The organism is Novimethylophilus kurashikiensis, assembly GCF_003112435.1.
Lineage (GTDB): Bacteria > Pseudomonadota > Gammaproteobacteria > Burkholderiales > Methylophilaceae > Novimethylophilus > Novimethylophilus kurashikiensis.
Map to the genome: position 1 here is coordinate 1 of NZ_BDOQ01000019.1, position 57,671 is coordinate 57,671.

Here is a 57,671-nt window from a genome sequence, read left to right on the forward strand (position 1 = left end):
CGGCTTGCGCTTGAACCCGCCGATGACGCCGAGCTTTTTAGCGGTTTGGTGCGCCAGGCGCTGTGCGGCATAGCCGAACTTGATCATGCCGGCGCGAACCAGCTTGACTGTGGCCGGGTCCTTGGCGTTGAGGAAGAACATCGACGCCGAGGTACCCGGATTGAAGTTCTTCTTGCCTTGCTTGCGCAGGAAATTGCGCATGGCGATGGAAACGTCGCCGAAGTCGATGTCCACCGGGCAGGGGTTCACGCAGCGGTGGCAGACGGTGCAATGGTCCGCCACGTCGTTGAACTCGTCGAAGTGTTGCAACGAGACCCCGCGACGCGTCTGTTCCTCGTACAGGAAAGCCTCGATCAGCAGGCTGGTGGCCAAGATCTTGTTGCGCGGCGAGTAGAGCAAGTTGGCGCGCGGGACATGGGTGGTACACACCGGCTTGCACTTGCCGCAGCGCAGGCAGTCCTTGATGGAGTCGGCGATACCGCCGATTTCCGACTGCTCCATGATGATGGATTCTTGCTCGAGCAACCCGAAGCTTGGCGTGTAGGCATTGCGCAGGTCTGCGCCGTGCATCAGCTTGCCCTTGTTGAAATGGCCATTCGGGTCGACCTTCTGCTTGTACTCGGCAAAGGTGTTGATGGTCTTTTCGTCGAGGAATTCCAGCTTGGTGATGCCGATACCGTGCTCGCCCGAAATCACGCCGCCCAGGTCCGTTGCCAGCTGCATGATACGGGCCACGGCGTTGTTGGCCTCTTGCAGCATGCCGTAGTCATCGGAATTGACCGGGATGTTGGTGTGCACGTTGCCGTCGCCGGCGTGCATGTGCAATGCCACGAAGACGCGGCTTTTCAGCACGGTTTTATGGATTTCGTCGCAGCGCTCGAGAATCTTCCCGTAGGCGCGACCGGCGAAAATCTGATGCAGCACCTTGCGCACTTCTCGCTTCCAGGAGACGCGCAGGTGATGGTCCTGCACGGCGCGGAAGATATTGGCGATTGCTGGCAGGCCCGAACGCGCCAGGATTTCCTCGGCGGCCGCTTCCATGACGTGGAGCGGCGAGTCGAGATTTTGCAGAATCTTGTTCCAGCGGGTTCGCGTCTCGGCGATGAGCGCTCCGGCCTGCTCACGCTTGGCGGCGACCATTTCCGGCTCGGTTTGTGTGTCTTCGTCTTCCACCAGGGGCAGTTCGCCCTTGAGGAATTCTTCAAGCGCGTCCAGCAGCTTGAGCTTGTTCTTGATCGACAGCTCGATGTTGATGCGCTCGATACCGTCCGAGTAGTCGCCCAGGCGCTCCAGCGGAATCACCACGTCTTCGTTGATCTTGAAGGCGTTGGTGTGGGCGGCGATGGCGGCGGTGCGGGCGCGGTCCAGCCAGAATTTCTTGCGGGCTTCGGCCGAGACGGCGATGAAGCCTTCGCCGCCGCGGGCGTTGGCGAGGCGCACGATGTGCGATGCAGCTGCGCCCACGTCGTTTTCGTCGTCGCTGGCGATATCGGCGATCAGCACCATCTTGGGCCGTTCAGGACGGCTGGCCTTGGTGGCGTAGCCGACGGCCTTGAGGTAGCGCTCGTCCAGATGCTCCAAGCCGGCCAGCAACGCATTGGGATGCTGGTCGAGGTAATCCTTGATTTCCACGATGGCCGGCACGGCAAGGCCTACGCTGCCGAAGAACTCCAGGCAGATGGTGCGCACGTGCTTGGGCATCTTGTGCAGGATGAAGGTGGCCGAGGTGATGAGGCCGTCGCAGCCTTCCTTCTGAATGCCGGGCAGGCCGGCGAGGAACTTGTCGGTCACGTCCTTGCCCAGGCCGACCTTACGGAAGTGCGGGCCGGGGATGACCAGGATTTCCGGTTCGCCCAGCGGCGTCTTGCCGTCCTCGGCAAAACGCGAAATGCGGAACTTGGCAACCTCGGCGTCGTGAATTTTGCCCAGGTTGTGCTCCAGGCGTTCCACCGTCATCCAGGTGGCATCCGGCGTCACCATGCGCCATGAGGCGAGGTTATCCAGCGCCGTACCCCACAGCACGGCCTTCTTGCCGCCCGCGTTCATGGCGACGTTGCCGCCGATGCAGGAGGCGTCGGCTGAAGTCGGGTCCACGGCGAATTCGAAGCCGGCGTCGGTCGCGGCCTCCATGACACGGCGCGTCACAGCGCCTGCGCCGCAGCGGATGGTCGGCACTTGTTCGAACACGCCGGGTAGCGAAGTCATCTGCACGGGGCTCAAGGAGTCGAGCTTTTCCGTATTAATGACGGCTGAATAAGGCGTCAACGGTACGGCGCCACCGGTATAGCCGGTGCCGCCGCCGCGCGGAATCACGGTGAGGCCGAGTTCGATACAGGCGCGCACCAGGGCAGCGATTTCTTCCTCGGTGTCGGGGTTGATGACCACGAACGGGTATTCCACGCGCCAGTCGGTGGCGTCGGTCACGTGCGAGACGCGTGCCAGGCCGTCGAACTGAATGTTGTCCTTGCGGGTCAGACGGCTAAGGCGCGACAAGGCGCGACGACGCAGCGCGGCCATCTCGCGGAATTCTTCCTCGAAACGGGCCACGGCGTTACGGGCAGCTTCGATGAGCTTGACCACGCGTGGGTTGTCGTTGCCGCGTTCGTCGATGGCGCGAATACGGTGGTGCAGGGCCGAAATCAGCGCGTTGCGGCGCTTGGCATTGGAGAGGAGGTCATCCTGCAAGTAGGGGTTGCGCGTTACAACCCACAGGTCACCCAGCACTTCGAACAGCATGCGGGCAGAGCGGCCAGTTTTACGTTCGGTACGTAACTGGTTGAGAATGTCCCACGCTTCGCTCCCGAGAAAACGCATCACAATTTCCCGGTCGGAGAACGAGGTGTAGTTGTAAGGGATTTCGCGCAGGCGTGTGGCCATGGACATGACAGGTAGTTGACTCAATCTAGTAGTATAACACAGCAGCAAGTAGCGATTAACCCCTTGATTACGTTAGCTTAACCTTACGCCAATCAAGGAATCCGACAAGATCAGTCGGAAATGCAACAGACTGTTTTTAATATGAGATGTTCCCCATGCAGGCGTAAAAAATCGGGGATGACAAACCCTGAGAAAACCCACAGAATTCTTTTTTATTGCAATAGGTTAAAGACGTGGCCTTGAACTTGAAGAAAATTGTTTTCCCCTTGGTACTGGCGCTGCTCCTAGGCGGCTTGGCGTTTACGTTGTTGAGCAAGGACGAAGCGCCGCCTGTCGCTTTTACGACCATTACCGGGCAAAAGATCGAGTTGCAGCAGTTGCGCGGCAAGATGGTGCTGGTGAACTTCTGGGCGACGAGTTGTCCGGGTTGCGTTCAGGAAATGCCCAAGCTCTCCGATACCTATAAGGCCTATCACGACAAAGGCTTCGAAATCGTCGCCGTCGCCATGGATTACGATCCGCCCGATCACGTGCTGCACTTCGCCGACAAGAACAAGCTGCCGTTCGCGGTGGCGCTGGATGCGGACGGCTCGCTCGCCAAGGCTTTCGGCGACGTGCAGGTGACGCCGACCTCCTATATCATCGACCAACAAGGCCATATCGTGCAGCGGGTCATGGGCGAGGTGAATTTCGTTACGCTGAAGTCGCTGCTGGACCAAAAACTCAAGGGGAGCGCCTGATGGGATTCAAACAGCATTTCTTGTACCTCGCCGATTACCAGCACTGGGCCAACGATATGCTGTTCGACGCCCTCGACCATCTCGACGACGAGCGCCGCCAGGCGCCGCAGAAGCTCTACTACGGCAGCATTCACGGATCGCTCGATCACTTTTTGTTTTTCTGGCGTAAGTGGGTGGCCCGTATCCAGGGGGTCAATTTCAACGAGGGCTATGTGCCGGGCAACCGGTTGGAATGGCGCGACCTTAAGAACCAGTTGCGGCAGGAAGTACGCAATTTCCAGCGTTGGCTGGAACAACAACCGGAAAGCTTTTTCGACAGCAAGCTGATCTATCGCCGCGCAGTCAATCAGGAAGTCCGCGAAATCTGGGTCAGGGATGCCCTGACGCATCTTTATACCTACGCTTCGCTCGAACGCGGTCATGTTTCCGCTACGGCTAGCGCCTTGGGTGCACCTTTCCCGGATATGGCGTACCACCTGTATCGCCAGGAAATGGGCGAACACCTGGAGCACTTGCGCAAGGCCTGACTTACTTAATACGTGACGCTGTTTCGCTCGGCGCCTCGGTTTATATTTCCAGACCGTTTGTTTCAACCGATTCCCGGATAACTCCTCATGCTTTGGATCAAGGCCCTGCACATCATTTTCGTCACCAGCTGGTTCGCGGGACTGTTTTACCTGCCGCGCCTGTTCGTCAATCATGCCATGGTGGACGGTGGAAGCGAGGCGGCAGAGCGACTCGCGCTGATGGAACGCAAGCTGTATCGATTCATGACGCCATTGGCGGTGCTGGCGCTGGTGTTCGGGCTGTGGCTGTGGCTGGGCTACGGCATCGCGGGGGGCTGGCTGCATGCCAAGCTCACCCTGGTGTTCGCATTGATCGGGTACCACCTGTATTGCGGCAAGCTGATGCGCGATTTCGCCCAGGGGAACAACCGTCGCAGCCACGTGTGGTACCGGTTTTTCAACGAAGTCCCCGTGCTGATCCTGTTCGCGGTGGTGATTCTCGTCGTGGTGAAACCGTTCTGAGCGATAATAACGCTACATTCAACCGGCTTTCCTGCCGTTACTAACCAATAATATCGGGCTCTATTCATGCAAACCCTTATCTGCGGCTCGCTCGCTTACGACACCATCATGGTGTTCCAGGACCAGTTCAAGAATCACATCCTGCCGGACAAGATTCATATCCTTAACGTCGCATTCCTGGTGCCCGACATGCGCCGCGAGTTCGGCGGCACGGCGGGTAACATCGCCTACAACCTTCATCTGTTGGGCGGCAAGCCGCAGATTATGGCGACAGTGGGCGACGATTTTGGTGCCTATGCCAACTGGCTCAACCAGATCGGCATGGATATGAAGCATATTCGGGGGATCGCCGGCAGCTACACCGCGCAGGCGTTCATCACCACCGACAAGGACGACAACCAGATCACCGCCTTCCACCCGGGCGCGATGAATTTTTCGCATGAAAACCGCGTCACTGATACCCACGGCGTCAAGCTCGGCATCATTGCGCCGGACGGCCGCGAAGGGATGTTCCTGCATGCACGCGAGTTCCAGGAAGCCGGCATTCCTTTCATGTTCGACCCGGGCCAGGGCTTGCCGATGTTCACCGGCGAGGAACTGATGGAATTCACCGGCATGGCCGATTACCTCGCCCTCAACGACTACGAGGCGCAACTCATGCAGGAAAAAACCGGTCAAACGGTTGAGCAACTGGCTTCCAAGGTGAAGGCGCTGGTCGTCACCCTGGGTGCGAAGGGTTCGGTGATTTACGCGGATGGTCAACAGCATGCAATCCCGTGCGTTGAAGCAGATGCCGTGATCGATCCTACGGGATGCGGCGACGCTTATCGTGCGGGTTTGCTCTACGGTATTGCGCGCGATTGGAGCTGGCAACAGACGGGTAGATTGGCTGCCGTCATGGGCGCCATCAAGATCGCCAGCCGCGGGGGGCAGAACCACAAGCCGGGGCGTGAAGAGATCGCCCGGCGCTATCAACAGGCGTTCGGCGAGACGCTGACGCTGGATTAAGGAGAAACAGCATGAACATTCGTACGCTCGTCATTCCTCTCATGTTGGCCACCGCAGTGGCCGGCTGCGCCAGCAGCAATTCGGGCGACGTCTATAGCCGCGACGAAGCGCGCCGCGTACAGACGGTGAAAATGGGCGTGGTCGAAGGTGTCCGTCTGGTCAAGCTAGAAGGCACCAAAAGCCCTGTCGGCACAGGTGCCGGCGCTGTCGTAGGCGGCGTCGCCGGTAGCTCCATCGGCGAAGGCAAGGGCAGCATCATCGGCGCGGTGGTGGGTGCCGTTGCCGGCGGTCTGGCAGGTTCGGCGCTGGAAGAAGGCGTGACGCGCAAGGACGGCATCGAGATCACCGTCAAACTGGATAGTGGCACCATGATCGCTATCGTGCAGGAAGCCTCCGACGAGAAGTTCTCCCCCGGTGACCGCGTGCGCGTGTTGGAAGGCGGCGGCAATACCCGCGTTTCGCACTAAGCAACATTCGAATCGTTTTTCGGTTTGATCGTATTACGGAGGCTCTGGCGCGGCGGACTACTGATGGCGCATCTCTTTTTGGGGATGGCCATCGCCGCGACATTGCTTCCTCGTCTTTCCCCGGATCGGCGCCGGCGGCTCATTCGCTGGTGGTCTGGGCGGGTTCTCCGGATTCTCAACGTTCGATTGCAAATCAAGGGCGAGCGGCCGACTGAAAATCTCTCAGGCGTTCTCTTCGTCTCCAATCACATTTCCTGGCTGGATATCTGGCTGATCAATGCAGTGCAGCCGGTACGATTTATTTCAAAATCCGAAGTGCGAACCTGGCCCCTAGTCGGTTGGTTGGCGGAGAAAGTGGGCACGTTGTTCATCGAACGCGCCCGACGCCGCGACACCTCGCGAATTTCCAATGCCGGTACGAGCGCCTTGCAGCAAGGCGATTGCTTGTGCGTGTTTCCCGAGGGGACGACGACCGACGGTACGTGCATGCGGCCGTTTAAAAGCAGCCTGCTGCAATCGGCCGTCGATAGCGGCACAGCGGTGTGGCCCATGGTGGTCGCTTATCCCGGCAAAAATGGGTGCCCGGATACCGGTATCGCTTATGCCGATGATATTTCGATGACGCAATCCATGCGCGAGATTCTGGGAAGAAGGTCGATCGATGCGGTGCTGGAGTTCTTGCCGCCGCTGCCTTCGCAGGGGCTGAGCCGTCGGCAATTGTCGGCGCAGGCCGAGAAGGTTATTTCTTCGGCGGCTTGTCTTGGGGTGCGCGCGGCACCTGGAACAGCTTCCGGTCTTCCAGCCGCAGGGCGGTAAGCTTTTCGCCCCACAAGCAGCCGGTATCCAGGCCGATCAGGCGCTTGCGCAGCACCAGTCCCAAGGCCGACCAGTGGCCGAAAATCAGCGTGTCTTTCTTGCTCTTGCGGTCTTTGATGTCGAACCAGGGCAGGTAGCCCTCCGGGATATCTTTCGGCTCACCCTTGAAGCGGAATTCCATCTGCCCGTCGGGGGCGCACACCCTAAGTCGCGTCATGGCATTGGTGATGACGCGCAGGCGGTTCATGCCGGTCAATGATTCGTCCCAACGATCCGGCTGGTTGCCGTACATGTGGGCCAAAAACTCGCGATAATCCGGGCCGCGCAGGGCGGTTTCAACTTCCTGAGCCAGCGCGCGCGCCTGCTTGGCATCCCACTGCGGCAGCAAGCCGGCGTGGACAATCAGATATTCATCCTCGGCATAGGCCAGGCTTTGCAGGCGTATCCAGTCGAACAGCGCGTCGCGGTCTGGCGCGGCCAGCAGCTCGTCCAATGTGTCGCCTCGATGCACCTCGGCAAAGCCTTCATGTACGGCCAATGCGTGCAAGTCGTGGTTGCCCAGCACTGTCGTCACACAACTCGAATGCTCCTTGAGCCAACGCAATACCGCCGTCGAGTGCGGTCCGCGATTGATCAGGTCGCCTACCAGCCACAATCTGTCGCGCTTGGGGTTGAAGCCGCAAGCCTCGAGCAAGTTGATGAAAGAGTAGTAGCTGCCTTGAAGATCGCCGATGGCGTAAGTAGACATAAGGACTGGCGGGGAAAAGCGGCCGGAAGGGTCCGGCCGCGAGGGGAATTACTTCTTGGCAGGCTCGGCAGCGGCAGGGGCTGCTTCAGCCTTGGGGGCTTCCGGCGCCTTGAAATTGGCACCGGCCTTGTTGGCCATGTAAGCCACGGCACCCGCGACTTCGATGTCGCTCAGGTCAGGGTTGCCGCCGCGGGCGGGCATGGCGCGAATGCCGGCGAGGGCATGCTTGACCAGGGTGTCATAGCCTTGAGAAATACGGGGACCCCAAGCGCCGCTGTCGCCGAACTTGGGGGAGCCCAATGCGCCGGTGCCGTGGCAAGCGATACACACTTCGTTGAACACTTGTTCACCGCTCTTGGCAGCAGCCGGGCCGGCGCTCGCATCCTTCAGCGCCACTTCACCAACCGGCTTGATGCGTTCGACAACGGTTTTTTCTGCGGCAGCCGCATCTTGATCTTGCGGATGGCCATTCTGGATACCCATGACCATCTTGACGATCATGAAAATGACCAACCCCGGTGCAAACAAGCCGCCCAAGGTTGCAATAATGAATTGGCCGACGGTGGTCGGCGGCTTGCCGTGGTGATCGCTCATGATAATTTCCGTTGCAAAAAAGCTTGATTATACAATCACCCACAAGGTCAAACCAAGCCGTAAAAGGCATGCCGCACAAGGCCAATGACCCGATGCCCAACGCCTGCGACCGCTTCTACGGTATAATCACTGTCTTCCCACGCGCCCGTAGCTCAGCTGGATAGAGTACTGCCCTCCGAAGGCAGGGGTCGCACGTTCGAATCGTGTCGGGCGCGCCAAATCAAAAAAGGCCGATTCCATAAGGAATTCGGCTTTTTTCATTTCATATCGTCAATTGACATGTCAGAGCATTTCGTCCGGTGAAATTTGACGCGTCCCCCTTGAGGGGGCAGGCCAGAGAATTCCGCAAGATGTGGCATGAATATCAGGGCAAGACAACGCTTTGAATCACATCAGGACGCAGCCATAGGTTGACGCTTTTCTTCTGATGCGATCCACCAGATGAGCGAGGGACTACTAGACTGTTCGAGATTTTATTTCTTGCTCGAAGGAATCGTCGTCTTCCTCACTATCTGGCATGACTATCCGGATTGGGCGAGTCCCGATCCTGGCTCCCGTGACTTCATCTATGGCCACCGCCTTGATTTCCGTGCCTGTTTCAGCGTCTAGAAAGCGTACCAGCTTGCCTCCTCCCCGATGTTCACGCCCCCACTCACCAATCATAAAGAGCACAGGCAGAAAGTCTCGCCCGGCTGGGGTCAGCAAATACTCCTCACGTGGAGGGTGCTCTGAATAGCGACGCTTTTCAAGCAATCCCTCATCCGTCAGTGCAGCCAACCGCCGAGTCAATATCGCAGGGGCGATGCCCAGGCTTTTCCGAAACTGGTCAAAGCGCGTGAGGCCAGCATGTGCATCGCGAAGGATCAATATGCTCCATGTATCGCCAAACAAAGCCAAACTGCGTGCGACGGGGCAAGGGTCATTACAAATATTTTCAGTGTTCATACAATTTTAGTAGTGACTAACTCTCAAATTGGTAGTATTGTTACTTCCGAATTGATAGTAACACTTCGATCACGAGCAATCTACCATAAATGGGGAAGTTAATTATGAGTAAAAGAAATTTGGGCGTCGCATTGGTGACAGGCGCATCTTCAGGCATAGGTGAAGCCACAGCAGAGCGGCTTGCGAAAGTTGGGTACAAGGTCTACGGCACCAGCCGGCGCGGAGCCCAAGCGGGCCAGCGATCATACGAGATGTTGGCCCTTGACGTCACCAGCGATGAATCCGTAGAAGCCGCTGTTGCGGAGCTGATACGGCGGGAAGGCCGTATCGACCTGCTCGTGAACAATGCAGGCTTCAGCGTTGGTCCGGCCGGAGCGGAAGAGGTTTCGATCAAACAGGCTCAATTGATATTCGACACCAACTTCTATGGGATCGTACGGATGACGCGTGCCGTTGTGCCCCATATGCGACGTCGAGGAAGCGGCCGCATCATTAACATCGGGTCCGTGCTTGGTTTCCTTCCAGCACCGTATATGGCGCTCTACGCCGCAACCAAGCACGCGGTTGAAGGATATTCCGAATCGATTGACCATGAGTTGCGTACGCGTGGCATCCGGGTTTCAATCATTCAGCCCGCATATACCAGAACGGGGTTTGAATCGAACCTACTGGAACCTGACTTGATGCTTGATGAGTATCGCGATGTTCGTATGGCATTGGCTAAGAGGGTGGCAGAGGCGGTCGAAGCCGGAGACGATCCTAGCGTCGTGGCCAATACCGTGCTGAAAGCTGCTATGGCGACTCACCCAAAGATCAGATACACAGCCGGTAGTCTTGCCTCTCGCCTGCGATTCCTTCGTAGATTTGCACCCGCATTTCTGGTTGATGCTGGGGTTCGGAAAGATCTGGGGATCGATGCGTGATTATGAAACTCAACTTCAGAAATCTCGCGATACTGACATCGTTTATTTTTTTCGCTTTGGCGCTCATCTGGATGTTTGCACCCAATCTCTTGCTGTCAAATTGGGGCGTCGAACTTTCATCTTCTGTCGAACTGGTTGGCCGACGTGGGGCAGCACTGTATGCGGGAATCAGCGTTATGTTTTTCTCGGCAAGAAACGCTGAGGCATCGCCAGCTCGTTCAGCTTTGGTTGCTGGTTTTGTGGCGGCATGTTTGACGCTCGCAGCCCTTGGGTTTTTTGATCTGATGGCTGGTCATGCCAGCCATGGCATTCTGGCTGCCGTATTTATCGAAGTAACTCTTGCGCTGGCGTTTCTGTATGTAGGACGAGCACGCAGAAATGCGGTCACATTTAACAAGAAACCGGGGATTAAACGATGAAAGCACTTATCTTGAAACGTTATGGTCGCACTGACCAAATCGAATTCGCCGACATTCTACGGCCAACGATCAAGCCGGACGAAATTCTCGTCCAAGTCCACGCTGCCGGTTTAAACCCTATCGACTACATGATCCCGAAAGGCACATTCAAGCCCATCCTCCGATTTCAGCTACCTGCCACGATGGGTAGCGATCTGGCAGGTGTCGTGATGGAGGTGGGAAGTCGAGTGACGCGATTCAAGCCAGGTGATTCCGTTTTCGCCAGTATCTTCGATCTGGGTACGGGAGCGCTCGCTGAATTTGCTGCCGTGCCCGAGAGCGCTGCCGCGATCAAACCGGAAAACCTGGACTTCGAGCAAGCGGCCTCGATCCCGATGGTCGGGCTTACGTCGTGGCAAGCGCTCAAAGTGCGAGCAGGCATCAAACCCGGTCAAAAGGTATTCATCCCCGCAGGTTCTGGCGGCATTGGCACCTTCGCAATTCAGCTTGCAAAACACCTCGGAGCAAAGGTGGGGACGACCACCAGTACAGATAACGTGGCGCTGGTTCAACGCCTCGGAGCAGATGTGGTGATCGATTACAAGAAGCAGGAATTTGAGAATGTGCTACGGGACTACGATGTTGTACTGGGTACTGTCAGAGGCGATGCAATCGAGAAGTCCCTGCGGATTTTGAAGCCCAGGAGCAGAGTTGTCTCACTCATCGGACCACCGGACGCTGCGTTCGCTCGTGCCAGAGGCATGAACTTCTTCATGAAGTTTGTATTCGGTCTGATGAGTGGCAAGATCATACGCAAAGCCATGAAACGCGGTGTCGAATATTCATTCTTGTTTGTCCATCCAGACGGTCGTCAGTTAGCAGAAATAGGGGAGCTTCTTAGCACGGGACGCATCCTCCCTGTGATCGATAAGGTATTTCCGTTCGATGAATCAAAAGAAGCACTTGCGTATCTTGAAAAAGGCAGGGCCAAGGGGAAGGTCGTTGTGCAGATGGGAAATACGTGAAACGCCCAGGAATGGCCTAAGATTGGCGGCAGTTTTGGTGCTTGGCTGCTAGAAATCATCCTAGTGCAAAGCGGCAGCTGTGAATTAGATTTGGTACACAGATATTGTTCTTGCTACCGCCCCTGCACTAGCTAATTTGTCTATCCGCGAGCCTTACCCAAAGGCAGCCGTGATGCCAGCCTACTTGGAGTAAGCATTGGATTTAATGTATGTCCGCTTTTGGTAGCCGATAGCGGTCACCTCGATCTTGGTGGACCAGATAATCCCTATCTGTATGTAAATCCCTAGAGTTTTAAGGATATTTTCTGCGCCTACAGATTGGCTTATCCTGAGTACCTGCCATATTTCCAGCTAAAAGCAGCCGAAAGGGAAAATGCAATGACAACCGTTGCGCTGATGGTTTCTACGCGAAAGGGTGCGTGGATATTCCAAACCGATTCGAACCGGGCTGCTTGGAAGGTCAACGGCCCGCATTTTCTCGGGCATATCATCAATCATCTGGTGCTTGATCCCCGTGATCGCACGACGTTGCTGGCTGCCGCCAGTACAGGGCATCTGGGGCCGACCATTTTTCGTTCTACCAATTGGGGACAGACCTGGGAGGAGGCGGCGAAACCGCCCGCATTTGCCCAGGCACCCGAGGGGCAAAACGGCCGTTCGGTCAAGCACACGTTCTGGCTAACGCCAGCGCACGGTAATGAGCCGGATGTCTGGTACGCGGGCACCTCGCCGCAAGGGCTCTTTCGCTCAGCCGATGGCGGCAGGACGTGGGCTGCGTTTTCCAGCATCAACGACGATCTGAAATATCGCGAGTGGATGGGCAGCGAGAAAGACGGCACGCCGGACGGCCCCAAGCTGCATTCGATCATCGTCGATCCGCGGAACCCGAAGCATTTGTACTTCGGCATGTCGGGCGGCGGCGTGCACGAGTCGCTCGACGGCGGCGAGACGTGGCGCGTTCTGATTTCGGGCATGGACGTGGTCGAGGGCTTCGGTTTCGATGCCACCAACCCGATGTTTCACGATCCGCACTGCATTCGCCTGTGCCCCAGCAACCCTGATCGCCTCTACCAGCAAAATCACTGCGGCATCTATCGCCTCGACCGGCCGTCCGACACTTGGGTACGTATCGGTAAGAACATGCCCAGCGAAGTCGGCGATATCGGCTTTACGATGACGCTGCATCCCCGCGACGACAACACGGCCTGGGTGTTCCCGATGGATGGCACCCAGGTATGGCCGCGTACCAGTCCGGGGGGAAAGCCGGCGGTTTATGCGACGCACGACGGCGGCGCAACCTGGCAGCGTCGCGATGCAGGCATGCCGAAAGAGCAGGCATGGTGGACGGTAAAACGCCAAGCAATGTGCAGCGACAGCCACGACCCGGTGGGGCTTTATTTCGGCACGACCAGCGGCGAGCTCTGGATGAGCCGGGACGAAGGCCAATACTGGGAGTGCATTGCGCAGCATCTACCGGAAATCTACGCGGTGGAAGCAATAGTGCTCTAAGGATTCCGCGCGATGAAAGTGCTTATCCCCAGTGCTTTGCTGTCATATACCGGGGCAAGCCAGGTCGATGCTTCAGGGGCGACCCTGGGTGAGGTTCTGGACGAACTGGATCGGCAATATCCCGGTATTCGCTTTCGCATGATCGACGAGCAACAACAGGTGCGTCGTCACATCCGGGTCTTCGTCAATGGTGTATCGGCGGAAAACTTGTCGCTGCCGATACAGCCCGATGATCAAGTAGTGATTGTCCAGGCCTTGAGCGGCGGATAAAAGCCTGGGTCACCTGAATCAAGCTTTATTCTTAGTTACAGAATTCTTGGTTACAGATTCCCGCAACAGCAAGGCACGTTTGCGATCCACACCCCAGCGATAACCGGAAACGCTGCCATCGCTTCGCACCACGCGGTGGCATGGAATTGCCACGGCCAGAATATTGGCGGCACAGGCGCTCGCTACTGCACGAATCGCCTTCGGTACACCAATGCGATGCGCCAGTTCGGAATAGCTGAGCGTCGAACCTGCGGGTATTTCCTGCAAGGCTTGCCACACCCGTTGCTGGAAGGCGGTGCCGCGCACATCCAGGGGCAAATCCAGGCCGAGGCCAGGCGTTTCGACGAATCCGACGACTTGCGCGACGAGATGCTCAAATGACGGATCGTTGCCTACCAAATGCGCGTTGTGGAACCGGTCCTGCAATTCATGGACGAGCTTTTCCGGATCGTCCCCGAGTGCAATGGCGCAGATGCCGCGATCGCTGACAGCGACCAGAATTGCACCGAGAGAACACTCGCCTACTGCGAAACGAATGTCCGTATCGACACCTCCAGACCGGAATCGCGAGGGCGTCATGCCGAGCACGCGATTCGATTTTTCGTAGAACCTGCTTTGCGTGCTATAGCCCGCGTCATAGATGGCTGCCGTCACTGTCGGATGTTGCCGCAGTTCATTTCGTACGCGTTCGGCTTGCTGGGCGGCCACATAGCGCTTGGGTGTGAGGCCGGTCACCTGCTTGAATATGCGATGGAAATGGTAGGTGCTCATCTCCGCGATGCCAGCCAAGGTATCCAATGCTGGCGGTGTTTCAGCCGCGTTAACAAAACGACAGACCTTGGCGATCAAGGCTGCGTGTCGTTGCTTCAATGTCGGTTGGTCAGGTCGGCACCGTTTGCAGGGACGGAACCCCGCCTGCTCGGCTTCGGCCGATGTGAGGTGAAAGCGGACATGCTCAGGTTTAGGTAACCGTGCCCGGCACGAAGGCCGGCAATAAACGCCCGTGGTGGCGACAGAATAGTAAAAGGCGCCATCCGCAGACGGGTCGCGAAGGAGCACCTGAGCCCAACGCGGGTCATTGCTTGTGACTGCCGCCGCTTCTGCCGATTTGTTTGAAAGCTTCATTGCTGCACCATATCCCCAACGTCATGGGTAATCAATTTATGCCATGGGATCAAACCTGCCACCCCGACTCTTGCGATTGAATTTTCGTGTGTCCTAAGAAGCTGAGATCGCGCAGAAAGCAGCTGTAAAAATGCGCTAATATCCAGCGATATCGGCATTTTTAGAGGCGTTTTGCGATGCACGTAAACATTCAATCACCTGTCGTCGACTTGTTGCAGCGGCAAGGCATTCCGTTCGGCGTCATCGAGATCCCACTGACCGAAGATAAAAAGCCTATTCGCAATCTGGAAGAGTTGCTCTCGAATCAGGGGCTGGACCCCAAATCGGTGGTGCGTAGCGTGCTTTTCAAGACGGCTTCGGAGCGCTTCGTTTTATTGGCAGTTGCTGGGGGCGGCCGGGCAGATTGGGCGGTCTTGCGACAGCATTTGAACGAACGCAAATGCCGAATGGCGGAGTTCGATGAAGTGGCCGAGGCTACGGGCTATATCGTGGGCGCCGTTCCGCCGGTTGCGCTGCCGAGTGAGATCAAGGTTCTGGTTGACGACAGCGTGAAAAACTATGAGACGGTGGTGATCGGCAGCGGCGTGCTGGGGTTTGCCTTATCGCTGAAAGGCGCCGATTTGTTGCGGCTGCTGGCAGATGCCGATCAAGGAGCGTTTACCAGTCGAGAGTCATGAATGAGGCCTGTTGTAGAGGATCTGAAGTTTGCTATTAACCTCTCTCTACAAACCAAAAGGCCGCTTCCGATGGGAGCGGCCTTTTGATTTAACGAACTGCAATGACGCCGGGAATCAGCTGCGCAGGTAGGCATTGAAGAAGGCGAGGGTACGTTCCCACGCGGCTTTGGCGGCTTCGGCATCGTAGCGCGGCGTGGTGTCGTTGTTGAAGCCGTGCTGTACTCCGGGATAAATGTAGACCTCGTAATTCACCCCGGCCTGGTTCAAGGCCGCTTCGTAAGCTGGCCAGCCGGCGTTGATTCGCTCGTCTGCCCCGGCGTAATGAAGCAGCAGTGGCGCCTTGATCTTCGGCACGTCCTCTGCCGGAGGTTGCCCCCCGTAAAACGCCACGGCCGCATCCAGGTCCGGCAGTTGGGTCGCCAGATAATTGGCGATTCCTCCGCCATAGCAAAAGCCTACGACGCCCACCTTGCCGTTGCCTTCCGACAGGGTTTTCAGCACACGCGCTGCGGCAATAAAGTCCTGCCGGGTTTTGGCCTGGTCGAGTCGCGGGAACAACTCGCGGGCCTTGTCCTCGTCGCCCGGATAACCGCCTAGCGAAAACAGTGCGTCCGGTGCGAAAGCGATAAATCCCTCCAGTGCCAACCGCCTCGCGATGTCCTCGATATGCGGGTTGAGGCCGCGGTTTTCGTGGACGACAAGAATCGCGGGTAATTTATCTTCGACGTCGGCCGGTTTTACCAGGTAGCCGCGCAACTTGCCGTAGCCGAGCGGGGAGGGGTACTCGACATAAGTGCCCTCGATGCGATCGTCGTCCTTGCTGACTTGCTCGGCCTCGGCAAAACGCGGGCTCAATGCCTCCAGAAGTCCCGCTGCCGTCACACCGCCGACCGCAAACTGCGTTGTCGAATCGAGAAACTGTCGTCGGCTGATATTGCCGTGCACGAGAGCATCGAACATCTTGAGCACTTCGGGATGGAAGTCGCGGGCTGTTTTTCTTGTCATGGAACACCTCGAGGGAAAATCGGTGGGTAGCGATGGATCTTGTTGGTTAGTCAAGGTGAAAGCCGGAAGGTTTTCAATCCCGCCTCAATGGGGTGGTTATTATATTTGCCTGAGATTCCCTCATCAAATCAGCCGACCATCAGGGCGAGCTTTTTGATCGCTGCCTCGACTTCCTGGGTGTATGGATGGCCGTAATTCAACCTGAGGTAGTTCTTAAAGCCGCGGTGGGCCGAGAATATCGGGCCGGGGGCCACGCTGATGCCATTCTCCAGGGCGCTACGGTGCAGTGCGAGTGCGTCGGTATCGTCCGGCAGCTTGATCCAGAAAAAATAACCGCCTTCGGGGCGAGTAATGCGTGTTCCCTCTGGAAAATACCGTTGTATGGCTTCCAGGTATTGCATCTGTTGCAGCATGAGCGTGTGCCGCAACTGCCTCAAGTGACGATCGTAGCCACCCTTGCCAAGGTAACTGGCGAGTGCCTGCTGGGCGGGAACGGAAGTGGCGAGGGAGGTCGTGAGCTTGAGCCGTTCGAGCTGCTTGGCGAAACGCCCGGGTGCGGTCCAGCCCACCCTGTAGCCCGGCGCGAGACACTTGGAGAAGGATGCGCAATGCATGACCCAGCCCTCGGTATCGAAGGCCTTGGCAGGGGGTGGCCGTTTCTCGCCGAAGTAGAGTTCGCCATAGACGTCGTCTTCGATGAGCGGTATTTGATGGCGCGTGACAAGTTGCACCAGGCGTTGCTTGTGCGCTACCGGCATCAGGCTGCCTTGCGGATTCTGGAAATTGGTCATCAGCCAGCAGGCCTGCGGGCGGTGCTTTTCGATGGCCTCTTCGAAGCAGTCGAGGTCGATGCCGGTGACGGGATGGCTGGGCACTTCGACCGCTTTGAGCCCGCTACGCTCGATGCATTGCAGCGCGGCGTAAAACGTCGGCGATTCGATGAGTACGGTATCGCCGGGCCGAGTGACGGCGGCAAGGCAGAGATTCAGCGCTTCCATGGCGCCGTTGGTAATGACGATCTCGTCGACGGGAACTTGAATGCCGTCGATGCGGTAGCGCAGTGCAATATGACGGCGTAACTCCTGGTCGCCCGGACCCAGGTCTTCGACGGTCCGCCAAGGATCCATCTGCTGCACCGTCGATGCGATGTGGCGAGCGAGGCGAGCCATGGGAAACAGCAGGGGGCTGGGAAAAGCGGAGCCGAACGGGATGCTTTTGCGAGCGCGCGTGGCTTCCAGCACTTCGAATACCAGTTCGCTGACGTCCAGTTCCTGCGGTTGCGAGTGGGTCGTTGAGGTAGGCGCCGGCAGCGCTTGCAAACGCTGCGACCCAAGGGCGACAAAATAGCCCGAGCGTGGCCTGGCCGTAATGACACCGCGCGCCTCCAGCAAGTAATAGGCTTCGAACACGGTCGATGGGCTCACACCGCGGCTCGTGCTGGTTTGGCGAACCGACGGCAAGCGGTCGCCCGGCCGCAGCATGCCCTCCTGGATGGAGCGGGCAATATCGTCGGCAAGTTGTTCGTAGCGTTTCATCGAGTGCTCATTATGAAGGTTCTTGTAGCGCAACTGATATGGTTTTTTAATGCAAAACTGAATCTGTTATTCAGTGATGTACATTTCTACCATACGAACTCCTGTCATTGCGTCCGGAGTTCGTCATGCAAGTCGCTTCCACCTTGGCCGCGTTCAAGCCGAGGAAGGTCATTCCCATCGTTCCCTACAGCGTCAAGGGGCGCTATCGTTCGATCAAGACGGCGTTGCTGGTCATCGCGTATAGCGTCTATTTTTCGCTGCCCTGGCTGACGTGGCACGGAAATACGCGCACCGGCCAGCCGCTCCTGATCGACTTGCATGCGCTGCGTGTGAATTTTTTCGATCTGGTGATCTTTCCGCACGACCTGATCATTCTCGTTGGAATCCTGATCCTGGGTGTCGTGATGATGTTCATGGCGGCGGCCTTGTACGGCCGCGTGTTTTGCGGGTTCTTCTGTATCCAGACCTTATGGACCGATGCGTTCCGCTGGATTGAACGGGCCGTGCAGGGCGAGGCCCAGGCGCGGTTGCGGTTGCAGAAACAGCCTTGGAACGTGAACAAGATTGCCAGGGTCGGTCTCACCCATCTCCTGTGGCTCATCTTGTCGTTCGCCACTGCGTTGACGTTTACCTTGTATTTTCTCGATGCACCAATCCTGTTCGCGCGAACATTTGCAGGGACGGCGCCCATGGCGGCTTACGTGACGATTATCGCGCTGACGGCTGCGACTTATATCGCTGCCGGGTTGGCGCGAGAGCAAATTTGCCGGGTGGCCTGCCCATACGGCAAGTTCCAGACGGCCATGCAGGACGCGCATACCGTGACGGTGTTTTATGACCGCAGTCGGGGCGAGCGCCAACGCGGCAGGACAGCGCCCAAGGCAGAGCTCAAGGATATGAGCCAGCGTGCCGCACAGGGATATGGCGATTGTGTGGATTGCGGGTACTGCGTGAATGTTTGTCCCACTGGCGTGGATATCCGCAAAGGATTCCAGATCGATTGTATTGCATGCGGGCTGTGCGTCGATGCCTGCGACACCATCATGGATCGCTTGCAGCTGCCACGTGGTTTGATCCGCTTCAGCTCCGATGCGGCAGTCGCGGACAACCGGCGACGCATCAACCCCAAGGCTTGGGGATATTCGGCGGTGCTTGCGGGAATGCTGGCGTTCGTCTTTTATACAGCGCGGACGCTGACGCCGTTCGATGCGAGCGTCCAGCATCAGGCTCAGCCGCTCATGATTCGCCTCGCCAACGGCGATATCAAGAATCGCTATAGCTTGCGCATCACCAACAAGACTTCGCAGACGGCTGAGTATGTGTTGCGGGCAGAAGGGTTGTCGGAGCACGCTTTGGACGGCCGAGGGCTATGGACCGTGCCGGCGGGCAAGACCTACACCCAGCTGGTCAGTGTGGTTCTGCCGGAAGAGGCCGCTCGCAATACGCGGCAGGTCAAGCTGGTGCTGATTGAGCGTGGGCATCCACGCGATGCCAAAGCCCTGGAGATTTCCTATTACTCGGGGCTATCCGCCAAGCTTTGAGCCAGACTGGAGGTGTAGTAGGGAGACCGCTTATTGAGTGCGGCCTCCCAGCAGCTTTGCAGATGCCGTTCCACGCAGTCGACGATATCGCTGTCAAGCTTGCCGCTTGTGGCCTGCTCCTTGATGATGGTAAGCACCTGCTCCGGCGGTAGGGCATCGCGGTAAGGGCGCTTCTGAGCGAGAGCCTGAAACACATCGGCCACCGCGATGATGCGGGCTTCCAACGAGAGATGTTTTTTCTCCAGATGGTAGGGATAGCCCGAACCGTCCACCCGCTCGTGATGCTGCCCGGCCCACAGGGCCACTTCTTGCAGACCGTGGATGTTCTTGAGGATATTGAAGGTATCGAAGCTGTGGCGCTGCACGATGGCATATTCCTCAGGCGTCAGGCGCTGGGCTTTTTCCAGGTATTCGTCGGGCACGCGCAGCTTGCCCAGGTCGTGCAGCAGCCCGGCCATTTCCAGCATTTCGCAATTGCGTTCAGATAGCTGATACAACTCGCCCAGATAGCGCGCCAGATTGGCGACGCCGTCGGAATGCTCGCGGGTGTAGGTGCTCTTGGCGTCGACGATGACGGAAAACAGGTGGATAAGGCCGCGCAGCTCGTGGAAAGAAATCTCGCGACGGTGTTCGTGCGACATCCAGGTCGAGGTGTAGCCGTTGACGTGCTCGCTCTCGAGCCTGAACCAGAAGGCCTCCGATTGGGAGACTTCAAGAAATGCCTCGACCAGTTGCGGGCAAAACCAGTCACCGCTTTTTTCAATGATGAGGCGGAGTGTCTCGTCCCTGCCCAGCAGGATATTGGATTGATCCTTGAGGCTCGCCAACGTGAGGATGTCCACCCGGTCTGCCAGGTAAATGCAATTGGCGCTGAGCTTGACCTGCTCCGGCAGGTCGAGTTTTTGCAACACCGACCAATGCGTGTGATGGTATCGCACGATGTCCGATAGCTTGGACAGCAGTGGCGTCGAAGCCAACAACGCGGCCCCCGCCTCGCAATGCTCCATCTCGTTTTCCCACTCGAACTGCGTCAGGCGCGAATGGATATAAGTTTTTGACACGCCGCTGTCGTGCAGGATCCCGGCCTGGAACAGATCGTCCAGCTGGTGCTTGTGCCAGCCCAACAGCTTGGCGCATTCCGCCGCCATGTAGGCCACGCGCTTGCCGTGATGAATATGCGTAACCCCGACGAGATCCAGTGCGTCGGAAAGCGAATACACGGCTTGGTGTAGGTTGATTTGATAAGTGGACATTGATATCAGGCCAGCAGGAAACAGTTCATCGTCTTGCAAATAGGCACATAGCTGACATTGAGAGTCAGTCTATGCCTAGAAAACAGCGGAGGCAAACCTTACATTTATTCAGCAAATATTGCAAAAATTAAAATAGTTGCAATAACAATTGCTAAAATAAGTGATTCATCCAGCGGCTCTTTTAAGCCCATTGCCACGAAAGGCACTTTGCCATGCAAATTGAACGCACCGACTCCGGCCTCACCAATATTCTCAAGAAGCTCGGTGTCATGACTTCATTGCGGGATACCTATCTCGTGGAGCAGAGCTTGCTGAGAACGCTGGGGCCGCTGCTAGGCGTGCTGGAAACCTCGTTTTATCGCATCGATGGCAATCGCGGCGTAGTTCGTGCGTTGCATCATTCGCGCAAGGTCGTCGACCAGGAAGATTCGCAAAGCTTTGTCGAACATTTCGAGGAAGTGTCGAACATGCCCCAGATTCCGGAGGTCGTGCGACACGTGTTGGATACGGTGCGTCTGCTGGGCAAGGCGTGCAGCCGCAAGCTGAATGACGAGCTGGTGGTCGGCTATCCGATTTTCGGCAAGAACGAGCAGGTGGGGTTTTTCGTCTTCCAGCGCGACCGCGAAGTGACGCCGGTCGAGGATGCGATCATTCACGGCATTCTCGAAGTATTTACTAATTACTTCGAACTGCTCGATACCAGCCAGCGCGACCAGCTCACCGGCTTGCTCAACCGGCACTCGCTGGAATCCAACCTCGACCGCCTTTGGAACGTGTTGTCGGCGAGGATGCACGATAAATCCCATAATCGACGTAATGCGGAGAACGAGTCGTTCTGGCTGTGCATGATCGACATCGATCACTTCAAGAAGATCAATGACCAGTTCGGCCACATCATCGGCGACGAAGTACTGATCATGATCACGCGACTTTTGCAGGTTTCATTCCGCAAGAGCGATCTCCTGTATCGCTTCGGCGGCGAGGAATTCATCGCCATTATCGCCGCCAAGGATCTCGAAACCGCCCAGCAAACGTTCGAACGTGCCAGGGCGAGGGTGGAAGAGTTTCCTTTTCCCCAAGTAGGCCATGTCACCATCAGCGGCGGCTTTACCAATGCCAACCCCATGCTGTTGCCGCAGGAAATCGTGCACCGCGCAGACAGTTCGCTCTACGCGGCCAAAACGGCCGGGCGCAACCGTATCTGTCACTACGAAACCCTGATCGCCCAAGGTTTGGTCAAGGAAGCTGCGACGGGCAGCATCGACATTTTCGAACCTTAAGCCGAGCTTAAGCTTCATTGGCTATTCTTCCCGGCATCGTGTATTAGAATCGGCGCATGGACGTCGTCACAATCGAAATCAGGATTTGAATGGAAAAAGGAGCAAGACCGATGCGCTTAGCCTGGATAGGGCTGTGCCTGTTGTTGCTGCCCTTGGGGAGTCGGGCGGAGGAATTGGAACGCCTGGAGCGCGATACGCAGCTCACCATGTCGCAAGTGGTGGCCAAGGCCTACGAACGCAACCCACAGCAGCAGGTGATCAATGCAGGAAAAGTCATGGCCGACGCACGTTCGATCCAGGCCGGCAGCATGCTACCGGGCGCACCGGCTATTTCCGTGCGGCATCAGAACGATACCATCGGCAGCGGACGTAACCTGAACGAATGGGAAGCGGCTGTTGAGCTGCCGGTATGGTTGCCTGGACAACGTGCGGCACGAGAATCGGTGGCGCGAGACTGGGGCAGCAGCGTAGAGGCGAATCGCAGCGGGTTAATGCTTAACCTGGCCGGACAGGTGCGAGAAGCCGTGTGGGATGTCGCGATGAACGCTAACACGGCCGAGTTGGCGGACCAGCGCGTGAAAAATGCCCTGGCTTTGCAACAGGATGTGGAAAAGCGCTGGAAGGCCGGCGAACTCGCCAAAACCGACGTCATGCTGGCGCAAAACGAAACGCTGCAAGCGCAAACCGCGCAGTTGCGCGCCCAGGCCGAGCTCAAGCATGCCGAACATCGTTACTGGATGCTGACAGGGCTTAAAGCCTTGCCCGGTCATCCGGAAGAAAACGAAAGCTCGCGTAGCGGGCTGGCGGACGATCATCCCTTGCTTGCCGAATCGGCGGCCAAGGTGACCTTGGCTCAAGGCGAACGGGCATTGGTGCAGGTCGAAAAGCGCGAGAACCCGCAAGTCATCCTCAACACGCGCCACGATCGCGGGGCATTCGACAGTCAATTCGATACCAGTGTTGGCGTAGCGATTCGTGTGCCGCTCGATGCCGGCGTGCGCTCCGCTCCCTTGGTTGCCAATGCGGAAATGGGCCTGGCCCAGGCCATGAGTGAGCGCGACCAACGCCAGCTTGTCTTGCTAGCAGCGCTGCATGAGGCCGAGCACAACCTCGAAGTGACTCGCGCGGAGCTGAACATCGTCGAGGAACAGCACCGACTGGCACAGGAAAACCTGCGGTTGGCTCGCAAGGCGTTCGACCTAGGCGAATCCGATCTCGTCAATCTGCTGCGCGTCCAGGCTTCTGCCCAGGAAGCAGAGCGGATGTTGCGCAGCCGTACGACCCAATTGCAGTGGGATATCGCTCGTTATAACCAGGCTGTAGGAGTCTTGCCTTGAAAAAAATCAGTTGGATGCTGTTGGTTCTGCCGCTCGTGGCTAATGCCGGTGACCTCATCGCCATGAACCCCAAGCAGATGCAGTCGCTGGGAATCACTGTTGCACCGCTGGCACAGGCGCAGCCGGTCATGAGCGATCGTTTGCCGGGAGAGATTACTGTCCCAGTCGGGCAAGAGCGTGTCGTCAGCGCGCCGCAAAGCGGCCTTCTCGATGTCGTGCAAGTTGCTGCTGGGCAGAACGTCAAGCGAGGACAAGCGCTTGCGCACATCAATAGCCCGGACCTCGTGAGCTTGCAGCGAGATTATCTCCAAGCGCAGACGCAGCAACGCCTGGCCTCCAACATGCTGGAACGCGACCGCGAACTCTACAAGGACGGCATCATCGCCGAGCGCCGGTTGCTAACGACCCAAAGCAGCCACGAAGAACTCGCCATCAATCTGGCCCAACGTCGACAGGCACTGAAACTTGCCGGCATGAGCGACGAAGCCATTCGCAAGCTGGAAACCACCGGTACGCTATCGTCAGGCTTGAGCTTGTCGGCGCCTATTGATGGTGTGGTGCTGGAGCAGATGGCCACCGCCGGCCAGCGTGTAGACCCGGGTACGCCGATTTATCGAATCGCCCGTCTCAAGCCGCTCTGGCTGGAGATTCATGCCCCGCTGGATATCCTGGATTTCGTCCGTGTCGGCATGCACATGACCATTCCCAACTACCAGGCGGAAGGCAAGATCATCACCATCCTGCGTAGCGTGAACAAGAACGACCAAACGGTGCATTTGCGCGCTGAAATCGTAAGCGGTGCGGACAAGCTATCGCCCGGCCAGTTCGTCGAGGCGGCGTTGATCTCGGATACTTCCAGCAATCAATTTACTGTCGCCAAGAGTGCAGTGATTCGGAGCGGGCAAAAGAGCTACGTCTTCGTGCAAACCGCCAAGGGATTTACCGCTGAACCGGTGACCTTGGTGCGCGAGCAGGCGAACAATGCCGTCATCAAAGGTGAGCTGACCGGATCTGAAAAAGTAGCCGTTTCCGGTACGGCGGCCATCAAGGCGGCTTGGTCCGGCATCGGCGGAGAATAACTCGTCATGCTTGCCAGACTGATTCAATTTGCGCTTACCCAACGCTTGCTCATGTTGGTGCTTACTACCGTACTAGTGGGCGCTGGTGCTTATGCCTTCAAGGGGCTTCCTATCGATGCCTTCCCTGACGTCTCGTCGACGCAGGTCAAGATCATCATCAAGGCGCCGGGGATGACGCCGGAAGAAGTCGAGGCGCGCATCACCTCGCCGCTGGAAGTGGAAATGCTGGGCATTCCCAACCAGACCATGCTGCGGGCGGTGGCCAAATACGCGTTGACCGATATCACCGTGGACTTTGCCGACGGGACCGATATTTACTGGGCAAGACAGCAGGTATCTGAGCGATTGAATGCTGCCTGGAGCAATCTGCCCACTGACATCAGCGGTGGCATTGCACCCATGACCACCCCTCTGGGCGAGATGTTCATGTTTACCGTCGAGGGTGGAAACCTTAGCCTCGAGGAACGCCGTAGCTTGCTTGACTGGGTGATCCGTCCGGCCTTGAGAACCGTGCCCGGCGTGGCCGACGTGAATTCGCTGGGAGGATTGGTTCGAAGCTACGAAGTCGTTCCCGATAATGCCCGGATGTATGCCCGCGGCGTATCGCTCAACGATTTGCAGCAAGCCCTTGAGCTCAACAACCGCAATGACGGCGCCGGGCGCCTGGGCGACGGCGAGGAATCGCTGCTGGTGCGTTCGGAAGGCCGTTTCAAGGCGCTGGACGACGTGCGCAACACAGTGATCAAGAGCGAACAGGGCATGCCGGTGAGGATCAGCGACGTGGCCCAGGTGCGTATTGGTGCGATGACGCGATACGGCGCCGTCACTCGCAACGGGCAGGGCGAGGCAGTGGAAGGGCTGGTGCTGGGTTTGCGCGGTGCCAACGCCAAGGAAGTCGTCAACGGTGTGCGTGCCAAGTTGAAGGAGCTGCAACCGACCTTGCCCAAGGGTGTCACCACCCAGGTATTCTATGATCGCGGCGGACTAGTGGAACGAGCCGTCAGCACCGTGGCGCATGCCTTGTTCGAGGCGATCGTGCTGGTGGTGATCCTGCTGGTGCTGTTCCTCGGCAATCTGCGGGCGGCGCTCACCGTGGCGCTGTCCTTGCCTTTGGCTGCGCTGGTGACTTTCATCCTGATGCGTCAGTTCGGTATGTCGGCCAACCTCATGAGCCTGGGCGGTCTTTCCATCGCCATCGGCATGCTGGTCGATGCGGCCGTGGTGGTGGTCGAGAACGTCGTCTCGCATCTGGCGCACGGCGAGCAGTCCAAACTGCCGCGCCTGCATCTGATCTACCGGGCCGTGCGCGAGGTTAGCGTGCCGGTGACTTCGGGCATTCTCATCATCATTACCGTGTTCCTGCCGCTGCTTACGCTGCAAGGGCTGGAAGGCAAGTTATTTAGTCCGGTGGCGTTGACCATCGTATTTGCGTTGTCCGGCTCGCTGGTGCTGTCGTTGACGGTGATTCCGGTGCTGGCGTCTTTCCTGCTGGGCAAGGTGAGCCACGAAGAGCCATGGGTCGTACGCAAGGCGTTGCAGGCTTACGAGCCCTTGCTGCACTGGGCACTCAACCACGTGCGTATCGTCGTTGGAGCTGCATTGATAGCGATGGCGGCTACGGTGGTGGTGTACCTGCAAATCGGCAAGACCTTCATGCCGACCATGGACGAAGGTGACCTGATCGTCGGCGTGGAAAAGCTGCCCTCGATCAACCTCGACCAGACCACTCAGCTCGATATGCGGGTGCAACAAGCTATTCTCGGTAGCGTCAAGGATGTGCAAGGCGTGTATTCGCGGGTGGGATCGGACGAACTGGGACTGGACCCGATGGGCCTCAACCAGACCGATAACTTCTTGCTGCTAAAGCCGCGCGAGCAATGGCAATCCAAGGACAAGGCCGCACTGACCGACGAATTACGCAAGACTTTGAGCCAGATTCCGGGCATTGCCTACAGCTTTACCCAGCCGATCGAAATGCGCGTCAATGAAATGATCCTGGGCGTGCGTGGGGATTTGGCGGTGAAGATTTTCGGGACGGATATGGCAGTGCTGGACCAGAAGGCCCAGCAAGTCGTGAAAATCCTCGAAAGCATCAATGGCAGCGAGGACGTCTATACCCCGCAAAATGGCGGCGTGCAGTATCTCCGCGTAGATATTGATCGTCTGGCTGCGGGCCGCCTCGGTTTCAATATCGCCGATGTCGAGAACATTCTGCGTGCGCAGCTGGAAGGCAAAATGCTAGGCGTGGTGCAGGAAGGCGTTCGCCGCACGCCGGTGCTGCTGCGTGGTGGAGAGGCGCTACGGGCGTCTCCGGCAGATTTCGCCAACTTGATGCTGACGCTGCCTAACGGCACCAACGTGCCGATCTCCGCAGTCGCCAAGCTGGAGCGTGTGGAAGGCCCGGTCAAGATCGACCGTGAGCGCGGGGCGCGCATGGTGGTGGTAGTCGCCAACGTCAAAGGCCGCGACCTGGTAGGTTTTGTCGAGGAGGCCAAGCGTCGCGTGCAGGCTGAAGTGACGACGCCGGAAGGCTATTCCATGAAGTGGGGCGGGCAGTTCGAGAACCAGCAACGTGCCGCTGCACGACTTTCTATCGTGGTTCCGATTGCCATCGGCATGATCTTCCTGCTGCTGTTTGCCACTTTCCATTCGGTGCGGCAATCGGTGCTGATCTTGTCGAACATTCCGTTCGCCATGATTGGTGGCGTGTTCGCCTTGTGGATCTCCGGCGAATACCTTTCGGTGCCGGCCTCGGTCGGGTTCATCGCCTTGCTGGGGATTGCCGTATTGAACGGCGTGGTGATGGTGACCTATTTCAACCAATTGGCGGCGCATGGCATGAATGTCGCTCAGGTGGTGATCGAAGGCGCCAAGCGCCGGCTGCGTCCGGTGCTGATGACCGCCAATATCGCGGCCTTTGGCCTCATCCCGTTGCTGTTCGCCACCGGTCCGGGTTCTGAAATCCAGCGTCCATTGGCCATCGTGGTGATCGGCGGCCTCGTTACCTCGACCGCGCTGACCTTGATTTTGCTGCCTATCCTGTATCGCCGCTTTGGCGTGGAGCGTACGAAATGAGTGCTTGTGTCCTGATGATTTTCGCGCCTCCTGCCCTGGAGGAGACCCTGGTTGACTGGCTGCTGGAAAACGAGTCCGTCAGTGGGTTCAGCACTATGCACGGGTATGGGCATGGTGCCAATACCTCGGCGATGTCTTTGCTTGACCAAGTGGCGGGCCGCCAGCGCAAGGTGGAATTCATCGTCTCTACCACCGAGGCGGTGGCTCAGCAGCTGGTGGCGGGGTTGCGCGAGAAATTTGCAGGTAGCCGCCTGCATTACATGGTGATGCCGCTCGTTAGCGAAGGTACGATCTAGTCGCTCTCCCATTGCCTGCAGGGCGAACACCTACTGCAAAACTGCAGTGGAAGAATCCAGATACTGCTCGAAAACGGCGGCCGGCATCGGCTTGCCGTACAGGAATCCTTGGGCGATCCGGCACCCATGCGCCAGCAGGTAGTTGGCTTGCTCTTCGCTTTCCACACCCTCTGCGATCAGCTCCAGGTTAAGGGCATGCGCGATGGAAATCATGGCCTTGACCAGCTCTGCCTTGTCTCGCTGGTGGGCGATGTCTCGCACGAATGAACGATCGATCTTGATCTGGCTTACCGGGAAGCGGTTCAGATAGCTCAATGCGGAGTACCCTGTGCCGAAATCGTCGATGGAAATCGCCAAGCCCATCTCATTAAAACTCTTGAGCATTTCGAGGACATGATTACTGTCGTCGAGTAGCAAGCTTTCGGTAATTTCCAGTTTCAGCCATTCCGGCTTGCATTCTGTTTCTATCAACGTGGCGCGCACTGTGGCGACCAGGTCGTTTTGAATGAACTGGCGCGTGGAGAGATTGACCGCCACGCGTAACGGATGCTCTCGCCCCTCATTCCAACGTACTGCGGCTTGGCAGGCATTCAGCAAGGCCCACTCGCCGATGCCCACGATCAACCCTGTTTCCTCTGCAATGGGGATGAATCGGTCTGGGGTGACCATGCCCTCCTGGCGATTCCAGCGCAACAAGGCTTCCGATCCGATGATCTCGCCTGTTGCCAGGTCTACCTGAGGTTGGAAGTACAGCTCCAACTCGTTGTGCTTGATGGCGCGGCGAAGGGCGGCTTCGAGTTGCATTCGTTCGGATGAACGTGCGGTGAGCTCGCGGGAATAAAACTGGAAATTGTTCCGGCCCATTTTCTTCGCGTGGTACATCGCGGAATCGGCATATTTGAACAACGCGTCGATTTCAGCGCTATCGCCTGGATACAGGGCGACGCCTACGCTGGTGGAAATAAACAGTTCGCGTCCGGCCAGTTGGAAGGGTTGCTCGAAAGCCGACAGTATCTTGCGCGCCACGGTCGATAGATCGCTGTCTTGCCGGATTTCCGGCAGCAAAATGGCGAATTCATCGCCTCCCAGGCGGGCTACCGTGTCGTAGGCCCGGATACTGGTGCTCAAGCGGTGTGCGACTTCCCGTACCCCAACTGATCGCAGGCACGCTTATTGACGTAATCGAACCGTGACGTGCCTATTTCCGTCAGGAAAGCGCTTTCATTAACACGATCCAGCGCATAATGGAGCAGGAGCAATTGACGCTGTGCCGCTTTTTCCTCTGTCACGTCACGGGCGAACCCGACCGTACCTAACAGCTTGCCATCGACCACGACGGGCGCCTTGTAGGTTTCGATCCACGTGGGACGTCCCTTGTTGACCAGCTTCTCGACCACGGCTTTCTGGCGGCCGCTGCGCAACACTTCGAGGTCGTCGCGCATATAAGCCTCGGCATCTTCACGCGGCCAGTAGTCGAGATCCGTTTTGCCGAAGAAATCCTCAGTGGAAATCCCTTGCGCGGCTTCGACATAAGGCTTGTTGACGGCCAGCAATCGGCTCTCCGGATCCTTGAGCCAAACCATGAAGGGGAAGTTGTCCAGCAGCGCACGTTGGTACTGTTCCTTGGCCCGCAATTCGTCCTCGAGACGTTTGCGCTCGGTAATGTCGCGTGCCACCCCGAGTACGCCGACAACCTTGCCGTCGGTATCGTAAAGCGGTGTCTTGGTGGTTTCCCATAGCGCCTGACGGCCGTCCGGGTGATAGGTCACCCATTCTTCGTTCGTGCGCGGTCCGGCCATCGCGATGGCCTCACGGTCTTGCTGAAGGAAGAATTCGGTCAATTCTCGGGTGTTGAAATCGAGGTCGGATTTTCCGATCATGCCCTCCACGCTTTGACCATAGACATTAGCAAAAGCGGTATTGCAGGCGAGGAAGCGGCCGAACGTGTCTTTAAGCCATACGGGGTCGGGGATGGTGAGCAGCAAGGTGCGAAGCCGCAGGGCCTGGTCCTCGAACGCTTTTTCTGCCGCTTTGCGGTCCGAAATATCCCGTGCCAGCGCGAGGTTGAAGCCTTTCCCGCCATATTCAAAATAGTTGGCGCTGATTTCGACAGGGAACGTTTTGCCGGTTTTAGGCCGGTGCGATCTTTCCAGGGTGATGGAGCGAGCTTGCTTGAGATCGCTCCAATGTTTTGCCCATTCTTCGGCGGAGCAATCGGCATCGATGGCCAAAACGCTCATTTTCAGAAGCTCAGCCTTGCTATAACCCAGGATGCGACAGGTCTCGGCGTTTACGTAGTGCAGGCGGCCAGCTTCATCAATGAGAAAAGCGGATTCCCGCACATGGTTCAGCGCGAAATCCATGAGTTCCAGCTCTTCCGTGGTGCGTTTACGCTCCTCGATCTCTTCTTGCAGCCAAAGGTTGTGCTTGGTCAGCTCTGCTGTACGCTCTGCTACTTGTTGTTCCAGGGTTTCGCGATAGCGCTGTAGTTCCTTGTTTTGGATTTCCAGCTGGCGTTGAAGCCGATAGCGCTGGATTTGCGTTTCCACGCGCGCCAGGACTTCTTCAATTTGGAACGGCTTGGTGATGTAATCGACAGCGCCGGCCTTGAACCCGTTGAGCTTGTCGTTGATATCGTTGAGCGACGTCATGACGATCACCGGGATGCCTAAGGTGGCCGGGTTTGCCTTGAGGCGTCGGCATACTTCCAAGCCGTCGATGCCCGGCATCATGACATCCAGCAGGATGACATCGGGTTGCACGTACTCCGCACGCATCAATCCTTCTTCGCCATCTTGAGCAATCAAGATATTGATGCCGAAGCTCTCCAGCGATTCCACTACTACCCCGAGGTTAGCGGGCAGGTCGTCGATAATGAGGACGGTGCTTCCCTCGATACTCGATGCAGAGCGCTCAACGGCATTCGGTGCATTATTGTGTGACGCGACAAATGGAGTCGGGCGGTCCGATGGTTGCATCATGAGCGAGCGGCCTTTGTCTGGGCATTTCTTGTAATTGGAAACGGGACGATACGCCAAAGCATGGCGATTTCAAATCCCTTGCCTTTGCAGCAGTTCCTCGAAGGCTGTTGCCGGAATGGGTCTGCCGTAGAGGTAGCCTTGCGCTACGCCGCAGCCGTTGGCCAGCAAATAATTCGACTGTTCCTGGGTTTCCACGCCCTCCGCTACCAAGGTGAGATGCAAGGCCTGGGCGATGGAGATCATGGCTTTTACCAGTTCTGCCTTGTCTTCGTTGGTGGGAATGTCGCGCACAAACGAACGGTCGATCTTGAGCTGGCTCACCGGGAAACGATGCAGGTAGCTGAGCGAGGAGTAGCCGGTGCCGAAATCGTCGATGGAAATCTCAAGCCCCAGGCCGTGCAGGGCCGTCAGCTTTTCGAGAATATCCTGGTCGTCATCGAGCAGCAGGCTTTCTGTGATTTCCAGTTTCAGCCATTCAGCCTTACATTGCGTGGCTTCAAGGATGCGGACGATGTCGCCGACGAGGTCGTTCTGGATGAATTGGCGGCTGGATAAATTCACAGCGACTTTCACGTTGCCCTGTTTGCGGTCTTGATTCCACTTGGTCGCGGCGCGACAGGCGGATTCCAGCACCCACTCGCCGATGCCCACAATCAACCCGGTTTCCTCCGCCACTGGAATAAAGCGGTCGGGCATGATCATGCCCTGATCTTTCTGGTTCCAGCGCAACAGGGCTTCGGTTCCGATGATACGGCCGCTGGCAATATCAATCTGCGGCTGGAAATAAAGCTCGAATTCTTCGTTCTTGCGCGCCTTGCGCAATGCGATCTCGAGCGCCATTCGCTCGGCGGAACGCACCGTCAGCTCTTCGGAGTAGAACTGGAAATTATTGCGGCCTTGCTGTTTGGCGTGATACATCGCTGAATCCGCATAACGGAACAGGGTGTCGATATCACTGCTGTCGAGCGGATAAAGTGCAATGCCGATGCTGCACGAAATGAAAATCTCCTTACCGGCGATATTGAACGGCGGTTCGAAGCAGCCGAGGATTTTCTGGGCGATGTTGGTGAGATCGTCGCTGTCGCGCATGGCAGGCAGCAGCAGGGAAAACTCGTCGCCTCCCAGGCGAGCCACGGTGTCGTAGCTGCGTACGCATTGCAGCAGGCGGGAAGCGACTTCCTTGAGCAACTCGTCCCCAATGTTATGGCCCAGGGTGTCGTTGATCTCCTTGAAACGATCCAGGTCCAGCATCATGAATCCGAATTGGCCTGCATGCCACGCAGCATCGGCAATGGATTGCTTGATGCGGTCGACCAGGAGCGCACGATTAGGCAGGTCGGTCAGCACGTCGTAAAAAGCCAGATGGTGGATGTTTTGCCGATATTCGTCGATTTCGGTGATATCCCGTCCAACGGCAAGCACGCTGACAATCTGTCCGTCCACGCCGAATTCAGGGGTGAGACGGATATAACTGACGGTTTGCTTGCCGTTGCCGGTGCGCCAGGCCAGCTCGAAATCGTCTGGGTTGCCGGTGTCGAAGACTCTACGGATTTGCTGCTCGAATTGCTCGAAAGCCTCGCCGCCAGGCAATTCGGAGGGCGTGCTGTTAAGGGCAGCCTCCCTCGAGACGCCCAGATCTTCCGTGGTTTTTGGATTGACGAAAATGCGTCGGCATTCGGCGTTGTAGCGGGTGATGGTGTCCGGCGTGTTTTCGATCAGCGAGCGCAATTCCTGTTGCTGCTGGAACAGGGTTTTTTCAGATTGTTCGCGTTCGATAGCGATGGAAGCAAGATGGCTGGCGCGGCGCACCAGTTCCATGTCTTCCGGACTGGGATACCCGGTTTTGCGCTGATAGATGCCGAACGTGCCCAGCAGTTTTCCCGTGGAATCGAAAATCGGTTCCGACCAGCTTGATAGCAAGCCTGCCGCGGTGGCGAGATGTTTGTAACGCGACCAATAGGGATGAGTACGAACGTCCTCCACAATCACCGTGTCCTTGCGCCATGCTGCGGTACCGCAGGAGCCGATCCCTTCGCCAATCGGCAAGTTGTCGATGGCTTCGCTGTAGTCCTTGGGCAGGCTTGGGCTATGTGTGGACAGTAAGTGTTTGCCTTCCGCGTCAAGTAGCATGATGCTGGCAAGAAAGCTGGGGCTGGCCTGTTCCACGTAAGTCACAATGAGACTCAGAATCTGGTTGAGCTCGCCGCCGCGTGCCATGAACTCGAAAATCCTCAGACGGATTTCCTCCAAGTGCTCATGGCGAATTAGTTCCGTCACATCGTGGCCGATTCCCAGGGTGCCGATAATCTCTCCGCGCGAGTCTCGTTCGGCGACGACCAGCAGCGATTCATAGCAGATGCGGCCGTCGGCCAATGTGAATTCCAGCAGGATTTCGGCCGGCATTCCGGTGTCCATCACATGGCGCAGCCGTGCCTTGAACTCGTCGGGAGAAATATTGGACGGTTTCCACAGGTCGTCCGGGCGTTTGTTCTGTGCCGCGCCGTAAGGCGTTCCGGTTTTAAGGTAATAGGCGGGATTGACGAAGGCACGCCGGCAATCGAGGTCGTAGCGGATGATCATGTCGGGCGAGTTTTCAGCCAGCGTGCGGAATTTCTGCTCGCTTTCGCGCAACACCGATTCGATATGCTTGCGCTCCTCGATCTCGCGCTGCAACAGTGCATTGCTGGAGCTCAATTCCACCGTACGTTGGGCTACCTGGTCCTCAAGCCACTCGCGGTAATGCCGCAATTCCCGGTTTTGCGCTTCAAGCTGTCGTTGCAGCTCGTGGAGCTTAAGATGCGTGGTAATGCGGGCCAGTACTTCGTTGAAGTCGAGCGGCTTGGTGATATAGTCCACGCCCCCTGCCTCGAAGCCTTCGACCTTGCGTTCAATCTCAGCGAGCGCAGTCATGAAGATCACCGGAATGTCGCGCGTGTCTTCGTCGGCCTTGAGTTTCTTGCAGACCTGAATTCCGTCGATGCCGGGCATCATGATATCCAGCAGGATCAGTTCTGGATGAACCAGGCGCGCCCGCCGCATCGCCTCTTCGCCATCCTGGGCCACCACGATGTTGAATCCACGGGCAGAGAGGCTGTCCTCGACCACGGCGATGTTCGTGGGCATGTCGTCCACGATGAGGATGGTCCGCGATTCCATTGCAGTGGGTATGTACTCGGTCATGATGAAAGTGTCCTCTGATCACCCCCTACCGGCGAGCTCAATCGTGGCGGCATGGATTCTTCAACCAATTGGAGCAGGGCTTTGGATTGATAGCGTTTAGCCAACGTGGACAACTGTTCCGCAAATGCTGTGTAACGCGGGTCTTGGGCGGTGAGTCCAGCGAGCCATTCCAGGATGTCCCGCATATTGCCGCGCAATGCCAGGTTGTGCAGTTGCGTCATTAGCTCGGGTGGCGGCAGGACGACCACCGAAGGCTGTATGGGAGCCTGAGCCTCGGGATGATCGCCGCGCCATTGCAATTGCAGCAATTCTGCCAGCGTGCGCAGACACGCATTGAAATCGATCGGCTTGGCAATAAACGCGTTCATGCCGGCGTCGAGGGCAGTCTGCCGGTGTTCATCCGAAATACTGGCTGATACCGCGACGATAGGGGTGTCTGCAAACTCCGGCCTCGAACGTAACCGACGGGTCAGTTCCAGGCCGTCGATGTCCGGCATGATCACATCCATGCAGATCAGGTCGGGGTGCTGCTGGAGCGCGATTTCCCAGGCCTCTTTTCCGTTTGCGGCTTCGGTGACGAGAAAACCCAGTTCCGAGAGTTTGTCGACCAGCAAAAGCCTGTTTTCTACGACATCATCGACGATCAGAATGTGGCGGCGCGGCCCCTCGTAGCCGACGATATGATGTTCGATAGCCGCCGGCAGGGCCTGATGGTCAAGGGCGTCCACCTTAAGTTCAAGCCAGAACGTGCTGCCTTGCCCTAAGATGCTATGCACGTTGATTTCCCCCCCCATCAGCCGCGCATATTCACGGCTGATGGCGAGCCCGAGCCCGGTGCCGCCAATACGGTGGCGCATGGTGCCCCCTTGTTCGAACGGCTGGAAGATGGCTTGCTGTTCCTCTTCTGCAATGCCTGGGCCGGTGTCGCTGACTTCGAAGCGCATGACGCCCTGTTTGTCCAGGGATACCCTGAAGATTACCTCCCCATGGTCGGTGAATTTGACGGCGTTGGACAGCAGGTTGAGCAGGATCTGCCGCAACCGCTTCTCGTCCGCGTGGATTACCTGGGGCAGGTCATCCGCGAACGCATGCCTGAAAACAAGTTTTTTCTGCGTGGCCTTGATGGCGACCATCTCGCATAACCCGTCCAGGAATCGGATAAACGGAATGTCGCTGGGATAGAGAACGGTTTTCCTGGCCTCGATCTTGGCGAAATCCAGGATGTCGTTGATCAGGTTGAGCAGGTGCTCACCGCTTTTCATGATCACGTTGATCGCCGTCGTCTGCCGTTCGCTCAAGCTCTTGTCTCGCAGCAGGATCTGCGCATACCCCAAAATGCCGTTGAGGGGCGTACGCAATTCGTGACTCATCTGGGCGAGGAAGTCGCTGCGGGCTTTGGCAAGTCGCTGGGCCTCTGCCAAGGCAGCTTCCCGCGCGGCTTCCGTGGCCTTGCGGTCGCTGATGTCGCGGGCAAAGCCGACCGTGCCGAGCACAGTGCCGTCCTCGTCCAGCACGGGGCTTTTGAAGGTTTCCATCCACACTTCACCGTTCGGGGTGGTCTGGATTTCTTCTGCGGTTTTCGACGTGCGCGAGGCCATTACTTGCAGATCGTCCACCCGCACAGTCTCTCCGATATCCGGAGCGTGCACGTCGAAATCGGATTTGCCGATCAGTTCCTGGGGGCGCAGCCCATGCGTGCTGGCCGCGGCCAGATTAATGGCCAGGTATCGGCTTTGTGTATCCTTGAGCCAGACCCACAAGGGCAGGGCGTCGATCAGGGTACGAAGGTAGCGGGCTTGCTGGCGTAGTTCGGCTGTGCGTGCCTGGATTTTCTGTTCCAGGCTGGCGTTCAGGGAGTGGATTTCCTCTTCGGCATGCTTGCGGGCGGTGATGTCGGAAAATACAGCCACGCCACCACGCACTTCACCGTTTTTGTCATAAAGCGGGCGTCCGGTAACGCTGAGCCAGCGCCCTTCGGCCAGCATCGGGTTACGCACGAAAATCTCCACGCCGTCGCGCGACTCTCCCTGAATCGCTCGGATGAGAGGCAATTCGGCCGTGGGGTAAGGCGTGACCTGGTCGGGCAAATACAGGCCGTAGTAGCGGCTCCAGTCAGCGGCATTCTGCATCGAATTCTTGATGCCCAGAATGTTTTTCCCCGCAGGATTCATGAGCACCAGTTCCGAATGCTCGTTTGCCACGGATACGCCATCTCCCATGCTGTCGAGAATGGATTGCAGGATTTCGGTTTGCTTCTCCAGCGCGGCTTGCGAACCGTGCAAGGCTTCGTTGACTGCGGCCAGCATACGGTGTGAGTGACGCAGGCGGAAGAGGAAGAACGTAATGCCCGCGAGCATGAAAATACTGCCGCCGAGTACGGTCCACAGCAAGCGTTGCCGCAATTCGCGTTGTTTGAGTTCTGCTGCCTGTTGTTCGTTGCGACGTTTCAATTCGTCGATTTGTTGTTTTTTGCCTTCGGTTTCGTAAAAATCCATCAACTCCAGTACGCGGCTGTTGATTTTCTCGCGGCTGATTTTATTTGCTGCCGTGGTCGCTTCAGATTGATAGGCATAGGCATGTTTGAAATCGCCCTGCATGGCTGTCAATTCGGCCATGCGCTGGGCGCTCTCGCTGATGTAAATGGACAAGCCGATCTCCTGCGACAGCCGGTAGGCATGCTCGGCATCGGCCTGGGCGGCTTTCATATTGCCCAATTTTTGTTCGTTGAGACTGCGGGTCAACAGCACGTACCGAAGACCGATCTTGTGCGGGTGTCGGTTGAAGATGGCAATGATTTCCGACAATATCGACTGGGCTTCGCGATACCTTCCCTGCGATAGCATCAATGTGACGAGAGCATGTTTGCTATGGGCGATGCCGATGGGGGTGCCGATTTCTGTGAATAATCGTATGGCCTCTCTCAGCGTAGCTTCGCCTTCTGCCCGTTGCCCCAGTTTTGCCTGCAGGCCGCCCATGCCGGTCAATGCATAGGCTTCCTGCATTTTCAGATTGGCGGTCTTGGCATAGGACAGCATTTCCGAAAAATGCGCGAGCGCCTGCTGCGGTTGGTCGCTCAAATCGAGAGAAACAGCCATCCCTTGATGGGCATAGAGCTGCACCAGGGGATTGGTGCTGCGCTTTGCGATTTCCATCGCCTGTACCGTCATTTTTACGGACTCGTCGATTTTCCCGACGCGCCGGTACATCATGGCCGCGCGCAGCATCGCTTCGCCCAGCAGGTCTGGGCGGTCTACGTCCTTGAGCAACTCCAGGCTGTGCGTGGCAGCCCGCTCTAACTCTTCGATATTGGATTGGTTGACGGCATTGAGCGCGATGTTCAATTCGGCCTCGGCCATATCAACGCGATCACCTGTTTGAGTCGCCAGTTGCAAGGCCTGCTGCGCATCCCTGCCTGCTGCTTCTGTTTCCGCAAGGTGGATTTCCGTACGAGCCAACAGGTTCAGTACGCGTGCGAGGTCGCCAGGAGCAACTTGATCGGGCAATGCATTTTTAAGCGCCATTGCCTGTTCATAAGCAAGGGGCACATTATTTTCTGCAAGTTGCCGGATTTGAATGATTTGTGCGCGCCAGTTTTCTGTCTGGTTGGCGGCCTGTAACGGATACGGCAGCAATGCTGCAAAAACAGCCAATGCTGCATGCAGCAGGAAGACAATGCGCGAATTGTCAGCGAGGCGGCGCATGGCTAGAACTGGATGGTGATCACGGCGCTCACCTGCCTGTCGTTGATGAAGCTGTCCTTGGGGCGGGTTTCGACCCCGTAGTAGGATTGCCGCACGGTGCGCAGGAGATTCATGCCTTCCAGCGTTAGCGTGATTTGTTTCGACATACGATAAGACGCGGAGGCGTCCAGCCAACCATAGCTCTTCATGTAAATGGGCGTTGGTCCGATACCGGCCAGTGTAGTCACATCCATTAGGGATTTGTCCCGCCAGGAGTAGGCCACGCGGACCGAGAGAGGCCCTTTCTCGTACATGCCGATCAGGTTATAACTGTTTCGAGAAATATTCTGTAAGGGCATGTCCTTATCAAGCAGCTTGTTGTGCGTGCCGCTGTCGATATAGGTGTAGTTGAATTGCAAGCCCAACCCGCTTAGCCAACCGGGCAGAAAATCGTAGAACTGTTGATAGCCGAGCTCTGCGCCGGCGATGTCGGCTACATTGGTGTTATAAGGACGCGTGACCTGATAAAGATGGTTGTTCCATATTTCGGGACGAGACGTGGTCGCCAGGAAACCGTCGACGCGCTTAGTAAAACCGGTGAGGTAGACCGAGGTGCTGGGATTGAAATACTTTTCCAGGGCGATGTCGAAACTGTTCGACCGGATAGGACGCAGGAAGGGGTTGCCCGCGCTGCCTGTACTCGAGCTGTTGTCCAACGACAACGAAGGCGATAGCTGATTAAAATCTGGCCGGGTGAGCGATTTTGAAGCAGCGGTCCTCAGGTAGAGGCCTGATCCTAGATCGTAACGCAGATTGAAGCTGGGCAATGTGTCGGTATAAGCGCTGGACGTGTCCAATGGGGAATAGATGCCGGCGCTCTGAGTGCTGAAACCTTGTGTCTCTTCATCGGTGTGAACGATGCGGACCCCGGCATTGCCATCTAGGCGGGATATTTTGAACGTACCCATCAGATAGCCGGAACTTGTTTTTTCCGTCATCGTCCAGGTGCCCAATGGGTTGCTGGTGGGAAGGTTGGGATGAAGACCTAACGCGTTCAACAAACCGTTAGTGTCGCGGCTGATATTGCCCGTGAGGTAGTTTCCGACTCCATCAGAACCTGGGAAAAAATTACCGTAAGGATTCGGGGCAGTAGAGCCTGCTGTGGCCGGAGCTGTGTAGACAATAGGTGTGATAATCAGCCCAGGCGCGTCGGTGGCGGAGCGTTCTGCATAGCGCAAGCCTGCGGAAAGTACATCCAGCCATCCTTTCGAGAACTGATACTCAGCGTCTAATTGGGCGGCTTTTAAATCGCCGTCGAAGGGACGGGTTCGGTAGCTGAGTCCAGCAAAAGTATAGGTGGCAGGATTGAGTAGATCTGTTCCCGAGGCATTGAGGTCGGACGCCCTCGATGTGGAAAGCGACTGCTGGAGATGCGCTGTCGTGCCGTTCAACACAGAGCCAAGGTAAAACAGGTGATTGAAGCTTTTGGTATAGCTGAGATCGGTCTTGAGCGTAAGGGCTTTTTCCGTCCAGCTGCCACCGACCGCTACCTGACTGGTGCGGTCTATGGTATCGCGGGCAAATCCCTGGGTTGAAATGGCAACGTTTGTCCAGTCGATGCTCTGGAGATCGTTGGTGCCCGGGAATGCTGTCGGTGTTCCGGAAAAAGTGGTCGGAGAGGTGTTGTCCTTGGTGTAGAACTGGTACGCCTGTTGCCGCGTACGGAACTCGGTGTAGTTCGCTTCTGCGTAAAGATCAAGCTTTTCAGTCGGCTGCCATTGCAGCACGATATTGGCGTTGTTGCGGCTTCGTGTACCCGTGCTTGTGGACTCGAGAATGGAAGTGGGGACATTGAAGGTGCCTGCCAGCGTGGATCTGGATGCGTATTTTCCCAACGATGCCTGGTCTTCCCGCCATGCGCGCTCCTGGTGGGCCAGGTTAACGAGCGCGCCGAACTCGCCTTCTCCCGGTGTGCCCCAGCGGTCGCTGGCGAGGATAGAAAACTGCTGTTTAGTTTTATCGATGAGATCGCCCTGGAGTGCGCGTCCGGAGATGACGACCTCGCGTCCTTCGAAATCAAACGGTCGATGGGTGCGTAGATCTACCATGCCGCCGATACCGCCTTCGATATGTTCGGCCGATGAGGTTTTGTAGACGTTGATGGCCGAAATCATTTCCGACGGAAAATCGGAAAAATCGAGGTTACGCCCGCTGCCTGCGGTAAACACTTCGCGCCCGTTCAACAGGGTTTCGACCTGCGATAACCCGCGGATAGTGATCTGGGTTGTCTCCCCGCGGTCTCGGTTGATCTGTATGCCGGGGATGCGCTGTAGCGCCTCGCCCACGCCGATATCAGGCAATTTATGAATTTCGTCGGCGACGACGGCATCGACGATGTCGAGGTTTTCCTGGCGGATTTGCTGGGATGTGATGTGACTCGCGCGCTGGCCGACGACGTCGACTGACGGAATGGTCAATGCAGCAGTCTCACTGGCCGAATTTTCAGCACAATCGCTTCCGGTGCAGATGGCTGAATTATGTTCTTGTTGCGTCTGTGATCCTGGATTGGCGCCTTGCGCCAGACATGGCATCAAGGCGAGAAGTGCTCCTACCCACCATGAACAGTTCATGGCCCCTCCGGTTGTCTTGTTCCGCTGTGCATTGGATTTCTTTTTTTAAGTATCGACGCGGGATAAGGCATCAGTTTATCCCCATATATCAATTAGTTTAAGAGGGAATTAACAAGGGGACTATTGGGAACGTTGTCTGCATGAGCTTGTGTGCGGAAGCGGACAGATGAGATTCAGCGACCGGCGTTTTATATGACGCATGATGAGAGCGCTATTAAACATTCAGTCTACGGCAATGCGTGGGCGATGCAGAAAGCGGTCAGGTTCGGTATTCGGTTGGATGCTGAGCATCGGATTTTCTTGTGGGCTGTTTCTGATGTTGAGCTCCTGTGCCAGCGTTCCGGACGCGGATGAGGTTATCGAGCAGTCCAATCCGCCCAATAACGTACGCATCATGGGAACGCATGGTCCTTTGTCAGCAAAGCAGAGCGCAGCCGTCCTCGGCAAGCTGAGCAACGACGGCAAGGTCGTGAGTTCCTTGGAACGTCACCTCGCTATCGAGCAGGCCGTCGCTGAAAGCCCGCTGATTGCCGGAAACGGTACCCAGTTATTGCAGGATGGCCCGGCGACATTCAAGGCGATTTTTCAGGCTGCACGGGCTGCCAAGGACCACATCAACCTCGAATACTATATTTTTCAGGATGTGGCCTACGAGGGGACCAAGCTGAGTGAGCTGCTTACGCAGAAAATAAGGGAGGGTGTGCAGGTCAATTTGATCTACGACAGCATCGGTTCCATCGATACCCCCTCCGAATTCTTTACCCGTTTACGCCAAGCCGGGGCCAAGGTGGTGGAGTTCAACCCAGTCAATCCGCTAAAGGCGAACAGCCGCTATTCCATCAACGACCGCGATCATCGCAAGATATTCATCGTGGATGGACGTTTGGCGATCGTCGGCGGTATCAATCTCAGCGTGGATTACCAAAGCGCGCCCTTCGAGGGCAAGTCCAAGGAAAAGACCGAAGGCGGGGCTGTAAGTTGGCATGATACCGATCTACAACTGGAAGGACCGGTCGTCGCCCAATTGCAGAAACTGTTCGTCGATCACTGGGTGGAACAGGGTGGTCCTCAACTCGATACTCGTAATTTTTACCCGGACACGGGGCGCAAAGGCAACGAACTGGCGCGCGTGATTGGCAGTTCTCCGCATACTGCTGCCTCGCGATATTACGTTACCCTGATTTCCGCGATCCGCAACGCGGAAAAAAATGTCTCACTGACTGCCGCTTATTTCGTCCCGACGGATGAAGAAATGGAAGCCCTGACAAGCGCAGCCAAGCGAGGTGTGGATGTGCGTATCTTGCTGCCGCATTTGAGCGACGCCAAGAGTGCCTTGTTTATCCAGCGCTCCAACTACACCAATCTTCTCGAGGCTGGCGTCAAGATTTATGAATTACCCAATGTCATGCTGCATTCGAAAACGGCGGTGATCGACGGCGTATGGTCGGTCGTGGGGTCGTCCAATTTCGATCACCGCAGCGTGCTGTACAACGACGAGGTAGACGTTGTGATATTGGGCAGCGATACGGCCGATGCCTTGCAGAAAATGTTCGAAGAAGACCTCAAGCGTGCCGCCCAGATAAACCTTGCCGCCTGGAGCAAGCGCTCCCTGTGGGAGCGCTTGGGCGAAGTCGGAACGCGGATACTGCAAAAGCTGTTCTAGCACGTTCCTCAGGGCGAGGTCGGCTGGGAACTGCCGGAATTGCTTCCGGTTCCGCTCGTAGACGAGCCGGAGGTGGTCGAATCCGAAGGGCTGGAAGAGCTGTTGCTTGGCGGTGTACTGGTGTCGGGGCTGCCTGTCGAACTTGGCGGAGGCGTCGTCGAGGAGGATGCTCCGGGCGTTCCCGGCTCGCCCTGCGGCCCCGGTGTTCCCGGTTGACCTTGCGGCCCCGGCGGGCCTGCCGGACCTGGTTCGGCAGGTGTAGGCGGAACATTGACGACGGTCGGCTTGTCGCACGCGCTCAAGCCCAGTGCAGCCAGCAGCGCGGTCAGGTAAATGGAATTCTTCATCGTAGAGTCTCCTGCGGTAGAAAGACGAAATTGGGAAATTTCTCCAGCAGAACACTTAATCTAGCAACGGTCCATCCTCATCTCGGTGCGTTATCGCCCATTGGGCCTAGGTCTTTTTGCACCTGTTCTTGCTCCGTGTTCGCTAGCGTACATACAACACGGATCAGCTTAATCTAGGCTGAAGTTACCCAAAATCAAAGGAGCTAGCCATGTTGGAAACCATTGCCATCATACTCATCGTGTTGTGGATTCTAGGTTTGGTCACTTCCTACACCTTGGGCGGATTTATTCATATTTTGCTGGTGCTTGCGATTATCTCGCTGCTGATCCGGGTGATACGGGGACGAGGCGTGTAAGGAAGAGCGCGCGTTTATACGCCAATGGAGTTCCGTTGGCGTTTTTCCTAATCCATCCTTCCCAGCTTTTCGCTTGAGCTCCTCCATCAACACCTAGAATTTTCTCTTTTCTATTCCCTTTATATCTATCTTTAAAATTGGGCAAATGCCTACGATTTCAGATTTTTTGTATCGAAATTAAAAATTTTTACCGTGATAATTTAGGAGGATTCCTAGTCCAAGGAGAGCTCATTCCGCGTGGTTGGGGGTTGATTGGAATGATTGCCGTCAGGGAGGCCAAAAACTTTTGTATCGATGAGGCTCCCCGAAACACGGCATTAAGTCCGCTATAAGAACAGAAAGGAATTTAACGATCTCTCCCTGGCACCACTTAAAATTTTTGACATAACTTACTGATTTATGGGTAACAGAATGTAAACAGTGGTAAGGATTGCCCTACCAAGGTCAACCAATTTCCAATGGTGGCATCCAGGCGAATTCATTATGATTATCAACAAAAAACAAAGGGTTAAGAGTTTTGTGGCTTCTTTGTCGGTGCCTTTGCGACTTCCGATTTATTCCAACGTGAGCGCACCCAAGTCCAATCCTTTCTTAAAGTTGAATAACAAGAGCGCTACAGCGACGCTCGAACAGTGGATGTGTCAGAGCAATGAAGGGGATAGAGCCCACCAAGGTTAAGGTCCTGATCGCGGATGATCATGCGATCGTGCGGGAAGGGATGAAGCATCTGCTTGGATTTTCCGACAATATCGAGGTTGTCGGGGAGGCTGCCACCGGACTCGAAGCCCTAGACGCGGTAGCTCGCGGGGGCTTCGATCTGCTGTTGCTCGACCTGAATATGCCTGGGCTGGATGGCACCGAATTGATTGCCCGCATTCGGGCACGTAATCCGGCGCTGCCCATTCTCGTGGTCAGCATGCATAACGAATCTCAAACCGTCCGCCGCGCATTAAGGACAGGGGCTTCGGGCTATGTCGTCAAGGATTCCTCGCCCGAAACGTTGCTCACGGCCGTCGAGCAGGTCAGCAAAGGTCGTAATTTCATCGAGCCTTCTTTGGCCGAGCGCATGCTGTTCAACACGAGTTATTTCAACGCCGGACCGCTGCACGAAACCCTTATACCAAGGAGCTTTCAGAGCAGCTCAACCAGTTGTCGGAGACGGTACTGCATTCAAAGACACCATCCATGTCGCTGAGGCACTGGAGCGCGGCGACCTCACCCAGGTCGTCACCCGTGATTACCAAGGGGCCTTCGACCAGGTCAAGCAAAGCCTCAACAATACCGTGGCCAAGCTTTCCCAGGTGATTAACGAAGTCAGCAGTACCGCGACCAACATAGCTTCCGCATCGGAAGAAGTCTCAGCGACGGCACAGAGCATGTCTCAGGCCACCAACGAACAGGCTGCATCTGTTGAAGAAACCTCGGCCTCAGTCGAGCAAATGTCGGCGAGCATCACGCAGAACACCGAAAACGCCAAGGTACGACACGATACGGGCGATTCGCAAGGAAGCCCGTTACGCCGGACTGCCCATCATCGCGCTGACTGCCAAGGCCATGCCGGGGGACCGTGAGAAGTGCATCGAAGTCGGGGCCAACGATTACTACTCCAAGCCTGTGGATGTGGATCACCTGCTGGTCGCCATGTCTGCCTTGTTCCGGGATTAAGGCGGGAGTCAGGCATCGATGCCCTTGAAAGAAGCACGTGTCATGGAAATCGAATTCGATTTGTTCATGCAGGCGATTGCTTTGCGCCATGGCTACGATTTTCGGCATTACGCCAAGGCATCCATCAAACGTAGGGTACTGGCGCTGGCCCAGGCGGCCGGGTGTTCTACCGTCGCCGAACTGTTGCCGCGTATCTTGCACGAGGACGGGTTTCTCAAGTTTGCGTTGTCACATCTGTCCGTCCCGGTCACCGAGATGTTTCGCGACCCCCAAGTCATGAAGGCCCTGCGTGCCGAAGTATTGCCGCGATTGGCTAGTTTCCCCCGCATCAACATCTGGCTCGCAGGCTGTGCGACCGGGGAGGAAGCCGTGACGCTGGCGATCCTGCTCAAAGAAGAAGGTCTGCTTCACCGTGCGCAAATTTACGCCACCGACATCAACGATGTCGCTCTCGACAAGGCCGAATCCGGCATGTATTCGGAGGAAGTCGTTGAGCATGGGATCAGAAACTACATGTTGTCTGGCGGTACGGGGACGTTCAAGAGCAATTTCGAACGTAGCGGGACGGGATATCGGGTAAAGCCCGATATTCGCGAAAAGATCGCCTACGCCCACCACGATCTGGTGGGCGATGGCGTGTTTTGCGAGGTTTGCCTCGTGGTTTGCCGCAACGTACTGATTTATTTCGACCATGAATTGCAGAAGCGCGTCGTAACGCGCTTTATCGACAGCCTGGCGCGGGGCGGCCTGCTTTGCCTCGGTACACGCGAATCGTTGCAATCCGCCGGCGCTGCGGATTATTTCAAGGCCATCGATGCTGATTGCCGAATTTTCAAGAAAATGAATTGAGCCAGCATGAGCATGCCTTCCATTTCTGACGCCAGCAAACCGAAAATCCTCATTGTGGACGACGACCCGCGCAATTTGATTGCGCTGGAACGCCTGCTGCAAAAAGTCGATGCCGAGGTCATTGCTGCCAACAGCGGTAATAAGGCCCTGGCGATGACGCTGGACCATGACTTCGTGCTCATTTTGCTGGACGTGCACATGCCCGATATCGACGGCTACGAAGTTGCACATTTGTTGCAGGGCGAGGCGCGTACCAGCGGCATTCCGATCATTTTCCTCACTGCGGCCTATACCGACGATCATCATAAGCTCAAGGCATACGCGTCCGGCGCGGTGGATTACCTGGAAAAGCCGATCAACGACGTGGTGCTGCTATCCAAGGTGAGAGTGTTCCTCGAACTCCGCAAGAAGGAAGAATTGCAGGAGGTAATGGCGCGTCTCGCCGAGGTCAACCGCAAGCTTGAAGATGAGATCGAGCTGCGGCGCGGGAGCGAGGCGGCGCACCGTCAGCTTGCCGATACGGTATTCACTGCAGCGCGCGAAGGCATCATGATCACCGACGCCGAGCAACGTGTGATCGCCGTCAATCCGGCCTTGACTGCCATGAGCGGTTATAACTCGGCGGACGCAGTGGGGCAGCTCGATTTCATCCGCGATTGCAGCCGACACGATGAGGATTTCTGCGCCGCGCTCAATACGCAGTTGCTGAAATCCGATCATTGGCAAGGCGAGATCTGGTGCCGCAAGAAATGCGGCGAACCCTTTCTGGCCTGGTTCTCCATTTCTGCGATCCGCGAGTCTGGCGGCCATGTCGCCAAATACATTCACGTTATTACCGATATCACGCAGCGTAAGGACGATGAGCTTAAGCTTTGGCGACAAGCCAATTTCGATCCTTTGACTGGCCTGCCCAACCGCGTGCTGTTCCTGGAGCTTCTGTCCAATGCAGTGGCCGATTTGCGGCGCGAAGGCGGCAGCGTTGCCTTGATGTTTATCGATATCGACCGCTTCAAGCTCATCAACGATTCGCTAGGTCATGGCGTGGGCGACTTACTATTACAGGAAGTCGCTATCCGGTTGAAGGCGTGTCTGCGCGAAAACGACGTGGTGGCAAGGCTTTCCGGCGACGAGTTTACGGTGATCCTGAAGGGCGTGCACGATTCGGCCCACACCATACCTGTTGCCCAGGAAATCATTTCGGAAATGGCGAAGCCGTTCATCATCAACGGCAACGAGGTGTGCGTCGGTGCCAGCATCGGCATCAGCCTGTTGCCTCAGGATGCCGACAGCGCAAGCTCCCTGCTGCGTAACGCCGACATGGCGATGTATAGCGCAAAGGAGTCCGGACGCAGTGCCTTCGCTTTCTTTGCACGGCAGATGAACGAGAAGGTGCAGTCCGTGGTGCGGCTGAGCAACGACCTGCGCTACGCCATCGATCGCGACGAACTACAAGTCTATTACCAGCCTATCGTTGATGCCGACACGCTGGAAACCGTCGCGGCAGAGGCGCTGGTGCGTTGGCAGCATCCTCGCCTGGGACTGGTGTCGCCGGCAGATTTCATTCCCATCGCCGAAGATACCGGATTCATCGGGCCGCTGACTGAGTGGGTCGTGCAGCGGGCATGTCGCGACGCTGGACAATGGCGGCAAAAGAATGACCGCGAACTGCGCGTCTCCGTCAATCTGTCCAACCGCCATCGACATCTTGAAAACTGTGTCTCACTGGCGGCGGCCTCGCTGCAGCAAGCCGGCCTGCCACGGGAGGCGCTGACTTTCGAAATTACCGAAAGTTTTGCCATGGAAGACGTCGAGCGTCTGCAAGCGATTCGTGCCGGCGGAATCGGCCTTGCCATCGACGATTTCGGGACGGGGTATTCCTCGCTCAGCTACTTGCGGCGGTTGCCGGCGGATGTCCTCAAGATCGATCGCTCTTTCGTGAGTGAACTGGGAACGGATGCCGATGCCACCATGCTGGTCGGCTCCATTATCGCCATCGCCCACGGTCTCAGGATGCGGGTAGTCGCCGAGGGCGTGGAAACGCGGGAGCAATTGGCCTATCTGCAAGCCGCAGGATGTGACCTGCTGCAAGGTTATTTCTTCAGCAAGCCGTTACCCAATGCAGCATTCAACGATTTCCTCGATAGGCATTCCGTTTCGAGCGAAATTGATGGTGGAACAGTAAGGGGTTACGCTTGGTAATCCCGGTGTTTTATGGGCCGATTGGCGCCTAAGGCACCGGCTTATCATTGCGGTAACCAAACTCGGTCAGGTTCATAAATAAAGAAAAACAGGCGCATGACAAAAAAACAAAAACATCATCATGACGCGGGTCGACATCGGTCCGGGCTGGCTGGGCTGAGCATGAAACTATCGGATATCCGCATTGCGGGAAAATTATCCGGCTTGGTTCTGATTGCCTTGGCTGGCATCGCCTGGCTGGGATTCCTGGGGTATCTTCAGGTCAACAAGGTCTTTGTCTCGGCGAGCTACAGTACGGTGAACACTGTGCCGAGCTTGAGCACGCTGGATACATTGCGGGATAACTATCTTCATACCCGCATCTATATGAGCCAGCACATCCTCAACAATGCGCCTGAGACCAAGGCCGAGCTTGAGAAGAGCATCAAACGCCACCGCGAAGGCGTCAGGGCTTCCTTGAACAAATACGCGGCTTATGTTTCCGATGAGCAAGATAGACAATATCTTAAAGATACGGAAAACCTGTGGGCGGAATACGATGCCTCGATCGACCCCATGCTTGCGGAATCGAGGAAAGGCGAGGGCAACCAGGCGAGGGCTACCGAACTGCTGAATGAAAGCTGGTTGCTGGCCGAACTCATTGCGGAGCGCATCAACGCTCAAATTGACCTCAAGACGCAGCTTGGCAACAAGGGAACCGAAGAAGCAGCAGCGACCAAGGATACTGCACTTACCTGGTCCATTTTCATTGCCTTGCTGGAAATGGCCTTACTCGTCAGCGTAGCTTGGCTGATGGGCCGCAAGGGCATGGTGGATCCGATCAATGGCGTCGTTGAGGACTTGAAGAACCTGGCGGATGGCAGGCTGGATGTCACGGTGAGGGGGCACGAGCGGCGCGACGAGGTCGGCGATATCGCTCGTGCGGCTCAGGTTTTCAAGGAGTTTGCGCAGAAACTCAACGTGCAACACTGGGTCAAGAGCCAGGTGGCAGCGCTTTCAAGCGAGATACAGCCGATTCAAGGTTTGGAAGATTTTTCACAAACTGTGATCAGCAGAATGGTGCCTCTGCTGGAGGGAGGCGCCGCCGCCTTGTACGTTCTGGCCCCAGACAGCGGCCGATACGCGTTGATGGGACGCTGGGGGTTGAAAGAGGACGCTCAGCTTGCGACTTCGTATCTTCCTGGAGAGGGCTTGGTGGGGCAATGCGTGGTTGAAAAATCTCCCATCATGCTCAAGGAAGTGCCGGGGGATTACATTCGTATTTTTTCCGGCCTCGGCGAAGCCGTGCCGGACGTGATTCTGCTCACGCCTATTATTGCCAAAGGACGCGTGGTCGGCGTCATCGAAATAGCTTCTTTCCACCGGTTTACCGAGGCGCAACAAGCGCTGATCGACGAACTGCTCCCCGTGTTGGCGCTCAATCTCGAAATAATCGAGCGCAACAGAAACAGCCGAAAATAGTTGATCATCTCTTCAGCCAAAGCCGGAGGGTGCCTTGCCCAATCGATGCGTTGCAGATGAGAAGACCTTAAAGCTTGGGGATTTTCGGTGGAGCAGAGGCTTTGGCGAGTTCTGCCGAACGCCAGAGATACCAAGCTGCGATGCTGCGGTAAGGCCGCCAGGCTTCACCGATTTGTGCCAGTGCTTTCGGCTTGGGCTGTTCGTCCAACTGCTTCAGTACGCGCCAGCCTTCACGCACGCCGAAATCGTCTACCGGCAACACATCGGCGCGACCCAGCGTAAAAATCAGCAACATCTCTACCGTCCAGCGACCTACGCCTCGCAACTGCACCAGACGCTCGATCAATGCTTCGTCCGATAACGAGGCGGCTTCATATGAAGTCGGCACCAGGCTGTCGCGGGCTGCCGAGGCAATGCCCCGGATGGCGGTAATCTTGGATGCCGAGAAGCCGCAGCCTCTCAGTGCGCTATCCTCCAACGAGAGTAATGCTTCTGGATCGGGGAATCTCCCGTCGGGAAAGAGCATCAGCATGCGTCCCAGGATAGCTTCTGCCGCGCGGCTGTGGAGTTGCTGGTAGGCGATGGCTCGCACCAAGGCTTCATAGGGTTCGCGCTCGGTATGTGTCTTTAACATGCAAGGGCCGACCTTGGTAATCAATTCGGCCCAGTCAGAATCCAGGCCTGCCAGAAAACCTGCGGCCTCTGTCAGTACGGCTTCATCCATGAGTATGGCCTTCACTGGCAATCAAAGCTGCATAGCCGGCCTTGTAATCCGGATACTGCAATTCATAGCCGCTGGCTTGCATTAAACGATTGCTCAGTCGTTTGCCGCCAGCCACAGGCGGTAAGACAGGCATCGGTTCGGCAATGCCCAATTGATGGGCGATCCAGCTCAACACCTCGTGCTGCGGTGCGGGAGCGTTGTCGGTGACCACGTAGCAGGACTGGATTGCCTCGCCCTTGAGCACGCGGTCGATCAACATGGCGATGAAGGCTGCGGCATCGTCACGATGAATACGGTTGGTCCAGGTATTGGTGGATGGCCATTGATGCGGGGCGCGTGCCAACTTCAACATGCGGGTACGGCCTGGACCATAGATGCCGGACAGCCTAAGCACGGTGGCGGAAATGCCATGCAGCAAGCGTTCTGCCTCCAGCAAGCGTTCACCGCCGAAATCTGCCGGTTGGGCGGGTGATTCCTCGTCCAGCCAGCGCCCATCATCCACGCCATATACTCGCGTGCTGGAGATGAAAAAGACATGACGTGGCGGCGCAGTCTGCAAGGCCTGCAGCACATTACGCAGGCCTTCCGGGTAATGGCGGCGGTAGCTTTCGTCCGTCTGCGCGTCTGCTGCCACGGTATAGACCAGGATATCGGGCCGCAGATCCACTAGGCTGCGTAACGACTCTGGCAGGCCAACGTCGCCTTGAAGTGTGGCGATATCGGGCAAGGCCCGATTGCTGCGGCGTAGCCCTGTCACGCGGCAACCTGACGCAACTAGTCGTTGACCGAGTGCGGCGCCGAGATCGCCGCAACCGACGATGAGTACATGAGGTGAAGTCATGGCGATGAGTTTAGCACTGGCATTTGCCTTTGCTGCCCGCCCTGTTATCTCAGGATCGGCTGTGATTTAATCCAATGCATGCGATTCCTCCTGCTATTACTGGCCTGTATCGGCCTGCCGCTGCAAGCCGCCGAGTTGCCCGATACGGTCGCCAAAGCCTTGCGTGCCGCCGACATTCCTCAACAAGCCGTTGCTGTATATGTGCAGCGCGTCGATAAGCCGCAACCGCTGATTGCCGTGAACGCGCGTCAACCCATGAACCCTGCTTCTACCATGAAGCTGCTGACCTCCTATGCTGCGCTTGAACTGCTGGGCCCGGCGTATGCCTGGAAAACCGAGACGTATGCGGATGGCGCGATCAAGGATGGCGTGCTGAACGGGAACCTTGTCATCAAAGGCTATGGCGATCCGGCGCTGACCTTGCCGGGGTTCTGGAATGTGCTGCGCGAATTGCGCAAGACCGGGCTGCGCGAGATTCGCGGCAACCTGATATTGGATCGCAGTTATTTCGATGCCGGGACGCAAGGACAGGCGGTGTTCGACAACGAACCTTGGCGGGCCTACAACGCCGCGCCGGATGCCCTCGCGGTTAACTTCAAGGCGACGGAGTTTCGCCTGCAGCCGGACGAGGGGGCGCATAGCGTTGTGGTTACGGCCGACCCCGACCTGCCGCAACTCAAGATCGTTAACCGCCTAGCACTCCAATCCGGCAACTGCGGCAACTGGAAAGACGGTTTCAGCTACCAGGTGACACAAGAAGCCGGGCAAGCCGTAGTGACGCTGAGCGGTACTTATGTTGCTGCCTGCGGCGTACGTAGCTTTAATCTTGCCGTCGTGGACGACGTGCATTACGTGGGCGAATTGTTCGGCCAGTTGTGGCGGGAGCAGGGGGGCGCGTGGTCGGGCGAGGTCAAGGCGGGATTGGTCCAGGCGCAAGCGATTTTGCTGACTAGCACATTGTCTCCTCCGCTGGAGGATGCGGTGCGCCTCATGAACAAGAACAGTAACAACCTTATGGCCCGGCATTTACTGTTGACCTTGGCAGCCGAAAAAGGAGGTGCGCCAGGCACGGCGGAGAAGGGGGCTGAGGCTGTCCGGGCATGGCTGACATCAAAGCAACTGGATTTCCCCGAGCTGGAGATTGAAAACGGGGCCGGACTTTCGCGCATCGAGCGTCTTAGCGCCGAGCACATGGGTCGCTTGCTGATGGATGCATGGAAAAGCCCGGTGATGCCGGAACTGATGTCCTCGTTGCCCATTGCCGCTGTGGACGGCACGATGGAAAAGCGGCTCAAGGACACGCCGGTGAGCGGCATGGCGCATTTGAAAACAGGCTCGCTGGAAGGTGTGAAGACGCTGGCAGGTTATCTACTCGACCGTAACGGCCATCGCTGGGTGGTGGTGTTCATGGTTAACCATTCTAAAGCGGCTTATTCGCGCAATGCACAAGATGCGCTTTTGCAATGGTTGGCCGGGCGTGATGAAGCTCGTTGTTGCGACCGTTAAATCAAGCTGAGCGCCATCTTGGCGCCCAAGGCATAAAGCAGCACGGCGAAAAACTTCCTCAACAGCGCGACAGGCAGCCGGTGTGCCAGTTTTGCTCCCCACGGCGCGGTAAACAGGCTGACGAAGGCGATGCCGAACGCGGCGGGCAGGTAGACCAACCCCAGGCTGTACGGCGGCAACTGCTCAAGATGCCAGCCCGAAGCGATGTAACCCAGGCTGCCGAACACGGCGATAGGTAAACCGATGGCGGAGGAGGTTCCCACCGCTTCGCGCATGCTGCGGTTGCAATACAGCATGAAGGGTACGGATAGCGTTCCACCGCCAATCCCCACCAGGCTCGATAACAGGCCGATGGCCGTGCCCATCAGGCTCATGCCCAACGTCCCTGGAAAACTGCGATGCGGATGCGGGGCAAAACGCAGCAGCATTTGCGTGCCTACATAAAACTCGAAAGCCACGAACAGCCATTTCAACGGCCGTATATCCAGTTGCGCCGCCACCCAGGCACCCACCAGGCAACCGAAGGCGATGCCGGGCGCAATGCGGCGTACTGCCTCCCAATTGACGGCACCGTGGCGATGGTGCGCGCGTGCCGAGGAAATCGAGGTGACGGTAATGGTGGCGAGCGAGGTGCCGAGCGCCAGGTGCAGGATATAGTCAGGCGCGAATCCGCTGGCGGCGAAAATGAACGTCAGGATGGGGACGATGATGAGTCCGCCTCCTACGCCCAGCATACCCGCGAGCAGGCCGGCCACTGCGCCGGTGAGCAGGTAAAGTATGAACGGATGCATGAGCATCAAGCCCGGCTGGCGAGCTGTTTAAGGGATTTTCTGAGGCGAGAATCGGCGGGAAGTTGATCGGCCAATTTGAGCAGTTTTTTGGCCGTGTCGCGGCTGATGCGCATGGCGGTTCCAGCAGGGACGCGGGGAACGGAGGCAACTTGCACTTCCACCCGAATTGAAGTAACTTCCACCCCTCGATTCTGCAGTTTTTTCAGCAAGCCGTTGATCTGCATCTTGAGTTTTGAAGCAACGGCGCTGCTGTGGGTATAGACCTTGAGTTCGCCGTCGTGCACCAGGCCGACGTGACTGTATTGATTCAGCGGGGGAGGCGCCACGGCCTCCCAAATTTTTTGCATGGCCATGGCCTCTTCGGCCCGTGCCGTCAGGGCTTTTAGTTCTGGCGCTGCGCCGAAGACCGAGTTGAGCCGCCGCATTACGCGCATGCTCCCTGCCGGGGTGTACCGGGCCGGAGAATAACAAACAGGGGTGACGCAACAATGAACATTATAATCGTCTCGAACAGTATGGGCCGGCCCAGGACGCTGAACTGGTGGCAATCGCTATCGGTGCTGGCGGTATTGATCATGCTGCCGCCGCTGTTGATCCTGCCCTTCATTCTGCCACAGGGCGACAACGTGCTCAAAGCCGTTAATCCGGTGTCGCTGCTGCCGGCCAAGTTCCGCATCAAGCAGGACGACCATCAGGAACATATCAACGCGCTGGCAATCCAATTGGGGCAGATTCAGGCTCGTGTCATGCGTCTGGATGCGTTGAGCGAACGTCTGGCGAAGATAGCCGGGATCAAGGAAAAAGACCTTGATGTACCCGCGGCACAAGGCGGCCCGATCACACGCGCTTACAACCTCAGCGAAAACGATCTGGAACACCAGATGACGGGGTTGGTCGATGAGTTGCAGCGCAAATCCGACCGTTATGGCGCATTGGAAGCCGTGTTGTTGCAGCGCACCCTCAAGCAGAACACGCTGCCCAGCGAGCGCCCGGTCAATGCGGCGTTCAACTCTTCCAGCTTTGGTTGGCGAGTCGATCCTTTCACAGGCCAAATGGCCTTCCATGAAGGGTTGGACTTCATGGCCGAGGTGGGCACGCCCATACGCGCAGCGGCTTCCGGCATAGTCACCGCTGCCGAGCGTACGCCCGATTATGGTAACATCGTGAAGATCGACCACGGCTCCGGTGTGGAAACGCGTTATGCCCATGCATCGCGCTTGCTGGTGAAAGTGGGCGATCGCGTTGAAAAGGGCCAGCTGATTGCCGAGGTGGGTAACACCGGGCGCTCCACAGGGGCCCATTTGCATTTCGAGGTGCGGTTGAACGGGGTAGCGCTCGATCCGCGCAGGTATCTGACGTCAAATCAGGGTTAGTTATTTAATTTTTCGAGCCTCTTTAGCCAAGAGGTCAAGCGTTCCTTTCTATGCTCTCCAATCTGGTCAAGAAGATTTTCGGCAGCCGCAACGAGCGGCTCATCAAGCAATATTCCCGCACGGTGGCGCAAATCAACGCGCTGGAACCGGCCATGCAGGCGCTCACCGACGAGCAACTGCGCGGCAAGACCGAGGAATTCAAGCAGCGCTACCAGAACGGTGAAACCTTGGACGACCTGTTGCCCGAAGCCTTCGCCGTCGTACGCGAGGCCGGCAAGCGTGTGTTCGAGATGCGTCACTTCGACGTACAGCTCATCGGCGGCATGGTGCTGCATTACGGCAAGATCGCTGAAATGCGGACCGGCGAAGGCAAGACGCTGGTGGCAACGCTGCCGGCTTACCTGAATGCCTTGTCCGGCAAGGGTGTTCACGTGGTGACGGTGAACGACTACCTGGCTTCGCGGGATGCCTCCTGGATGGGCCGGTTGTACAACTTCCTGGGCTTATCCTTCGGTATCAATCTGTCGCAGATGGAGCACGATGCCAAGCAGCAAGCCTACGCTGCCGACATCACCTACGGCACCAACAACGAATTCGGTTTCGACTACCTGCGCGACAACATGGTGTATACACCGGAGGAGCGCGTGCAGCGCGGACTCAATTTCGCCATTGTCGACGAAGTGGACTCCATCCTGATCGACGAAGCGCGGACGCCGCTGATCATTTCCGGCCAGGCCGACGATAATGTCGATCTCTACACCCGCATCAACGCCCTGGTACCGCAACTCACCCGCCAACAGACCGAAGACGGTGAGGGCGATTTCTGGGTGGACGAAAAGACCAACCAGGTCATCCTGTCCGAAATCGGTCATGAACATGCCGAGGAAATCCTGGCTGCGGCAGGTCTGCTGCCGGAAGGCACCAGTCTGTATGACGCTGCCAATATCTCGTTGGTGCATCATATGTATGCATCGCTGCGTGCCCACAATCTGTTCCACCGCGACCAGCACTACGTGGTGCGCAACGCCGAGATCGTCATTGTCGACGAATTTACGGGCCGCATGATGACCGGCCGCCGCTGGTCCGACGGCCTGCATCAGGCGGTAGAAGCCAAGGAAGGCGTGGCGATCCAGAAGGAAAACCAGACGCTTGCTTCCATCACCTTCCAGAATTATTTCCGCATGTACGCCCGCCTTTCCGGCATGACCGGCACGGCGGATACGGAAGCATTCGAGTTCAACCACATCTACGGCCTCGAAACTGTCGTGATCCCGACGCATCGTTCCATCCAGCGTGCGGACCACATGGACAAGGTGTACCGCTCCGCCAAGGAAAAATACCAGGCGGTGCTGGACGACATCATCGATTGCCAGAAGCGCGGTCAGCCGGTGCTGGTGGGCACGACGTCCATCGAGAACTCCGAGCTGCTGTCCGCCATGCTGGACAAGGCCAAGCTGTCGCACCAGGTGCTCAATGCCAAGCAGCACGAGCGCGAAGCGCACATCATCGCCCAGGCTGGTCGTCCCGGCATGATTACCATTGCCACCAACATGGCGGGCCGCGGTACCGACATCGTGCTGGGGGGCAATCCCGAGCATGAGATCGCTCAGGTCAACGCGGACGCCAACCTGACGGACGAGCAAAAGACCGCACGCGTCGCCGAGATCAAGGGAAATTGGCAAACGTTGCACAATCAAGTCATTGCCGCCGGCGGCCTACATATCGTGGGCACCGAGCGTCATGAATCCCGCCGTGTCGATAACCAACTGCGCGGGCGTGCCGGTCGTCAGGGCGACCCTGGTTCCAGTCGTTTCTATCTATCGCTGGAAGACTCCTTGCTGCGCATTTTTGCGTCCGACCGCGTTGCCGCGATCATGGACCGTCTCAAGATGCCGGAAGGCGAGGCCATCGAGCATCCCTGGGTCACGCGCGCTATCGAAAACGCCCAGCGCAAAGTGGAAGGCCGCAACTTCGATATCCGCAAGCAATTGCTGGAATACGACGACGTCGCTAACGACCAGCGCAAGGTGATCTACCAGCAGCGCAACGAGCTGCTCGAAGCCACCGACGTGGCCGAAACCATCGCTGCGATGCGTCGCGATGTGATTACGGATTTCTTCGGCCAGCACATTCCGCCGGGCAGCCTGGAAGAGCAGTGGGACGTGCCGGGACTGGAAAAGTCGCTAGAAGGCGAAGTCGGCTTAGAGCTGCCGATCCAGCAATGGCTGGAAAAAGAACCGGAACTGCACGAAGAAACGTTGCTTGAGCGCATCCTGGACGCCGCCGAGGCGCAGTACCAAGCCAAGGTCGATCAGGCGGGTGCCGAGGTCATGCGCCACTTCGAGCGCGCCATCATGCTGCAAAGCATGGACAACCATTGGCGCGAGCATCTTTCGTCGCTGGATCTCCTGCGCCAAGGCATCCACTTGCGTTCGTATGCGCAGAAGAACCCCAAGCAGGAATATAAGCGTGAAGCCTTCGAGCTGTTCGCAATGCTGCTCGACACCGTCAAGCGCGAAGTGACGCAAGTCACGATGATGGTACAGCTGCGTAGCGAAGAAGATGTCGAAGCCGTGGAGCGCCCGGCCGAGCTCGAGAACGTGCAATATCAGCATGCCGATTTCAATGCCGAACAGTCCGGCGGCGAGGAAGCGCAAGCGCCGCAGATGCAGTTGCCGTTCGAACGCGAGGGTATTAAGATTGGCCGCAACGATCCTTGCCCCTGCGGTTCGGGCAAGAAGTTCAAACAATGCCATGGACAATTGAGCTAGCGAATGTCGGTTCCGTCTCCTTGCAACGGTTTGTGTCGCATCAACATGCGCTCCGGATTGTGCGAGGGTTGTTTGCGAACGCGCGAAGAGATCGGGTCGTGGCGCATGCTGCCCGATCCTGAGCGACAACAACTGCTGCTGGTGCTGGAGCAGCGCAAAGTGACCAAGAACGATTGATTGAAAATGCCGGGGCTCCCCGGCATTTTTATTAGTATGACCCTCACCCGCCACATCGCCATTCCCCTCGAAGAAATCGAATTCACCGCGGTTCGTGCCCAAGGTGCAGGCGGCCAGAACGTGAACAAGGTCGCGAGCGCTGTGCATCTGCGGTTCGATATCCGGGCTTCTTCGCTGCCTGAAGACATCAAAGATCGGCTCCTCGCACTCCGGGACCACCGTATCAGCGAAGAAGGCATCGTCGTCATCAAGGCACAGCGGTTTCGCAGCCAGGATCTCAATCGACAGGACGCGATCGCCCGCCTGCATGAATTGGTTGATCGCGTGGCGCTTCCGCCCAAAGTGCGGCGGGCCACGCGACCTACACGCGCTTCCCAGCGCAAGCGCGTGGAAAGCAAGCAGCACCGAGGGCAGGTCAAAATTCTTCGCGGCAAAGTGTCCGATCAATGACACCGACGCGGTTGATCCCAACGGCTGTGGCAAAATAGCGTTTTTCCTGGGCTCACCGATGAAGCTGCTCGCGCTCGATACCTCCACAGAATTCCTTTCCCTCGCGCTTTGGCACGACGGCGACGTTCGCGTGCGCGAAATGCGAGCCGGGCAGAAGCATTCCGAGCTGATCCTGCCCTTGCTGCGCGAGCTATTGGATGAAGTCGGCTGGCAGCTTGCTGATCTGGACGGCATCGCATTTGGCGAGGGGCCGGGGTCGTTTACCGGATTGCGCATCGGCTGTGGAGTAGCGCAGGGATTGGCCTATGGTGCAGGACTACCAGTAGTGGGCGTGTGCACGTTGGAAGCCCTGGCGCAGCAAGCCGACCAGGAAAAAATTATCGCTTGCCTCGATGCCCGGATGAACGAGGTTTACCACGCCGTTTACGTGCGCGAAAACGACGCTTGGCAGGCGGTGGTCGACCCCGGCTTGTACG

The 57,671-nt window shown here is 57.1% G+C and carries 50 protein-coding genes and 1 tRNA gene (1 of these 51 running past the window's edge); 33 read left to right on the forward strand and 18 right to left on the reverse strand.

All coding sequences use genetic code 11. From position 1 onward, the window contains the following. Nucleotides 1–2,877, reverse strand: a 2,877-nt coding sequence (locus NMK_RS15170) for a DUF3683 domain-containing protein (protein ID WP_109016865.1), incomplete at its 3' end; no start/stop codon positions are given. A 245-nt stretch (nt 2,878–3,122) separates the two neighbouring features. Here NMK_RS15170 and NMK_RS15175 point away from each other — a divergent pair. The 6 genes from NMK_RS15175 to NMK_RS15200 all read left to right on the forward strand — a co-directional run bounded on the left by NMK_RS15175 (nt 3,123) and on the right by NMK_RS15200 (nt 6,936). Further along, nucleotides 3,123–3,617 (forward strand): TlpA disulfide reductase family protein, encoded by a 495-nt coding sequence (locus NMK_RS15175; RefSeq protein WP_109016866.1) that lies wholly within the window; start codon nt 3,123–3,125, stop codon nt 3,615–3,617. Then, nucleotides 3,617–4,144, forward strand: coding sequence for a DinB family protein (locus NMK_RS15180; RefSeq protein ID WP_109016619.1), 528 nt, complete (start codon nt 3,617–3,619; stop codon nt 4,142–4,144). The genes NMK_RS15175 and NMK_RS15180 overlap by 1 nt, the downstream gene beginning before the upstream one ends. A gap of 87 nt (nt 4,145–4,231) precedes the next feature. Next, entirely contained in the window at nt 4,232–4,645 is a 414-nt protein-coding gene (gene hemJ, locus NMK_RS15185; protein WP_109016620.1) for a protoporphyrinogen oxidase HemJ, read from the forward strand. Nucleotides 4,646–4,711: 66 nt separating this feature from the next. Then, on the forward strand, nt 4,712–5,653 hold the full coding sequence (locus tag NMK_RS15190; RefSeq protein ID WP_109016621.1) for a carbohydrate kinase family protein: 942 nt from the start codon (nt 4,712–4,714) through the stop codon (nt 5,651–5,653). A gap of 11 nt (nt 5,654–5,664) precedes the next feature. Then, nucleotides 5,665–6,120, forward strand: a complete 456-nt coding sequence (locus NMK_RS15195) for an outer membrane lipoprotein (protein WP_109016622.1) — start codon at nt 5,665–5,667, stop codon at nt 6,118–6,120. 63 nt (nt 6,121–6,183) lie between these two features. Beyond that, entirely contained in the window at nt 6,184–6,936 is a 753-nt protein-coding gene (locus tag NMK_RS15200) for a lysophospholipid acyltransferase family protein (RefSeq protein WP_109016623.1), read from the forward strand. Here the strand turns inward: NMK_RS15200 and NMK_RS15205 are convergent. Both NMK_RS15205 and NMK_RS15210 read right to left on the reverse strand, forming a co-directional pair. Then, nucleotides 6,860–7,684 carry a symmetrical bis(5'-nucleosyl)-tetraphosphatase gene (locus NMK_RS15205; protein ID WP_109016624.1) on the reverse strand — a complete coding sequence of 275 codons (825 nt, stop codon included), beginning with the start codon at nt 7,682–7,684 and terminating at the stop codon, nt 6,860–6,862. The two genes, NMK_RS15200 and NMK_RS15205, sit on opposite strands and share 77 nt — an antisense overlap. A 48-nt stretch (nt 7,685–7,732) precedes the next feature. Further along, nucleotides 7,733–8,278, reverse strand: a complete 546-nt coding sequence (locus NMK_RS15210) for a c-type cytochrome (RefSeq protein ID WP_109016625.1) — start codon at nt 8,276–8,278, stop codon at nt 7,733–7,735. 141 nt (nt 8,279–8,419) lie between these two features. Here NMK_RS15210 and NMK_RS15215 point away from each other — a divergent pair. Next, a tRNA-Arg gene (locus NMK_RS15215) sits at nt 8,420–8,496 on the forward strand. Between the two features lie 238 nt (nt 8,497–8,734). Here NMK_RS15215 and NMK_RS15220 read toward each other — a convergent pair. Continuing rightward, nucleotides 8,735–9,223 (reverse strand): winged helix-turn-helix transcriptional regulator, encoded by a 489-nt coding sequence (locus NMK_RS15220; RefSeq protein WP_109016626.1) that lies wholly within the window; start codon nt 9,221–9,223, stop codon nt 8,735–8,737. A 104-nt stretch (nt 9,224–9,327) separates the two neighbouring features. On the opposite strand from NMK_RS15220, the gene NMK_RS15225 reads away from it, so the two are divergent. The 5 genes from NMK_RS15225 to NMK_RS15245 all read left to right on the forward strand — a co-directional run bounded on the left by NMK_RS15225 (nt 9,328) and on the right by NMK_RS15245 (nt 13,348). Beyond that, nucleotides 9,328–10,146: an oxidoreductase gene (locus tag NMK_RS15225; protein ID WP_109016867.1), complete on the forward strand. Its 819-nt coding sequence runs from the start codon at nt 9,328–9,330 to the stop codon at nt 10,144–10,146. A gap of 2 nt (nt 10,147–10,148) precedes the next feature. Continuing rightward, complete coding sequence (locus NMK_RS15230) at nt 10,149–10,565, forward strand: hypothetical protein (protein WP_109016627.1); 417 nt, start codon at nt 10,149–10,151, stop codon at nt 10,563–10,565. Further along, nucleotides 10,562–11,569: an NADP-dependent oxidoreductase gene (locus tag NMK_RS15235; protein WP_109016628.1), complete on the forward strand. Its 1,008-nt coding sequence runs from the start codon at nt 10,562–10,564 to the stop codon at nt 11,567–11,569. The genes NMK_RS15230 and NMK_RS15235 overlap by 4 nt, the downstream gene beginning before the upstream one ends. 378 nt (nt 11,570–11,947) lie before the next feature. Continuing rightward, the gene (locus NMK_RS15240; RefSeq protein ID WP_109016629.1) at nt 11,948–13,078 is read left to right on the forward strand and encodes a beta propeller repeat protein; all 1,131 of its coding nucleotides are present in this window, start codon (nt 11,948–11,950) and stop codon (nt 13,076–13,078) included. Between the two features lie 12 nt (nt 13,079–13,090). Continuing rightward, entirely contained in the window at nt 13,091–13,348 is a 258-nt protein-coding gene (locus tag NMK_RS15245) for a MoaD/ThiS family protein (protein ID WP_109016630.1), read from the forward strand. Between the two features lie 18 nt (nt 13,349–13,366). Here the strand turns inward: NMK_RS15245 and ada are convergent, their stop codons facing one another. Then, entirely contained in the window at nt 13,367–14,473 is a 1,107-nt protein-coding gene (ada, locus tag NMK_RS15250; protein WP_109016631.1) for a bifunctional DNA-binding transcriptional regulator/O6-methylguanine-DNA methyltransferase Ada, read from the reverse strand. A 176-nt stretch (nt 14,474–14,649) separates the two neighbouring features. Between ada and NMK_RS15255 the strand changes: the two genes are divergently transcribed. Next, on the forward strand, nt 14,650–15,150 hold the full coding sequence (locus NMK_RS15255; protein WP_109016632.1) for an aminoacyl-tRNA deacylase: 501 nt from the start codon (nt 14,650–14,652) through the stop codon (nt 15,148–15,150). 114 nt (nt 15,151–15,264) lie between these two features. On the opposite strand, the gene NMK_RS15260 is transcribed toward NMK_RS15255, so the two are convergent. Together NMK_RS15260 and NMK_RS15265 are read right to left on the reverse strand one after the other, a co-directional pair. After that, nucleotides 15,265–16,155: a dienelactone hydrolase family protein gene (locus tag NMK_RS15260; protein WP_109016633.1), complete on the reverse strand. Its 891-nt coding sequence runs from the start codon at nt 16,153–16,155 to the stop codon at nt 15,265–15,267. 128 nt (nt 16,156–16,283) lie between these two features. Continuing rightward, nucleotides 16,284–17,690, reverse strand: a complete 1,407-nt coding sequence (locus tag NMK_RS15265; RefSeq protein ID WP_109016634.1) for an aminotransferase-like domain-containing protein — start codon at nt 17,688–17,690, stop codon at nt 16,284–16,286. Between the two features lie 125 nt (nt 17,691–17,815). Here NMK_RS15265 and ccoG point away from each other — a divergent pair, with 125 nt between their 5' ends. Then, a complete protein-coding gene (ccoG, locus tag NMK_RS15270) occupies nt 17,816–19,231 on the forward strand; it encodes a cytochrome c oxidase accessory protein CcoG (RefSeq protein WP_109016635.1) in 1,416 nt (471 codons plus the stop codon). Here ccoG and NMK_RS15275 read toward each other — a convergent pair. Further along, nucleotides 19,204–20,484, reverse strand: coding sequence for an HD domain-containing phosphohydrolase (locus tag NMK_RS15275; RefSeq protein WP_109016636.1), 1,281 nt, complete (start codon nt 20,482–20,484; stop codon nt 19,204–19,206). The genes ccoG and NMK_RS15275 overlap by 28 nt on opposite strands. Nucleotides 20,485–20,696: 212 nt before the next feature. Here NMK_RS15275 and NMK_RS15280 point away from each other — a divergent pair, with 212 nt between their 5' ends. The 5 genes from NMK_RS15280 (at nt 20,697) to NMK_RS15300 (ending at nt 27,551) form a co-directional block, all read left to right on the forward strand. After that, a complete protein-coding gene (locus tag NMK_RS15280) occupies nt 20,697–21,764 on the forward strand; it encodes a GGDEF domain-containing protein (RefSeq protein ID WP_109016637.1) in 1,068 nt (355 codons plus the stop codon). Nucleotides 21,765–21,874: 110 nt separating this feature from the next. Next, on the forward strand, nt 21,875–23,101 hold the full coding sequence (locus NMK_RS15285) for a TolC family protein (protein WP_181376309.1): 1,227 nt from the start codon (nt 21,875–21,877) through the stop codon (nt 23,099–23,101). Next, nucleotides 23,098–24,180, forward strand: a complete 1,083-nt coding sequence (locus tag NMK_RS15290) for an efflux RND transporter periplasmic adaptor subunit (protein WP_227871529.1) — start codon at nt 23,098–23,100, stop codon at nt 24,178–24,180. The genes NMK_RS15285 and NMK_RS15290 overlap by 4 nt, the downstream gene beginning before the upstream one ends. Nucleotides 24,181–24,186: 6 nt before the next feature. Continuing rightward, nucleotides 24,187–27,255 carry an efflux RND transporter permease subunit gene (locus NMK_RS15295; protein ID WP_109016639.1) on the forward strand — a complete coding sequence of 1,023 codons (3,069 nt, stop codon included), beginning with the start codon at nt 24,187–24,189 and terminating at the stop codon, nt 27,253–27,255. Further along, nucleotides 27,252–27,551, forward strand: a complete 300-nt coding sequence (locus NMK_RS15300) for a DUF3240 family protein (RefSeq protein WP_109016640.1) — start codon at nt 27,252–27,254, stop codon at nt 27,549–27,551. The genes NMK_RS15295 and NMK_RS15300 overlap by 4 nt, the downstream gene beginning before the upstream one ends. A gap of 30 nt (nt 27,552–27,581) precedes the next feature. Here the strand turns inward: NMK_RS15300 and NMK_RS15305 are convergent, their stop codons facing one another. The 5 genes from NMK_RS15305 to NMK_RS15325 all read right to left on the reverse strand — a co-directional run bounded on the left by NMK_RS15305 (nt 27,582) and on the right by NMK_RS15325 (nt 40,022). After that, nucleotides 27,582–28,679 carry a putative bifunctional diguanylate cyclase/phosphodiesterase gene (locus NMK_RS15305; RefSeq protein WP_265415776.1) on the reverse strand — a complete coding sequence of 366 codons (1,098 nt, stop codon included), beginning with the start codon at nt 28,677–28,679 and terminating at the stop codon, nt 27,582–27,584. Next, on the reverse strand, nt 28,676–30,532 hold the full coding sequence (locus NMK_RS15310; protein WP_146187221.1) for a PAS domain S-box protein: 1,857 nt from the start codon (nt 30,530–30,532) through the stop codon (nt 28,676–28,678). Before NMK_RS15310 ends, NMK_RS15305 begins: the two co-directional genes overlap by 4 nt. A 69-nt stretch (nt 30,533–30,601) precedes the next feature. Beyond that, nucleotides 30,602–33,712, reverse strand: a complete 3,111-nt coding sequence (locus NMK_RS15315; protein ID WP_109016643.1) for an EAL domain-containing protein — start codon at nt 33,710–33,712, stop codon at nt 30,602–30,604. Continuing rightward, nucleotides 33,709–37,413, reverse strand: coding sequence for an ATP-binding protein (locus NMK_RS15320; protein WP_109016644.1), 3,705 nt, complete (start codon nt 37,411–37,413; stop codon nt 33,709–33,711). The genes NMK_RS15315 and NMK_RS15320 overlap by 4 nt, the downstream gene beginning before the upstream one ends. A gap of 2 nt (nt 37,414–37,415) precedes the next feature. Continuing rightward, a complete protein-coding gene (locus tag NMK_RS15325) occupies nt 37,416–40,022 on the reverse strand; it encodes a TonB-dependent receptor (protein WP_109016645.1) in 2,607 nt (868 codons plus the stop codon). A gap of 316 nt (nt 40,023–40,338) precedes the next feature. Between NMK_RS15325 and NMK_RS15330 the strand changes: the two genes are divergently transcribed. After that, complete coding sequence (locus tag NMK_RS15330) at nt 40,339–41,685, forward strand: phospholipase D-like domain-containing protein (RefSeq protein ID WP_109016869.1); 1,347 nt, start codon at nt 40,339–40,341, stop codon at nt 41,683–41,685. Nucleotides 41,686–41,693: 8 nt separating this feature from the next. Here the strand turns inward: NMK_RS15330 and NMK_RS15335 are convergent, their stop codons facing one another. After that, complete coding sequence (locus tag NMK_RS15335) at nt 41,694–42,032, reverse strand: hypothetical protein (RefSeq protein WP_109016646.1); 339 nt, start codon at nt 42,030–42,032, stop codon at nt 41,694–41,696. Nucleotides 42,033–42,241: 209 nt separating this feature from the next. Between NMK_RS15335 and NMK_RS15340 the strand changes: the two genes are divergently transcribed. The 7 genes from NMK_RS15340 (at nt 42,242) to NMK_RS15365 (ending at nt 48,562) form a co-directional block, all read left to right on the forward strand. After that, nucleotides 42,242–42,388 (forward strand): lmo0937 family membrane protein, encoded by a 147-nt coding sequence (locus NMK_RS15340; RefSeq protein ID WP_109016647.1) that lies wholly within the window; start codon nt 42,242–42,244, stop codon nt 42,386–42,388. A 649-nt stretch (nt 42,389–43,037) separates the two neighbouring features. Continuing rightward, nucleotides 43,038–43,583, forward strand: a complete 546-nt coding sequence (locus NMK_RS15345) for a response regulator (RefSeq protein WP_109016648.1) — start codon at nt 43,038–43,040, stop codon at nt 43,581–43,583. 88 nt (nt 43,584–43,671) lie between these two features. Then, entirely contained in the window at nt 43,672–43,959 is a 288-nt protein-coding gene (locus NMK_RS18810) for a hypothetical protein (RefSeq protein ID WP_370849012.1), read from the forward strand. Further along, complete coding sequence (locus NMK_RS19100) at nt 43,928–44,053, forward strand: hypothetical protein (RefSeq protein WP_370849007.1); 126 nt, start codon at nt 43,928–43,930, stop codon at nt 44,051–44,053. The genes NMK_RS18810 and NMK_RS19100 overlap by 32 nt, the downstream gene beginning before the upstream one ends. A gap of 18 nt (nt 44,054–44,071) precedes the next feature. After that, nucleotides 44,072–44,902: a CheR family methyltransferase gene (locus tag NMK_RS15355; RefSeq protein ID WP_109016650.1), complete on the forward strand. Its 831-nt coding sequence runs from the start codon at nt 44,072–44,074 to the stop codon at nt 44,900–44,902. Nucleotides 44,903–44,908: 6 nt separating this feature from the next. Then, nucleotides 44,909–47,101 carry an EAL domain-containing response regulator gene (locus tag NMK_RS15360; RefSeq protein ID WP_109016651.1) on the forward strand — a complete coding sequence of 731 codons (2,193 nt, stop codon included), beginning with the start codon at nt 44,909–44,911 and terminating at the stop codon, nt 47,099–47,101. Between the two features lie 96 nt (nt 47,102–47,197). Continuing rightward, a complete protein-coding gene (locus NMK_RS15365; protein ID WP_109016652.1) occupies nt 47,198–48,562 on the forward strand; it encodes an MCP four helix bundle domain-containing protein in 1,365 nt (454 codons plus the stop codon). A gap of 67 nt (nt 48,563–48,629) precedes the next feature. Here NMK_RS15365 and NMK_RS15370 read toward each other — a convergent pair whose 3' ends face one another. Then, nucleotides 48,630–49,286, reverse strand: a complete 657-nt coding sequence (locus NMK_RS15370) for a DNA-3-methyladenine glycosylase family protein (RefSeq protein WP_109016653.1) — start codon at nt 49,284–49,286, stop codon at nt 48,630–48,632. Continuing rightward, entirely contained in the window at nt 49,279–50,127 is an 849-nt protein-coding gene (locus NMK_RS15375) for an SDR family oxidoreductase (RefSeq protein ID WP_109016654.1), read from the reverse strand. Before NMK_RS15375 ends, NMK_RS15370 begins: the two co-directional genes overlap by 8 nt. Nucleotides 50,128–50,205: 78 nt before the next feature. On the opposite strand from NMK_RS15375, the gene dacB reads away from it, so the two are divergent. Then, nucleotides 50,206–51,633 carry a D-alanyl-D-alanine carboxypeptidase/D-alanyl-D-alanine endopeptidase gene (gene dacB / locus NMK_RS15380; protein WP_109016655.1) on the forward strand — a complete coding sequence of 476 codons (1,428 nt, stop codon included), beginning with the start codon at nt 50,206–50,208 and terminating at the stop codon, nt 51,631–51,633. Here dacB and NMK_RS15385 read toward each other — a convergent pair. After that, the gene (locus NMK_RS15385) at nt 51,630–52,424 is read right to left on the reverse strand and encodes a sulfite exporter TauE/SafE family protein (RefSeq protein ID WP_109016870.1); all 795 of its coding nucleotides are present in this window, start codon (nt 52,422–52,424) and stop codon (nt 51,630–51,632) included. The genes dacB and NMK_RS15385 overlap by 4 nt on opposite strands. Before the next feature lie 5 nt (nt 52,425–52,429). Continuing rightward, nucleotides 52,430–52,858: a DciA family protein gene (locus tag NMK_RS15390; protein WP_109016656.1), complete on the reverse strand. Its 429-nt coding sequence runs from the start codon at nt 52,856–52,858 to the stop codon at nt 52,430–52,432. Nucleotides 52,859–52,912: 54 nt separating this feature from the next. Between NMK_RS15390 and NMK_RS15395 the strand changes: the two genes are divergently transcribed. The 5 genes in view from NMK_RS15395 to tsaB are tightly spaced (at most 58 nt apart) and all read left to right on the forward strand, a layout consistent with a single transcriptional unit that may run on beyond the window. Further along, on the forward strand, nt 52,913–53,797 hold the full coding sequence (locus tag NMK_RS15395; protein WP_109016657.1) for a M23 family metallopeptidase: 885 nt from the start codon (nt 52,913–52,915) through the stop codon (nt 53,795–53,797). Nucleotides 53,798–53,847: 50 nt separating this feature from the next. Beyond that, nucleotides 53,848–56,568: a preprotein translocase subunit SecA gene (secA, locus tag NMK_RS15400; RefSeq protein WP_109016658.1), complete on the forward strand. Its 2,721-nt coding sequence runs from the start codon at nt 53,848–53,850 to the stop codon at nt 56,566–56,568. Between the two features lie 3 nt (nt 56,569–56,571). Next, nucleotides 56,572–56,745 carry a DUF1289 domain-containing protein gene (locus NMK_RS15405; RefSeq protein WP_109016659.1) on the forward strand — a complete coding sequence of 58 codons (174 nt, stop codon included), beginning with the start codon at nt 56,572–56,574 and terminating at the stop codon, nt 56,743–56,745. 36 nt (nt 56,746–56,781) lie between these two features. Further along, on the forward strand, nt 56,782–57,195 hold the full coding sequence (gene arfB, locus NMK_RS15410; RefSeq protein WP_109016660.1) for an alternative ribosome rescue aminoacyl-tRNA hydrolase ArfB: 414 nt from the start codon (nt 56,782–56,784) through the stop codon (nt 57,193–57,195). 58 nt (nt 57,196–57,253) lie between these two features. Beyond that, nucleotides 57,254–57,671 carry the 5' portion of a tRNA (adenosine(37)-N6)-threonylcarbamoyltransferase complex dimerization subunit type 1 TsaB gene (tsaB, locus tag NMK_RS15415; RefSeq protein WP_109016661.1) on the forward strand. It continues 266 nt past the right edge of the window, so 418 of the gene's 684 nt are visible here — the first part of the coding sequence; it begins with the start codon at nt 57,254–57,256; the stop codon falls past the right edge of the window.

Coding starts and splice junctions, on each gene's coding strand:
- NMK_RS15265 (WP_109016634.1), bottom strand. CDS start 17,690: ATGAAACGCTACGAACAACTTGCCGACGATATTGCCCGCTCCATCCAG.
- NMK_RS15355 (WP_109016650.1), top strand. CDS start 44,072: ATGCCCTTGAAAGAAGCACGTGTCATGGAAATCGAATTCGATTTGTTC.
- NMK_RS15220 (WP_109016626.1), bottom strand. CDS start 9,223: ATGAACACTGAAAATATTTGTAATGACCCTTGCCCCGTCGCACGCAGT.
- secA (WP_109016658.1), top strand. CDS start 53,848: ATGCTCTCCAATCTGGTCAAGAAGATTTTCGGCAGCCGCAACGAGCGG.
- NMK_RS15180 (WP_109016619.1), top strand. CDS start 3,617: ATGGGATTCAAACAGCATTTCTTGTACCTCGCCGATTACCAGCACTGG.
- NMK_RS15275 (WP_109016636.1), bottom strand. CDS start 20,484: ATGTCCACTTATCAAATCAACCTACACCAAGCCGTGTATTCGCTTTCC.
- NMK_RS15360 (WP_109016651.1), top strand. CDS start 44,909: ATGAGCATGCCTTCCATTTCTGACGCCAGCAAACCGAAAATCCTCATT.
- NMK_RS15325 (WP_109016645.1), bottom strand. CDS start 40,022: ATGAACTGTTCATGGTGGGTAGGAGCACTTCTCGCCTTGATGCCATGT.
- NMK_RS15245 (WP_109016630.1), top strand. CDS start 13,091: ATGAAAGTGCTTATCCCCAGTGCTTTGCTGTCATATACCGGGGCAAGC.
- NMK_RS15385 (WP_109016870.1), bottom strand. CDS start 52,424: ATGCATCCGTTCATACTTTACCTGCTCACCGGCGCAGTGGCCGGCCTG.
- NMK_RS15295 (WP_109016639.1), top strand. CDS start 24,187: ATGCTTGCCAGACTGATTCAATTTGCGCTTACCCAACGCTTGCTCATG.
- NMK_RS15340 (WP_109016647.1), top strand. CDS start 42,242: ATGTTGGAAACCATTGCCATCATACTCATCGTGTTGTGGATTCTAGGT.
- NMK_RS15255 (WP_109016632.1), top strand. CDS start 14,650: ATGCACGTAAACATTCAATCACCTGTCGTCGACTTGTTGCAGCGGCAA.
- NMK_RS15330 (WP_109016869.1), top strand. CDS start 40,339: ATGTTGAGCTCCTGTGCCAGCGTTCCGGACGCGGATGAGGTTATCGAG.
- NMK_RS15390 (WP_109016656.1), bottom strand. CDS start 52,858: ATGCGCGTAATGCGGCGGCTCAACTCGGTCTTCGGCGCAGCGCCAGAA.
- NMK_RS15395 (WP_109016657.1), top strand. CDS start 52,913: ATGAACATTATAATCGTCTCGAACAGTATGGGCCGGCCCAGGACGCTG.
- NMK_RS15320 (WP_109016644.1), bottom strand. CDS start 37,413: ATGCGCCGCCTCGCTGACAATTCGCGCATTGTCTTCCTGCTGCATGCA.
- NMK_RS15190 (WP_109016621.1), top strand. CDS start 4,712: ATGCAAACCCTTATCTGCGGCTCGCTCGCTTACGACACCATCATGGTG.
- NMK_RS15365 (WP_109016652.1), top strand. CDS start 47,198: ATGACAAAAAAACAAAAACATCATCATGACGCGGGTCGACATCGGTCC.
- NMK_RS15375 (WP_109016654.1), bottom strand. CDS start 50,127: ATGACTTCACCTCATGTACTCATCGTCGGTTGCGGCGATCTCGGCGCC.
- NMK_RS15335 (WP_109016646.1), bottom strand. CDS start 42,032: ATGAAGAATTCCATTTACCTGACCGCGCTGCTGGCTGCACTGGGCTTG.
- NMK_RS15240 (WP_109016629.1), top strand. CDS start 11,948: ATGACAACCGTTGCGCTGATGGTTTCTACGCGAAAGGGTGCGTGGATA.
- arfB (WP_109016660.1), top strand. CDS start 56,782: ATGACCCTCACCCGCCACATCGCCATTCCCCTCGAAGAAATCGAATTC.
- ccoG (WP_109016635.1), top strand. CDS start 17,816: ATGCAAGTCGCTTCCACCTTGGCCGCGTTCAAGCCGAGGAAGGTCATT.
- NMK_RS15210 (WP_109016625.1), bottom strand. CDS start 8,278: ATGAGCGATCACCACGGCAAGCCGCCGACCACCGTCGGCCAATTCATT.
- NMK_RS15405 (WP_109016659.1), top strand. CDS start 56,572: ATGTCGGTTCCGTCTCCTTGCAACGGTTTGTGTCGCATCAACATGCGC.
- NMK_RS15280 (WP_109016637.1), top strand. CDS start 20,697: ATGCAAATTGAACGCACCGACTCCGGCCTCACCAATATTCTCAAGAAG.
- hemJ (WP_109016620.1), top strand. CDS start 4,232: ATGCTTTGGATCAAGGCCCTGCACATCATTTTCGTCACCAGCTGGTTC.
- NMK_RS15310 (WP_146187221.1), bottom strand. CDS start 30,532: ATGATGCAACCATCGGACCGCCCGACTCCATTTGTCGCGTCACACAAT.
- NMK_RS15235 (WP_109016628.1), top strand. CDS start 10,562: ATGAAAGCACTTATCTTGAAACGTTATGGTCGCACTGACCAAATCGAA.
- NMK_RS15345 (WP_109016648.1), top strand. CDS start 43,038: ATGAAGGGGATAGAGCCCACCAAGGTTAAGGTCCTGATCGCGGATGAT.
- NMK_RS15205 (WP_109016624.1), bottom strand. CDS start 7,684: ATGTCTACTTACGCCATCGGCGATCTTCAAGGCAGCTACTACTCTTTC.
- NMK_RS15195 (WP_109016622.1), top strand. CDS start 5,665: ATGAACATTCGTACGCTCGTCATTCCTCTCATGTTGGCCACCGCAGTG.
- NMK_RS15285 (WP_181376309.1), top strand. CDS start 21,875: ATGCGCTTAGCCTGGATAGGGCTGTGCCTGTTGTTGCTGCCCTTGGGG.
- NMK_RS15315 (WP_109016643.1), bottom strand. CDS start 33,712: ATGACCGAGTACATACCCACTGCAATGGAATCGCGGACCATCCTCATC.
- dacB (WP_109016655.1), top strand. CDS start 50,206: ATGCGATTCCTCCTGCTATTACTGGCCTGTATCGGCCTGCCGCTGCAA.
- NMK_RS15300 (WP_109016640.1), top strand. CDS start 27,252: ATGAGTGCTTGTGTCCTGATGATTTTCGCGCCTCCTGCCCTGGAGGAG.
- NMK_RS15225 (WP_109016867.1), top strand. CDS start 9,328: ATGAGTAAAAGAAATTTGGGCGTCGCATTGGTGACAGGCGCATCTTCA.
- NMK_RS15200 (WP_109016623.1), top strand. CDS start 6,184: ATGGCGCATCTCTTTTTGGGGATGGCCATCGCCGCGACATTGCTTCCT.
- ada (WP_109016631.1), bottom strand. CDS start 14,473: ATGAAGCTTTCAAACAAATCGGCAGAAGCGGCGGCAGTCACAAGCAAT.
- NMK_RS15370 (WP_109016653.1), bottom strand. CDS start 49,286: ATGGATGAAGCCGTACTGACAGAGGCCGCAGGTTTTCTGGCAGGCCTG.
- NMK_RS15230 (WP_109016627.1), top strand. CDS start 10,149: ATGAAACTCAACTTCAGAAATCTCGCGATACTGACATCGTTTATTTTT.
- NMK_RS15260 (WP_109016633.1), bottom strand. CDS start 16,155: ATGACAAGAAAAACAGCCCGCGACTTCCATCCCGAAGTGCTCAAGATG.